At 32.3% G+C, this 57,035-nt stretch carries 53 protein-coding genes; 24 read left to right on the top strand and 29 right to left on the bottom strand.

Annotated elements, in window-relative coordinates; all coding sequences use genetic code 11:
• The first annotated feature begins 1,320 nt into the window (after positions 1 to 1,320).
• The gene (locus GBO31_RS16130) at positions 1,321 to 1,719 is read left to right on the top strand and encodes an alkyl hydroperoxide reductase (protein ID WP_246615895.1); all 399 of its coding nucleotides are present in this window, start codon (positions 1,321 to 1,323) and stop codon (positions 1,717 to 1,719) included.
• The gene (locus GBO31_RS16125) at positions 1,710 to 2,084 is read left to right on the top strand and encodes a DoxX family protein (RefSeq protein WP_219009389.1); all 375 of its coding nucleotides are present in this window, start codon (positions 1,710 to 1,712) and stop codon (positions 2,082 to 2,084) included. Before GBO31_RS16130 ends, GBO31_RS16125 begins: the two co-directional genes overlap by 10 nt.
• Positions 2,085 to 2,581: 497 nt before the next feature.
• Here the strand turns inward: GBO31_RS16125 and GBO31_RS16120 are convergent, their stop codons facing one another.
• Together GBO31_RS16120 and GBO31_RS16115 are read right to left on the bottom strand one after the other, a co-directional pair.
• Entirely contained in the window at positions 2,582 to 4,198 is a 1,617-nt protein-coding gene (locus GBO31_RS16120) for a hypothetical protein (RefSeq protein ID WP_219009388.1), read from the bottom strand.
• A 152-nt stretch (positions 4,199 to 4,350) separates the two neighbouring features.
• Positions 4,351 to 5,139, bottom strand: coding sequence for a hypothetical protein (locus GBO31_RS16115; protein ID WP_219009387.1), 789 nt, complete (start codon positions 5,137 to 5,139; stop codon positions 4,351 to 4,353).
• 437 nt (positions 5,140 to 5,576) lie between these two features.
• On the opposite strand from GBO31_RS16115, the gene GBO31_RS16110 reads away from it, so the two are divergent.
• The 10 genes from GBO31_RS16110 to GBO31_RS16065 all read left to right on the top strand — a co-directional run bounded on the left by GBO31_RS16110 (position 5,577) and on the right by GBO31_RS16065 (position 12,760).
• Positions 5,577 to 5,735 (top strand): hypothetical protein, encoded by a 159-nt coding sequence (locus tag GBO31_RS16110; RefSeq protein WP_219009386.1) that lies wholly within the window; start codon positions 5,577 to 5,579, stop codon positions 5,733 to 5,735.
• Between the two features lie 45 nt (positions 5,736 to 5,780).
• Positions 5,781 to 7,730, top strand: a complete 1,950-nt coding sequence (locus GBO31_RS16105) for a tetratricopeptide repeat-containing sensor histidine kinase (RefSeq protein WP_219009385.1) — start codon at positions 5,781 to 5,783, stop codon at positions 7,728 to 7,730.
• An 11-nt stretch (positions 7,731 to 7,741) separates the two neighbouring features.
• Entirely contained in the window at positions 7,742 to 8,413 is a 672-nt protein-coding gene (locus GBO31_RS16100; protein ID WP_219009384.1) for a DNA-binding response regulator, read from the top strand.
• A gap of 85 nt (positions 8,414 to 8,498) precedes the next feature.
• Complete coding sequence (locus GBO31_RS16095) at positions 8,499 to 8,684, top strand: DUF1508 domain-containing protein (RefSeq protein WP_219009383.1); 186 nt, start codon at positions 8,499 to 8,501, stop codon at positions 8,682 to 8,684.
• A gap of 176 nt (positions 8,685 to 8,860) precedes the next feature.
• Positions 8,861 to 9,067 (top strand): hypothetical protein, encoded by a 207-nt coding sequence (locus GBO31_RS16090; RefSeq protein WP_219009382.1) that lies wholly within the window; start codon positions 8,861 to 8,863, stop codon positions 9,065 to 9,067.
• 2 nt (positions 9,068 to 9,069) lie between these two features.
• Positions 9,070 to 9,840, top strand: coding sequence for a hypothetical protein (locus GBO31_RS16085; RefSeq protein ID WP_219009381.1), 771 nt, complete (start codon positions 9,070 to 9,072; stop codon positions 9,838 to 9,840).
• 8 nt (positions 9,841 to 9,848) lie between these two features.
• A complete protein-coding gene (locus GBO31_RS16080) occupies positions 9,849 to 10,583 on the top strand; it encodes a hypothetical protein (RefSeq protein ID WP_219009380.1) in 735 nt (244 codons plus the stop codon).
• Between the two features lie 9 nt (positions 10,584 to 10,592).
• Complete coding sequence (locus tag GBO31_RS16075; RefSeq protein ID WP_246615894.1) at positions 10,593 to 11,666, top strand: type I restriction endonuclease; 1,074 nt, start codon at positions 10,593 to 10,595, stop codon at positions 11,664 to 11,666.
• Positions 11,667 to 11,677: 11 nt separating this feature from the next.
• On the top strand, positions 11,678 to 12,070 hold the full coding sequence (locus GBO31_RS16070) for a hypothetical protein (RefSeq protein WP_219009379.1): 393 nt from the start codon (positions 11,678 to 11,680) through the stop codon (positions 12,068 to 12,070).
• Between the two features lie 42 nt (positions 12,071 to 12,112).
• Positions 12,113 to 12,760, top strand: coding sequence for a thermonuclease family protein (locus GBO31_RS16065; protein WP_219009378.1), 648 nt, complete (start codon positions 12,113 to 12,115; stop codon positions 12,758 to 12,760).
• 94 nt (positions 12,761 to 12,854) lie between these two features.
• Here the strand turns inward: GBO31_RS16065 and GBO31_RS16060 are convergent, their stop codons facing one another.
• The 6 genes from GBO31_RS16060 to GBO31_RS16035 form a co-directional block, all read right to left on the bottom strand.
• Positions 12,855 to 14,522 carry a hypothetical protein gene (locus GBO31_RS16060; RefSeq protein ID WP_219009377.1) on the bottom strand — a complete coding sequence of 556 codons (1,668 nt, stop codon included), beginning with the start codon at positions 14,520 to 14,522 and terminating at the stop codon, positions 12,855 to 12,857.
• Positions 14,523 to 14,910: 388 nt separating this feature from the next.
• Positions 14,911 to 17,772: a hypothetical protein gene (locus tag GBO31_RS16055; RefSeq protein WP_219009376.1), complete on the bottom strand. Its 2,862-nt coding sequence runs from the start codon at positions 17,770 to 17,772 to the stop codon at positions 14,911 to 14,913.
• Between the two features lie 25 nt (positions 17,773 to 17,797).
• The gene (locus GBO31_RS16050) at positions 17,798 to 18,547 is read right to left on the bottom strand and encodes a hypothetical protein (protein ID WP_219009375.1); all 750 of its coding nucleotides are present in this window, start codon (positions 18,545 to 18,547) and stop codon (positions 17,798 to 17,800) included.
• Positions 18,548 to 18,985: 438 nt separating this feature from the next.
• A complete protein-coding gene (locus tag GBO31_RS16045) occupies positions 18,986 to 19,501 on the bottom strand; it encodes a hypothetical protein (RefSeq protein WP_219009374.1) in 516 nt (171 codons plus the stop codon).
• Positions 19,502 to 20,443: 942 nt separating this feature from the next.
• Complete coding sequence (locus tag GBO31_RS16040; protein WP_219009373.1) at positions 20,444 to 21,220, bottom strand: LytR/AlgR family response regulator transcription factor; 777 nt, start codon at positions 21,218 to 21,220, stop codon at positions 20,444 to 20,446.
• Positions 21,207 to 22,241 carry a sensor histidine kinase gene (locus GBO31_RS16035; RefSeq protein ID WP_219009372.1) on the bottom strand — a complete coding sequence of 345 codons (1,035 nt, stop codon included), beginning with the start codon at positions 22,239 to 22,241 and terminating at the stop codon, positions 21,207 to 21,209. The genes GBO31_RS16040 and GBO31_RS16035 overlap by 14 nt, the downstream gene beginning before the upstream one ends.
• Positions 22,242 to 22,473: 232 nt before the next feature.
• Between GBO31_RS16035 and GBO31_RS16030 the strand changes: the two genes are divergently transcribed.
• Positions 22,474 to 23,664: a hypothetical protein gene (locus GBO31_RS16030; protein ID WP_219009371.1), complete on the top strand. Its 1,191-nt coding sequence runs from the start codon at positions 22,474 to 22,476 to the stop codon at positions 23,662 to 23,664.
• 10 nt (positions 23,665 to 23,674) lie between these two features.
• Here GBO31_RS16030 and GBO31_RS16025 read toward each other — a convergent pair whose 3' ends face one another.
• The 12 genes from GBO31_RS16025 to GBO31_RS15970 all read right to left on the bottom strand — a co-directional run bounded on the left by GBO31_RS16025 (position 23,675) and on the right by GBO31_RS15970 (position 38,018).
• The gene (locus GBO31_RS16025; RefSeq protein ID WP_219009370.1) at positions 23,675 to 24,418 is read right to left on the bottom strand and encodes a hypothetical protein; all 744 of its coding nucleotides are present in this window, start codon (positions 24,416 to 24,418) and stop codon (positions 23,675 to 23,677) included.
• A 438-nt stretch (positions 24,419 to 24,856) separates the two neighbouring features.
• Positions 24,857 to 25,531, bottom strand: a complete 675-nt coding sequence (locus GBO31_RS16020; RefSeq protein ID WP_219009369.1) for a hypothetical protein — start codon at positions 25,529 to 25,531, stop codon at positions 24,857 to 24,859.
• A 570-nt stretch (positions 25,532 to 26,101) separates the two neighbouring features.
• Positions 26,102 to 27,274 carry a hypothetical protein gene (locus GBO31_RS16015; protein WP_219009368.1) on the bottom strand — a complete coding sequence of 391 codons (1,173 nt, stop codon included), beginning with the start codon at positions 27,272 to 27,274 and terminating at the stop codon, positions 26,102 to 26,104.
• A gap of 31 nt (positions 27,275 to 27,305) precedes the next feature.
• Positions 27,306 to 28,091, bottom strand: coding sequence for an NADase-type glycan-binding domain-containing protein (locus GBO31_RS16010; RefSeq protein WP_219009367.1), 786 nt, complete (start codon positions 28,089 to 28,091; stop codon positions 27,306 to 27,308).
• 3 nt (positions 28,092 to 28,094) lie between these two features.
• The gene (locus GBO31_RS16005; RefSeq protein ID WP_219009366.1) at positions 28,095 to 28,928 is read right to left on the bottom strand and encodes a tetratricopeptide repeat protein; all 834 of its coding nucleotides are present in this window, start codon (positions 28,926 to 28,928) and stop codon (positions 28,095 to 28,097) included.
• Positions 28,929 to 29,048: 120 nt separating this feature from the next.
• On the bottom strand, positions 29,049 to 29,717 hold the full coding sequence (locus tag GBO31_RS16000; protein WP_219009365.1) for a hypothetical protein: 669 nt from the start codon (positions 29,715 to 29,717) through the stop codon (positions 29,049 to 29,051).
• Positions 29,714 to 30,556: a hypothetical protein gene (locus tag GBO31_RS15995; RefSeq protein WP_219009364.1), complete on the bottom strand. Its 843-nt coding sequence runs from the start codon at positions 30,554 to 30,556 to the stop codon at positions 29,714 to 29,716. The genes GBO31_RS16000 and GBO31_RS15995 overlap by 4 nt, the downstream gene beginning before the upstream one ends.
• A 144-nt stretch (positions 30,557 to 30,700) precedes the next feature.
• On the bottom strand, positions 30,701 to 31,336 hold the full coding sequence (locus GBO31_RS15990) for a hypothetical protein (RefSeq protein WP_219009363.1): 636 nt from the start codon (positions 31,334 to 31,336) through the stop codon (positions 30,701 to 30,703).
• Between the two features lie 191 nt (positions 31,337 to 31,527).
• Complete coding sequence (locus GBO31_RS15985; RefSeq protein WP_219009362.1) at positions 31,528 to 32,964, bottom strand: hypothetical protein; 1,437 nt, start codon at positions 32,962 to 32,964, stop codon at positions 31,528 to 31,530.
• Between the two features lie 5 nt (positions 32,965 to 32,969).
• Positions 32,970 to 33,641: a type VI secretion system tube protein TssD gene (tssD, locus tag GBO31_RS15980; RefSeq protein ID WP_219009361.1), complete on the bottom strand. Its 672-nt coding sequence runs from the start codon at positions 33,639 to 33,641 to the stop codon at positions 32,970 to 32,972.
• A gap of 540 nt (positions 33,642 to 34,181) precedes the next feature.
• Positions 34,182 to 34,616, bottom strand: coding sequence for a hypothetical protein (locus GBO31_RS15975; protein WP_219009360.1), 435 nt, complete (start codon positions 34,614 to 34,616; stop codon positions 34,182 to 34,184).
• A gap of 789 nt (positions 34,617 to 35,405) precedes the next feature.
• Entirely contained in the window at positions 35,406 to 38,018 is a 2,613-nt protein-coding gene (locus tag GBO31_RS15970) for a S8 family peptidase (RefSeq protein WP_219009359.1), read from the bottom strand.
• A gap of 308 nt (positions 38,019 to 38,326) precedes the next feature.
• Between GBO31_RS15970 and GBO31_RS15965 the strand changes: the two genes are divergently transcribed.
• The gene (locus GBO31_RS15965) at positions 38,327 to 38,755 is read left to right on the top strand and encodes a hypothetical protein (RefSeq protein ID WP_219009358.1); all 429 of its coding nucleotides are present in this window, start codon (positions 38,327 to 38,329) and stop codon (positions 38,753 to 38,755) included.
• A 130-nt stretch (positions 38,756 to 38,885) separates the two neighbouring features.
• On the top strand, positions 38,886 to 39,515 hold the full coding sequence (locus GBO31_RS15960; RefSeq protein WP_219009357.1) for a hypothetical protein: 630 nt from the start codon (positions 38,886 to 38,888) through the stop codon (positions 39,513 to 39,515).
• Here GBO31_RS15960 and GBO31_RS15955 read toward each other — a convergent pair.
• Both GBO31_RS15955 and GBO31_RS15950 read right to left on the bottom strand, forming a co-directional pair.
• Entirely contained in the window at positions 39,512 to 39,913 is a 402-nt protein-coding gene (locus GBO31_RS15955) for a hypothetical protein (RefSeq protein ID WP_219009356.1), read from the bottom strand. The genes GBO31_RS15960 and GBO31_RS15955 overlap by 4 nt on opposite strands.
• Positions 39,914 to 40,038: 125 nt before the next feature.
• Positions 40,039 to 40,452: a DUF3052 domain-containing protein gene (locus tag GBO31_RS15950; RefSeq protein ID WP_219009355.1), complete on the bottom strand. Its 414-nt coding sequence runs from the start codon at positions 40,450 to 40,452 to the stop codon at positions 40,039 to 40,041.
• 199 nt (positions 40,453 to 40,651) lie between these two features.
• Here GBO31_RS15950 and gcvT point away from each other — a divergent pair, with 199 nt between their 5' ends.
• The 3 genes from gcvT (at position 40,652) to GBO31_RS15935 (ending at position 43,117) form a co-directional block, all read left to right on the top strand.
• Positions 40,652 to 41,734 carry a glycine cleavage system aminomethyltransferase GcvT gene (gene gcvT / locus GBO31_RS15945; protein ID WP_219009354.1) on the top strand — a complete coding sequence of 361 codons (1,083 nt, stop codon included), beginning with the start codon at positions 40,652 to 40,654 and terminating at the stop codon, positions 41,732 to 41,734.
• A 91-nt stretch (positions 41,735 to 41,825) separates the two neighbouring features.
• Positions 41,826 to 42,641, top strand: coding sequence for a sugar nucleotide-binding protein (locus tag GBO31_RS15940; RefSeq protein ID WP_219009353.1), 816 nt, complete (start codon positions 41,826 to 41,828; stop codon positions 42,639 to 42,641).
• 65 nt (positions 42,642 to 42,706) lie between these two features.
• A complete protein-coding gene (locus tag GBO31_RS15935) occupies positions 42,707 to 43,117 on the top strand; it encodes a thiol-disulfide oxidoreductase DCC family protein (RefSeq protein WP_219009352.1) in 411 nt (136 codons plus the stop codon).
• A gap of 503 nt (positions 43,118 to 43,620) precedes the next feature.
• Here the strand turns inward: GBO31_RS15935 and GBO31_RS15930 are convergent.
• From GBO31_RS15930 to GBO31_RS15905, 6 genes are all read right to left on the bottom strand, one after another.
• Positions 43,621 to 43,800 (bottom strand): hypothetical protein, encoded by a 180-nt coding sequence (locus tag GBO31_RS15930; RefSeq protein WP_219009351.1) that lies wholly within the window; start codon positions 43,798 to 43,800, stop codon positions 43,621 to 43,623.
• Between the two features lie 284 nt (positions 43,801 to 44,084).
• Positions 44,085 to 44,489, bottom strand: coding sequence for a hypothetical protein (locus GBO31_RS15925; protein WP_219009350.1), 405 nt, complete (start codon positions 44,487 to 44,489; stop codon positions 44,085 to 44,087).
• 78 nt (positions 44,490 to 44,567) lie between these two features.
• A complete protein-coding gene (locus tag GBO31_RS15920; protein WP_219009349.1) occupies positions 44,568 to 46,013 on the bottom strand; it encodes a pyridoxal phosphate-dependent decarboxylase family protein in 1,446 nt (481 codons plus the stop codon).
• Positions 46,014 to 46,111: 98 nt separating this feature from the next.
• Positions 46,112 to 47,434 carry a dicarboxylate/amino acid:cation symporter gene (locus GBO31_RS15915; RefSeq protein ID WP_219009348.1) on the bottom strand — a complete coding sequence of 441 codons (1,323 nt, stop codon included), beginning with the start codon at positions 47,432 to 47,434 and terminating at the stop codon, positions 46,112 to 46,114.
• A 108-nt stretch (positions 47,435 to 47,542) separates the two neighbouring features.
• Positions 47,543 to 48,607, bottom strand: coding sequence for a chorismate synthase (gene aroC / locus GBO31_RS15910; RefSeq protein ID WP_219009347.1), 1,065 nt, complete (start codon positions 48,605 to 48,607; stop codon positions 47,543 to 47,545).
• A gap of 772 nt (positions 48,608 to 49,379) precedes the next feature.
• Positions 49,380 to 50,186: an SH3 domain-containing protein gene (locus GBO31_RS15905; RefSeq protein ID WP_219009346.1), complete on the bottom strand. Its 807-nt coding sequence runs from the start codon at positions 50,184 to 50,186 to the stop codon at positions 49,380 to 49,382.
• A 188-nt stretch (positions 50,187 to 50,374) separates the two neighbouring features.
• On the opposite strand from GBO31_RS15905, the gene GBO31_RS15900 reads away from it, so the two are divergent.
• The 3 genes from GBO31_RS15900 to GBO31_RS15890 all read left to right on the top strand — a co-directional run bounded on the left by GBO31_RS15900 (position 50,375) and on the right by GBO31_RS15890 (position 54,531).
• Positions 50,375 to 52,675: a type IA DNA topoisomerase gene (locus tag GBO31_RS15900; protein ID WP_219009345.1), complete on the top strand. Its 2,301-nt coding sequence runs from the start codon at positions 50,375 to 50,377 to the stop codon at positions 52,673 to 52,675.
• Positions 52,676 to 52,852: 177 nt separating this feature from the next.
• On the top strand, positions 52,853 to 53,377 hold the full coding sequence (locus GBO31_RS15895) for a DUF4269 domain-containing protein (protein ID WP_219009344.1): 525 nt from the start codon (positions 52,853 to 52,855) through the stop codon (positions 53,375 to 53,377).
• 2 nt (positions 53,378 to 53,379) lie between these two features.
• On the top strand, positions 53,380 to 54,531 hold the full coding sequence (locus GBO31_RS15890) for an FAD-dependent monooxygenase (protein ID WP_219009343.1): 1,152 nt from the start codon (positions 53,380 to 53,382) through the stop codon (positions 54,529 to 54,531).
• Here GBO31_RS15890 and GBO31_RS15885 read toward each other — a convergent pair.
• Positions 54,528 to 55,196, bottom strand: a complete 669-nt coding sequence (locus tag GBO31_RS15885) for a class I SAM-dependent methyltransferase (protein WP_219009342.1) — start codon at positions 55,194 to 55,196, stop codon at positions 54,528 to 54,530. The genes GBO31_RS15890 and GBO31_RS15885 overlap by 4 nt on opposite strands.
• 119 nt (positions 55,197 to 55,315) lie before the next feature.
• Between GBO31_RS15885 and GBO31_RS15880 the strand changes: the two genes are divergently transcribed.
• The 3 genes from GBO31_RS15880 (at position 55,316) to GBO31_RS15870 (ending at position 57,033) form a co-directional block, all read left to right on the top strand.
• Positions 55,316 to 55,876 carry a Crp/Fnr family transcriptional regulator gene (locus GBO31_RS15880; RefSeq protein ID WP_219009341.1) on the top strand — a complete coding sequence of 187 codons (561 nt, stop codon included), beginning with the start codon at positions 55,316 to 55,318 and terminating at the stop codon, positions 55,874 to 55,876.
• A 72-nt stretch (positions 55,877 to 55,948) separates the two neighbouring features.
• Complete coding sequence (locus GBO31_RS15875) at positions 55,949 to 56,590, top strand: hypothetical protein (protein WP_219009340.1); 642 nt, start codon at positions 55,949 to 55,951, stop codon at positions 56,588 to 56,590.
• The gene (locus GBO31_RS15870) at positions 56,587 to 57,033 is read left to right on the top strand and encodes an AAA family ATPase (protein ID WP_219009339.1); all 447 of its coding nucleotides are present in this window, start codon (positions 56,587 to 56,589) and stop codon (positions 57,031 to 57,033) included. The genes GBO31_RS15875 and GBO31_RS15870 overlap by 4 nt, the downstream gene beginning before the upstream one ends.
• The last annotated feature ends 2 nt before the right edge of the window (positions 57,034 to 57,035 follow it).

Genomic DNA, 57,035 nt, shown 5'->3' with positions numbered 1-57,035 from the left:
ACAATAGATATAGTTATTAATTTATATAATAATGAAAGACCACATATGAGTATTGGAAACCTAACTCCAGATCAAGTACATCAAAACAACATAAAAACTGAAAAATTATGGAAAAATTATTACCTAAAAAGTCCTGTCATTGTAAACCAATAATAGGATTAAAAATATGTGTAAAGTTATTTTAGGATTAATATAAAATATGTAAACTTTTTTTAGGACGACACACCCCACCTATATAGGTACCCCCTCCCCACCCATATAGGTGGGTTTTGGTAATTTCTGAATGGTTTCTCTTAAAAAATCGTTAATGTTATATTGTTTAAAACATACAGCATGAATTGACGGGTTTAGAGAATGAACTTACCGGGCTGCGAGACAAATATTAATCCAATAGGGCTTCGAGACGTGTCCGCCTAAGAGGAATATCAGCCTTCGGATGTGATCGAACCCTGAGGTTCTCGAAGGGTGAACTATAAGGCAATGAAAAAAAGAATGAAGGCTATATCAAAGCTAATAACTCAGACCTTCAAATGAATACACTTCTAGATGTTTGCTTAGCTTACCGGGCTTCGAGCGCACTTCGACAAGCTCAGTGTGACACATCAGCCCTCGGATTGATTTGAACCCTGAGGTTACTCGAAGGGTTAACTATTAGGCAATGAAAAAAAGAATGTACCCACAATAAAAAGTTATTCAAAGAAAACATATTTTACTAGGCTTCGAGAATGAACCTACCGAGCTTCGAGTGCACTTCGACAAGCTCAACGTAACACCTCAGTCCTAGGATATTATCGAACCCTGAGGTTACTCGAAGGGTGGATTTGCTATGTTACAAATTTATATATAGCGAATCTGGCTTCGAGTGCACTTCGACAAGCTCAGTGTGACACTTCAGCCCTCGGATTGATTCGAACCCTGAGGTTCTCGAAGGGTGGATTAATAGTGCTTGAATGATTATTATCGCTACGTTAATACATCTCCCTAAATCCCTCTTCAAAAGAGGGACTTTTGACTTTTTCCCTTTGTACAAGAAGACAATACTAACTACTCAATACTAACTACTCAATACTAACTACTCAATACTAACTACTCAATACTAACTACTCAATACTAACTACTCAATACTAACTACTCAATACTAACTACTCACTMCTCACTCCTCACTACTCACTACTCACTACTCACTACTCACTACTCACTACTCACTTCTCACTACTCACTTCTCACTACTCCATACTTTATAGAAAAATTATCATTTGATTAATGTGTTACGAAATGCATTTTATATACCTTGTTTTTATAATTTCATAAAGATTACATATGAGTAACGAACAGATGTCTAGAGTGTTGATAATTGCAGCGATTTACAACCTATTATGGGGTGCTTGGGTGGTATTGTTTCCCAATCATTTTTTTGAATTGGTCGGTATGGAACTCCCAACACATCCTATGATTTGGCAAGGTATGGGCATGGTGATAGGCGTATATGGTTTAGGCTATTGGTGGGCAGCACAAGATCCCACTACACATTGGCCTATAGTAATGGTTGGATTTTTGGGTAAAATCTTTGGACCACTAGGTTTTCTGTTTAATTATATTACTGGAGAAGTGCCTTTGGAATTTTTCTACACATTGATTACGAATGACTTTATTTGGTGGATTCCTTTCTTTTTGATCCTCAGAAAAACGCACCAACAGAAAAAAATTAAATGGATATAAAACGCATTTTATTATATCTACTCTCCGGTTTCTTTTTCATTGCGGGTATCAATCATTTTGTGTATCCTGATTTCTATCTACCATTGATCCCTGAGTATTTAGGATATCCTGAAATTATCAATTACAGTAGCGGTATGGCAGAAGTTTTGCTTAGTATTGGGTTATTATTTGCCTATACTCGTAAAGTTTCTGCTTATCTAATCATTGTTTTATTGATTATTTTTATACCTTCTCATGCGTATTTTATTACAATTGGCAGTTGTGTACCCGATGGTTTATGCGTTCCTAGTTGGGTTGCATGGGTACGACTCATTATTATTCATCCTTTGTTTATGGTTTGGGCTTGGTATGTCAGGGGATTATAGCGTTAAGAGGATCCAAAAAATGGTTGACTAAGCATTGAAATAACTAAATAAAAGATAGATCCCAAAACCAAATAAAAATATAGATACAAACATTCCTAAGCTTTTATCAAACTTAGAATATGGGATTCCTTTTTGCCATGCTTTTTTTGAATGCTCCCAATCCATTTTATACGCTAGAAAAATATATACGGGAGCCACAAAAAAGAAAATAATTAATAATATCATCTGTCAAAAATAACTATTCACATATAAATGCTTCATAAAAGATCGGAAATATATGGTAGTAACCGATTGTCTTATAAATCTTTCTTTTATAGCGCCTTCTAAATCTTGTAGTAGCTCTAGGGTTTCTAGCACTAGCTCCCAAAAACATCAAAATTGCTACTAATAAAACTACCAGACTCATTTCTCATCTTTTCTATTTCTCTTAGTATCAAAATAGTACGAAATTTTACCTATATATGATTTACTAAATAAGCTAATAAAAAAAATACTTGCTATTTCTTTTTGGTAAAAATTCCAAAAGGTATTCCTACTCTTATTCTACCTGTAAAACTATCAAATGAATTTTGATTATGAAAAGCATTTTCCCATCCCAAATCAATCCCAAAAAACAAGGAAGTTTTATCTTCATTAATTCTTCTAAAAACTGGACCTAATAAAACTGTACTATTATTAATAAAAAAGGCTTCATCTCTTCCGTCAATAGCATAATTATACCTGGCAGCAATATTAAAGCCTAATGTTTTTTTTCTACCCCAGAAATAAGCAAAATAACCATACATAGAACCATATACAATAGTTTTATCTATATTCTCATAAGACCCTAAAACGTCTCCCTGTTCAGTGTTTTCATCTCTAACTATTATTGTGTTATCAGCATTTAAAAAAAGTTCTGGGTCTCCTTCAACCAATCCTGTTCCTAAATAAGAACCGTAGTTAACAGTATTTCCAAATTGCCAATAAAACAATCTTTTGGGACTATGACTTATATAGTTTGCATCCATGCTAAATGAATATTCAAACTCATTAATTGTTTTCTCCAGTTCGGAAAAATTGTTTAAAATAGCAGCGTCGATATTCTCGTCAGCAAATGAATATTGAGCATTTGCTATGTTTAACCCAATACGAATCCAAGGAAAATAGTATCCTTCTAACAAATCATTCTTCTTATCAAACTCATATAATAAATTATTCTTTATATAGTTTTCTAATCCTTTATTTTCAGGGTCAGCTAAATTAGCTCTTATAAATTTTTTAATATCGGTATAAAACTTTAATTCCTTTTGGATTAGGTCATAAGCTTCTTTTTCTTTTCTAGTCATTAACAAACCTTTTACTTCATTATAAAGGTCTCTTATCAATTCATACTCCTTAGATCTGGGCAAATCTCCATTATCAATTAAATATTCGTTGAGCGAATATATCTTGTCCCTTATTTCCTCAATAGATTTGTATTTAAACCCTTTAGCTTTTCGCAACGCTTGGAGTGTCCTTCGATTACTTACATGATTAAACTCTGTATCTCCTTCTCTAAATCTTTTTAACCTACTTCCAACAATAGGAACTTGTTGAGTACCTCCTCCGGGAATCCATTGCCCAGAACCAAAGGGAAGTTTTATAACAAAAGAAGTATTAAAACTTACTTTATCTTTCCAAGAGTCCTCAGAGTAAAATTCGAATACGGAACCTGATCCTTCAATACTAGCGCCTGTGGTTAAAAAAAATAGAGCATTTTCATCATCATCCAATTCAAAATTGGCACTTGCAGATATATTTGTCTTGTCTGTATTCTGTGAATACCCAAAAGCACTTGTTCCTGAAGCCAAATCACTATTACCAAAAACTACTTGATTAAAAATATTCTTAATATTCTCATTCAATAATTTAAACTGAACAACTTTTAAAACATCACTATCTTTCTCTTCTATAATCTTATAACTATCAAGCTCTTTGTCTAGTACTTGTGTATATTTTTTATACTCAATTGTTTCTCTTGGTGTTTCAATTCCGTTTACTGTTGTATCTTTAGTTTCTTCTTGATTTTTTACCTCCTGACTATATGAAAAGATAATTGATAACGTAAAAAATAAAAATGATAATGATGTTCTCATTTAGTAATATTTGAGTGATTATAGATCTTTTATAAACTAATTTTTAATGTTAGTGAAATGAATTTACACAATGCTTAATTTAAAATAAATACCCAATATTAGGGATATTTATTGTTAAAAAAATAAATTTACTAAATACTATAAACTAGAGTTCACTCCTTTAGTATATACTTGCGAACGATCGTTTGAGTAATTGGTTTTAGCTCTACATTCCTTATAGGATGTTTCCCTGACATTGTAAAAAGCTCTACTTTATTATTTCTCTTATAATACCAATATAAAGGCTTTCCTCCTTCTTCAAAAAAGTCCCTAATGCTATCATTGTATTTTACTTTCTTAAAGTTATCTATCCAGTTCTGATTATAGTTGATACTAATACCATTTGAATCACATTCAACCTTCTCATAATGATCTACAGACCAAGTCATGCACTCTCCAGTGTCTTGTATCCAATTTATACCAAAATATAATGCGATTATTGAAGGAATAGTAATAGAGATACTTATAATTATTCTTCTGCTCCAATTACTACCAGTATCACCTTCTCCAATATCTTCAGGAGGATCATTATCGATATCACTTCCTGTAGAATCTTCAGGTTCGCGCTCTACTTCTTGTATATCCTTTACAAAAGGAACTTTTTCTAAATAACTTTTGTCTGTTGGTTGATTCTTGATAAACTGTTCTATGGAGTCATAGTCAAGAAAAACCAAAAATTTATTTATAATCGAATTCGTTGGCTCCTGTTTTTTTCCATCATTAAAAAAATAATCGAAATAGATTAATAGTGTTTTATAATATGTTTCTTCAGGTTCCTTTCCTTCTTTTCTAGTTATAACTTCAGAAATCTTTTTTGCTAGTGTAGTTTTTGAACTGATCCAAGGGTACTTTTCAATAGCTCTTACAAATGTAAGAGCAACTATTTTTTTGAATTCCTCCATAAATTGTTAGTGTCTTACCCTAAAGTAAGGAATTTTCATGGAAATCTAATTGTGGAAAATCACATTACACTTACCATTATTACGGGTTTCCATCAAAATTCTACAGGACTTCTTTCTAATTTCCATGCAAAATCTTGCCATTTATAAAATATTTGCAGTGTAACGTAACAGGAATTAGTTGATGTTCTATAAAGCTAAAAAAACACGAATACTTGTAGAGCAATAACTAATTCAAAATCGGAAATAATAAGACAGGATCTGTGAGTTGATCCGGGAAGAACAATCTACTTTTTCTGTCTTTGACTTTCCACACATTCTTCCCAAAAAAATTAAAGAGGCGCCTCTTTTCATTTAACGCAATTGCTGAACGGCAACAAACCCTTGGGTTCTACACCCGAACAGCTCTTGCTATTACAAATTTTTAAAAAAGTAATATCATGAAAAGAGTAATTTTAATATTGACAGTTATCATATCAAATGCAACATTGTTTTCTTGTACAACCTCAGACATAGCAGAAGAAATCGCTATCGAAGAATTAGCTACCGAAGGGGAAGATGGTTCTACCGTTGAATCAGAGGAAGAAGATGATAACTAAGGGAATATTTACTTAATAAATATCATATTTTATTAATTTAGAGGAATGAAAACTATAAGACTTACATTCCTCTTTTTTATTTCTATCACTTTTCTTTTTTGTTCTAGAAATCAAACTGAAAACAGTAATTCTATATATTCTCCTATTATTGATAGGATTAATAAAAAATACGATCAAGCAAAAAATAAACAATCCTCTACGATCAAAAGATTTAAATCAATTGACGAGGCAATATCAATTTCAAAACAAAATCAAATAGATTCTCTTCTATTAAAATCTATAAGCTATAAGTCCACGCTATATGGAGTCAAAAAGGATTACACTAATGCCATAAAAACAACAGAAGATCTTATAGCAATATCAAATAGACTAAAGGATACCTCCTATTTAGCTAAAGCCTATGGGAAATTTGGACGTTATTATTACAAGCAAGACAAAATTACAGAAGCGTATAAGCATTATTATAAAAGCTTAAACCTTTATAAAGCTATCAAAGATAGTATTAAAGTGGCAAAGCAATTAAGATCAATTGCAGATATTGAAAAATCTTTTGGAGATTTTATATCAAGTGAAGCGACATGTTTTAGGGCCCTAAAATATTTGGATACTATTCAAAATCCCACACAAGTAGCCGAATTATATCAAATAATTGCAATAACTGCTAGAGAACAAGAAGATTATAAAAATGCATTAAAATACAATGAAAGAGCAATACAATTGACTAAATCTAAAGCACATAGAAACGTTTATAAAAACACAAAAGGTGTCATTTATCAAAAAATGAAAAAGTACTATGATGCAATTAATGTATACGAAGGACTTATTACTGATTCTTTAGTTATAACAAAACCTAAGGAGAAAGCTCGCATTCTTAGTAATCTTGCTTTTACAAAATCAAAATTAAATTATAACTGGGCTAAAAAAGAGTTGTTGGAAGCTCTGAAAATAAGAAAAAAAGAAAAGGATATTAAAGGATTAATAGCCAGTAACATTCATCTTTCTAAATACCATATTGGTAAGAATAAAGATTCTGCGCTTGAGTATGCCAATAAAGCTTATGAAATATCAAAAGAATTAAAAAGTATTAGTAGTATTGTGGAATCTCTGGATTTAATAATCGAAATAGAAAGCAAATCTTTAAATCAACTATTAGAATACAAAAAAATCAGTGATAGTATTAATTCCTCAAATAATTTATCTAAGAATCAATTTGCTAGAATAAGATATGAAACTGAAGAAAAAGAAAAAGAAAATTTAATACTAAAGACTGAAAATACTCAAAATGCTCTTTCTCTACAAAAAAAAGAAAACGAAAGCATTCTTTATGCAGGAAGTGGAGTATTAATTCTTATAAGCTCTTTCTTTATCTTCTTCTATCTTCAAACCAAACACCGAAAAGAAAAAATACTAGAACGTCACAGCACGGAAAAGAGACTCTCTAAAAAACTGCACGATGAAGTTGGAAACGATGTATTTTATTTAATGTCTCAATTACAACAAGAAACTCATCGCTCTGCAAATTCTGCTAATAATGAGATTATTCATGGATTAGATGCTGTATATCATAAAGTGCGCGACTTTTCCAGAGATCATAAAATTGAAACTGGTTCCGAATATGGTGACGAGCTGTTGTCACTTTTGAATTCTTATGGTAATCAGAATATCAAAGTGTTTACCAATACCCAGAAAGATGATTTCTGGGAAACAGTCGCTGACTATAAAAAAGTAGAACTCTATTGGGTACTGAAAGAGCTGTTGACCAATATGAAAAAGCATAGTCAAGCGACTATCGTATCCGTTGTTATCACCAAGGAGAAAAAGAATATTATAGTAAAGTATACTGATAATGGTATTGGTATGGATCTTAATGCCACTCAAAAGCATAAGAATGGGCTTCACAATGTGGAAAACCGCATTAAGGATATGAAAGGAACCATTACATTTGAAACCAAACCCCAAGAAGGTTTTAAAGCTAGTATTGAATTCGCCCCATAATACCAAAAACTATGTTTAAGAGAATTATTATTGCAGAGGATATTGACAGTGAAAATTTGGGTATAGTTTCGTCCATTAATGTACTTACTCAAACAGAAGCCGAAACCAACCAATCTTGTGATAAAACCTTATCAAGAATCAAAGAAGCGATTATCAAAGAAAAACCTTATGACTTATTGATTAGTGATCTCTCCTTTAATCTAGATACTCGAATATCTCATAACATTACAACTGGAAAAGAATTGATCCATCAGGTAAAAAATGTTCAGCCAGATATTAAGGTTATTGTCTTTAGCGGTGAAGATAAACCTGCTATTATCAAATCTCTTTTCGACAATTATAACATTGATGGATATGTTTGCAAAGGCCTTTATGGATTATCCGAATTAAAAAAAGCCATTTCACAAGTACATTTTGGCAATACCTACACTTGTCCTGTATCTAAGCATGCATTACATCAAAGTAATGTTACACAATTAGATTCTTACGAGGTTCAATTGCTAAAGCTGTTGGCAAACGGTTATAAGCAGGACGAAATCAGTCTTCATTTTATAGAAAAAGGTATCGAACCCAATAGTAAACGATCTATTGAAGACAAAATCCGAAAACTACGCCAGGAGTTTGATGCCAAAACCACCATTCAATTAATCCACCTAGTAGATGGAATGGGATTGATATCTTAAATTTTCTTTCTCTTGTGGAATTCCACAAAGAACTCTTCTCTATTAAAATTAGGTTTGTTATGTATTAATATATAAACCTAATATCATGGCAAATCCAAAATTTGAGATCAAAAAAAGAACAAACGGCGAATTTCAATTCAACCTTCGTGCTGGCAATGGAGAAATCATTGCTACTAGTGAAGGATATGCTTCTAAACAAGGATGTAAAAATGGAATCGAGTCTGTTAAAAATAATGCGCCAGATGCAGAAATAGAAGATCTAACTTTATAATATTGGAATCAAACATAAAGCTTGTTTTGGGGTAATGAGCTTTTAAACTGACCTGTTGGGTTCATAGAACCTAATGGGTCTTTTTTTTAAAACATATCCATCACTGTGGAAAACCACAAGGAATTGGTTTTGAGTACTCGTAAGTTTGAGGAGTATTAATCTTAAAATTTCAAATAATGCCTAGATATTATGTAAATAAAAATGCTCAGACAAATGGTGACCACGAAGTCCATAAATATGGATGTCCTTGGCTACCTAATCTAGAAAATAGAATCTATTTAGGAGAACATACCAGTTGCAAATCTGCGGTAAGAAAAGCCAAAGAATATTATAGAAAGGTTAATGGGTGTTATCACTGTTCATATGAATGTCATACTAGTTGAATATGAGTTTTTTAAAAAGCGCTATAAATCAAGTAGGTAGAGATGTTGGTAAAGTAGTAAGCAATTCTCTTTTTAAAGATAGTCATGCTGCTCCTTACCGGAGGGTAACAGGTATTAGAAAAACAGTCCACAATTCTTTAAGTTCTAAAACTGAATTTGAAAAGGCAATTGATTTCCAAACTGGTCATAGACCAAGTACTTTAATAGCTAAGATTTCAGGAGTATATACTATAATAAAGAACAAAGTCAATGAATTCCTCTCTGATGGATATTTAGATACTTATGAATCGGAAATACTCTTTGAAATGATGCAGAGGTTTAATAGTAAAGTAGATGACATTTGCGATCTTCTAGAAATTGATGAAACCTCTTTTGAAAAGGAAATTAATCAACTTACTAAGATTGTAGAAAAAACAAATACATTATTTCAAAAAGCTTTACAATTATCCTCAAAAGGGTGTCAATTTAGAAAAATGGAACATTTAGAGGAGGCAGATAAAATTAAATTAATAGGTTTCTTTGAATATGTTGGTTTCAATATCATCTGGATGGGTAACTATGCAAGAGGTAAACAAAAATCGATGACTAATACAGTTCTTGCCAACATAGCAGATATACTAACCTGCACTTGGCCTTTAACTAGGTCCTATCTATTATTGGAAGGTATACTTACCTTTTCTAAAGAAAGTAATCGAAGAAAAAAAATAAAAAATGCCCATTTGAAACTTGCAGAAATCGAAGGAAAAAGAGGTGAACTTTATTCTAATATCTAGTAAAACTTATGAAAAAAATAATACTAATCATAATTGTTGCTTTTACAACACTTTATTGTTCTTCACCTAAAAAAAATGAAGTTGTCAAAATATTAAACGAGAAACCTGTAACAATGAATAAGGAAATATCGGAAACTACGATTCTAAACTACAAAACATTAAACAAAAAAATACTACCAAACACAGCTTCTTCAAAAAAAGTTATTATAAATCTAGTCATATCAGACAATGACGTTACGGAAAGCAAAGTACGGGATTTGTTAACTACAATTTATCGTAACAAATCAAACGAGATAGGAGTTCCGATAACTATAGGAATTTATGCTTACCTGTCCAAAGACAAAGCAAATTCTGGAATGGCTCAATGGATTGGAATGTTAAGTAAAAGTTATACTCAATCTATTCCCAAAATAAGTATAAATGAATCACAATTAAAATATGCAAATTCAAAACCAGAAACTAAGTTTGGGCTCAACGAAAACGTGCGTAAGGAAATATGGAACTTAATAATAAAATATGAAGATAAAGCTCAAAAGCTTGCTGATATAAAGTATCCATTAGATGATTCGAAAACTGTAAGGTCTAATAGTCAAAAAAATCTTCAATTAAATAGAAAACTAGTAAAACAATATAAAAACGAGCTTTCTAAACAATTAAAAATAAAGGAGCAAATTATTGATTCTATATCATCCGAAGGTCTTGAGTACGGATGGACATTTCCAAAGTATTATTATAATGATTAAAATAAAAACATGATAGAACTACAAAATCAATTCAAAGCCCTAGCCGATAAGATTGAGCAGCTTAAGGACAAAATAGAAACCGAAGAATCTACCAAACACGCGTTTGTATTACCTTTTATCAATCTCTTAGGATATGATAGCTTTGATCCAACCGAAGTCGTACCGGAATTTACAGCAGATTTAGGTCTTAAAAAAGGCAAAAAGGTAGATTATGCCATATTTCAGAATGAAAACCCTGTACTAATCATAGAATGTAAAAATTGGAAAGAAGATCTTGATGTCCACAACTCACAGTTATCGAGGTATTTTCATGTTACGCATACACGCTTTGCATTACTAACCAACGGTATTGAATATCGATTCTATACAGATCTGGAGAGGGCCAATAAAATGGATATAAAACCTTTTCTAGAATTCGATATCACAAGTCTGAAGGAGAATACAATACCCGAGATAGCTAAGTTCCATAAATCGAATTTTGATGTAGATAAAATAGTAGATAACGCAAGTTCCCTAAAATACACTAAGGAAATCAAAAAGCTTATCAATTCTGAATTACAAGAATCTTCTTATGACTTTGTGAGGCTATTTGCCAATCAGGTATATTCTGGAAGGCTTACCGAACGAGTAATGGATGAATTCTCTGAATTAGTGCATAAAGCATTTAATCAAACCATTAGCGAAAAGGTGAATGATCGCTTAAACTCGGCATTAAATAAAGAGGCCGAGAAACAACACGAAGAAATATTAGAAAATGAAGAAGAAGTAAGCAAGATTGTTACTACAGAAGAAGAATTAGAAGGTTTTAGAATAGTTGTGGCAATTCTGCGTCGAAAAATAGCGGTAGAAAGAATTGTACATCGAGATACGCAATCCTACTTCGGAATTCTATTAGATGATAATAATAGAAAACCTATTTGCAGATTGCATCTAGACGGAACTAAAAAATATATAAGTCTATTTGATGAAAACAAAAATGTTCATAAGGAACAAATTGAATCAATTGATAGTATCTATGGTTTTGAAGAGAAATTACTTCAAACTATAGATTATTATGAAAGTATAATTACTTCGAGAGAATAAAATAAAATCCTATGAAAAGACTCATACTAATAACCTTAATAATTACTGCCTCTTATCAGTGTAATTCCCAAAGCATAGAAACCAAATTGTATCTGAAAGAAGAATTGGTAAAGCAACGTGAGGAACTATTAAAACAGGTAAGAGAAATTCAAAAAAGAATAGATGCTATTGATCAGGAGCTTGGAAATACTACAAATTCTACTTCAAATACGCAATACTTAACAAAATCTGTTAATTACAATTCAAAAAGCTCGTATTATAATTCTATTAATAATAGTACCACTAAAAAGAAACGATATAGTGTCAAACCTAATAGAAAGTATATCCGAGGTTCTAGAGGAGGATGCTATTATATCAATTCTAATGGCAATAAAACCTATGTAGATCGTAGTCTATGCAATTGATGTATAAATTTATTACTTTAATACATTGAAAAAGAAAAGCCTATGGGAAATTATTTACGCATTATTATATCATTTATTACGCTAACCGCATTTACTGTTGTTAACAAATTACCAAAACAGTTTGAAGCAAAAGTTATAGGTATCAAAGATGGAGATACTATCGAAGTTTTATACAATAATGAACCTATAGTCATAAGGTTGGAACATATTGACTGCCCAGAGAAAAAACAAGACTATTGGCAAAAAGCAAAACAATTTACTTCTGATTTTTGTTTTGGTAAAAAAGTAACAGTAATATCCAAAGGTCGTTATGATAGATATCGTAGACTCATAGCAGAAATCAAATACAAAGATAAAGTACTTAACAAAGAATTGGTAGCTAATGGATATGCAATTCACTTCAAAAAATATTCTACTGATGTTAACTATCATGCTTTAGAAATCATAGCTAAGCAGAAGAATATTGGTATTTGGTCAAAGCGTTCCAAAGATGATAACTTAGATCAGGAAAAGAAAAAAACTAAATGCGAAGTAGAAGTTTATATCTGTAATAGTACAAACAGCCAAACATATCACTATGATAAAGACTGTAGAGGTCTAAGTCGTTGTAAAGATTCTATACGTAAAATATGCAAACGCAAAGCGGAAAAACAATATGGCAGAGTATTGTGTAATTATGAAAAGGACTAAAAATTACTATTAACTTTTAACCCTTGAAATCAACACCCCTAACCATTATTGCCCATGATTAGAGGTGTTTCAAATAATCTGTAACCTATGTAGATTATTGGTACATATCAATATTTCCCCAATTGGTGATTGTATCAATCTGAAGAGATAATCGTTCCATTTTTTCTAGATCTTCTAAAGCTTGCTGTAATCCCAGTTCGGAGACTATAATAGTATTCCCTAATTGTTTTCTCAGCGTAGGCGAATGAATAAATATTACATGCATTGTATGATTCTCTTCAAGTTCATTATCTATTTCAGGTCTATCAATCACATAACTAAAAGCAACTTTGGGTGTATGCCCTTCAGGTAACTCTTGGTTCAAATCAGCTTCCTCTAATTGATCGACTTTGTTTTTCAATTTTAAAAGAACTTCTTCCCCATTGTTCAATAAAGGAGTTCCATTTTCAAGTATTATAGTTCCTAAATTACCTTCAATTTGGCCTAAATTCAAACCTCCATTATTATAAATTTGACCAGAAAATGAAATAGGTTTATCCAGAACAAATTCATTAATGGTTTGTTTTAAATTAGGAATAGATTTTAAAAAGCCAAATTCTAAATGAAATTTATTATTTATGGAATTTGATTGATGAATTTCTGGTATTCCTTTTAACTCGAAAAATCCATTTACATTTTTTTCAATGTATTTATGTAGTCCAATACCTGTTGGATAATATGTATCTATCGTTCCTTTTAATCTTCTCATTTGGGATCCAAAATACATGTCATCCATATCTGGGTTTACAGAACATCCTTTCTTTTTTCTTTCTTCTTCCGCTTGTCTTTTAGCCTCTTCTAGTTGTTCTTCATCTATGTTAGACTCATCATTACTGTTGTTGCTGTTGTTGGAATTATTATTATTCTGTGTTCCATTATCGTTTTGGTTATCTTCTTTTTTGCAAAAAACCTCTCCAAAATCCTCTCCAATCATACTGCCTATAGCATATCCTCCACTAAATCCTGAACCGGCACCTGCAATTGCCCCTCCAACTGTTCCAGCAGGTCCTGCAGCACTACCTAATAAACCACCGCTTACTCCTCCAAGCACCGTGCCGGCAGCAGCACTGCCTACTCCTAACATCAATTTATATTTATTAATACAGTCAGATTTAGAACTGGCTCTCCCTAATTCATTCCAATCATTACTTAGATTGGATAATGAATCTCCTTCGTTAAATAAGTTTTCGTAAGTGAAATCCATCCAAGTGTTGCTCATTGAATTAAAATAGAAACTTGAACTATGACCAGCAGCAAAGCCTTGACCTAATTGAAAATTATTAAATCTTGCCATGATATTCTGTGCTTCCGTGTTTAAGCTATTGTATTTTTTTAATCGTGAAATAGCAGTAAGCGAAATAGATTCTAATCCATTTAAGCTATCAATAGCAGAAGATACTGCTGATAGTTCTTTGACGAAATTTATGGTATGCTCTTTACTTTTCATTACTAATTGAATATTCAAAGAATTATTCAAGTTTCGGTATAATTTACTCGCTTCATAATCTGCCAAATCATCTAAGTTCACAATTGTACGCTTACCTAATGATTTATTATGTAAATCACTTAATCTCAAAATAGCATCTCTGGTTTTATAAAATGAAAAGCTAGCCGGTTTCATTGTAATTTCACCATGTTCATTTTGAGTTGAATAATTTTTCAATAAATCTAACATTGAGTTAAAAGCTCTTTTTTTTCGAATAATTGTTAAATCATTTGACATAATCTTTTTTTTAAAATTTAATATTGACTTGTAATAAGATCTTTTTTTATGATGAGTACTATCATATCTTATAATGATAAAAGTACTCTTGAAAGAAGCATAAAAACATACCCACTACTGGGTAAAACAAACACCCCTAACCATTATTCTTAATGATTAGGGGTGTTGCAGGCTGTACTTCCACTCCCGATAGCTATCGGGATAGTGCGAAACCTCACCCTTCGAGTACCTCAGGGTTCGAACTAATCCGAGGACTGAGGATCTCGAAACCCCATAAGTTCATCCTTCGAGTAGCACTTCGACTTTAGATAGCTATCGGGACAGCATACATCTCAAAGTCGGAAAAAGAACAAGTTCAATAATATTTAAACAAGTTATTACTAGCTCTCTAAAACTTCAAGGACATTGAATACCCTACTTGTATCTCACTAAATCCATTATATTCCCAGGTAGAAGTATTGGTATATCGATATCTAAAAAAGAAACGATCGTCTTTTCTTCCCGAAGGTGAAAAATGAGCATTGATTTCCACCTGATGCAACCATTGTTTATCATCTGATAAATTGGAGGTAAAGGCCTCTTCCGAACTAATGTTAGAAAAACCATCTGTCACTGTATTAAATCGTATGGGACGTAATGCCAAATTCGCTCCATACCGTTCTTCTGGTCGTAATCGGAGAATGAATTCTGGATAAAATCTCCAAGTATTCAAATTAAAAGTTTGCACAATATTAGAGATAGTTTCGTTATTAGCATTCTGACCATTGACAGGTCTTCCTCTGGTATCTAACACTCTAGTTCTGGCATATCGACCACTGGCATTTACTTCCAGTCGCATTTTGGAAGTTGGAAGGTCGAATGAGAAGATATTGAGATCTGCACCAACACTTATATTTTCATGTCTTAGCAAATCTAACTGGGTTACATAAGATAAAGAATCTGTGCTTGTACCATTAAATACTGGAAGATAAGACAAGGTTAAATTTTTGTCATCATTATTAGCATTTAATCGAGACCAACGAAATTGAGGATTGATATAATTAAGATATCCATAATTGAAACCTCTATTGATATAGCGCTCTCCGAACAACGAAGTTCTTCGTTTGGTATATAAAGGTATTAATTTATTAACTTCAAACTGAATGACTCCATTTGGATCAGTTTCTTTTAAACCATTAAAATCTGAATATGCGCTTAAACTAAATAACTTAGAACTTTTATCTTTTTTCAATTCTTTAGAACCTTGAGTATCAGAATCTATTGGTAATTTCACTACCTGATCTCTGGGGCTAAAATCTAATCTATCGTTTTGTAGAGTTTGGATGTAATTGGGGAATAAATACTCTAATTTCATCTCAAACTGTTTGTGTTTTCCATTATATACGTACAACTTGTACTGCTTGAAATCATCAAAATCTTTGGAAGAACTAAATCCGTAGGGAAATTGATTTACAAACTTTAACTCTTTCCCGGTATTAATTTCTGTATCAGGACTTGATTCTAAAACTTCCTCAATAATCGTATTAAAATATTTAAGTTGATCATTATCTCTCGTAGGCACTGTAATATTACCTAGAACAACAATATGTTCTACAAATCCATCATTGATGTCTAATTGAATATCTTTTGCGCTAAATTCCCATAAAGGTGCTTTCTTTAATTCTGATAAAATATTATTTCTTAGTTTTTTATACTTTTCACTAATTTCTTTTTCTCCTTTTTTTAGTGTTGATAGAATATCACTAATTTCTTCTTTGTTAATTTCATTAATATCCAAATCATTTAAATAAAATTGATTATACATTTCTTTAATCTCTAATAACAAAGTATTCATAGTTCTTTGAACATTTTCTCTTTCTTTTTCTAGGTAATTTCTTCCATCACTATCTCTTTCTAATCTTAATGTAATTAAATCTGATTCTAAGTTTTTAAACTTTTTAAGATTTCTAAAATAATCATTCTGTATTTCCATTAGATCAGGGTATGTTTTAATAACACTATCATCAAGAGCATTCTCAATCTTAATATTCTTACCCTTTAAATCGTCTTTTGCTTGAATAAAATTATTAAAAGAGATTTCATATCCGTCCACATTATTTTTAATATTTGTAATCCGTCTACTTAACATTTTAATTTCATCTTCAATAGATTTATTCTCATCAGTTATATATTCTATAATTTTTTCTTTTCTATTCAGTAAATCCATTAAATCTTTAAGTTTTTGGATTAGACTTCTAGTTTTACTTAATTCTCCTTTAAATTTCTCATAAGGCTTAATAGATGATTCTATTTGATCATAAATCTCCTGATTTTTATAAAGCAACAATCTCTCTTTTATAAGTTCCATTCGTTTATTTCTGTTGTAATCCCTAAAACTATTTATGATATCGCCATATCTACATAGAAATAAATTTGGTTCTTGTATGTATCTTGCTCTATATTCTCTTGATTCAGAAGAGAAATGGGATCGGATTTTATTGATATAATCACTTATTAGATTTTTGTGATTTTCACTTCTCTTTCCACTTCCATTACATTGTGAATCAATATTTACTGTATTATTTAAATCAACTTCTTCATTTGAATTAGCGTTAAGGGCTTTTGAATCATTCAACTTTTCAATATCTAGAGTTTCTTTTGCTTCTTTGTAATTTTTACGGATCAAATATAATTCCTTAATGAGGCGATGGTGATTTCTTGTCCTATTATTGAAATAGGTCTCGTAACTATTATTAGGAAAATATTGTATTCTTTTAACATCTGTATTATAATGTAATCTACCTGCAATAGGTTCATTGTCATACTTAAAAATCAATACTAACTGCGAATTAAAATAGGTATAAAGATTATCTATTTGACTATTTAGTTTTGTTTTATTCTGATAATATGAAGGTGTACCTTCCTTAGATTCGATAGTACTTTTTAATACGTTTTCGAATTCTTTTTCAATTTCTAATCCTTTCTTTTTAAGCTCTAAAACATCAATACTATCTTTTAACTTTTTAAAGATCGAATTTATTTCTACTTTAAAACTATACTTGGTAAAAGGATTTAATGTAAACTCTGGAATTTCTTCTATACTTTCATTGATATTCTTCTTTATTTTAAAAGTCACTTTTGAAATGGTTTCGGCTTCTGCCGAAATAAACAAATTAGTTCCTTCTATGTTCGTTCCTATAATTTTTTTCTGAGCATTTCCAGTTACCGTAATGATAGTAAATAGTACGGCAAGAATGAGTTGATTTTTCATTTTGAATATATTTTAATGAAGAGTCCTATTGTTGTTGTGTCAATTGGAGTACTAACTTTTTAGTTTCATTATTAATGGTTAGATTTAACGTATCTGATAATTGTGAGTTCGTTAGCATAAATGCCTCAGATCCTATATTATCTACTGATCCCATTGTTTCACCATTGATAGAAGTTCCAGTAAATTCCCCTGTAGCTAAATATGTTCCTGTTAAAGATTTGAATTCGGGAGTATTTTCTAATGGGAGTAATAATATCTGATTATTGGTATTGATATTCCCATATATATTAAATACTGGTTTTATTATAGTATCCTGAGTTGAAATAGTAACAATCTGTCCTGTGCCTTCATAGCGTCCTGCAAGATCATTTTGATTGTTGGGCAATTCGATTACGCTTATATAGGTATTATCGGTATCCAGTAGAACTCCGCTTCCATCAAATAATTCGGTGTAATCTCCAGTATTAAAAGGTATTTCGTCATTCGTAATAAACTCTATATTCTCAAAAGATCTCGTGGCATCTTTAAAGTTTATAATTTCATAGCGAATAGAACCATTTATATAATTGGTCGAATTTACCTTAAGTAAGGTGGTTATACCTCCAGAAGAAGATGTTGTGGCAAACTGTTGTTTAAAATCAAATGTTCCAATGTTTGGTAAAAAAACAGCAAATTCTTTTTCTTGATTTTGTTCAAAATCTAATGTTCCTAAATTATCATCACAGCTTAGACTAGTGAACATTAAAGCGATTAATAAAAATAATTTAATTCTCATAGTTGATTTGTTTTAGTCAATAAAAAACCCATACCAAAACATCTCTTGGATATGGGGGCTTTATATTTTTTTTTGAATTATAGAAGCAGAAAAAATACTTTATCTGGGGAGAAATCAGTTTTCTCCTATCTCTATATATCATAGTTACATTCTGTATTATGTGGATAAAAATACGCTCGAAAGAAGTGCAAAAACATACCCACTACTGGGTAAAAAAACACCCCTAACCATTAGTATTAATGATTAGGGGTTTAGTGGGCTGAGGTACTCGAAGCCCGAATTACTCACTCTTCGAGTAGCACTTCGACAAGCTCAGTGTGACACCTCAGGGTCCGAACCTATCCGAGGGTTGAGGCTCTCGAAACCCGACAACACTTCGACACGTGTCCGCCTATGGAGGAAGCTCACCCTTCGAGTACCTCAGGGTTCGAAGTCTCCTTACGCCGCATCCGGATTCTGATCCGTTTCATCTGGGATATCATCTTCTGTGCTGCTACTTCCAGAATTTACAAATCGTTCTCGTAGTCTACTGTACAGTGACTCTGCTCCTGCTACCCCACTATTAGCGGCGACTCCAAACATCTTATATGCTAATAAAGAGGTACTATAGGCTTCGGATCCGGCAAGGATACGGGTATCATTTATCTTTTCTGAGAGTTCTGCCAACTCTAATGCCAATACCTTCAACTCGTTATACAAACCATAATCCTTTTCTAACTCTTCCACATTAATAAAAGCAGGAAGGATATCTCCGTTTTGCCGCATACTATCCAAGGTATCTTCTACAAAAATCTTGTTACTACGATTGATCTTTGGGAGCGTGATCCGTTCCTCCTTAGTTAATCCCGTTAAAAATGGCAACAGTGTATTGATTTCTTCAATTCTGTTTTTTACTTCTGTGATCACTGCTGGATCTACGGTTACCGATAATCGGTTGTTTAATACATTACTCATACTTCATTTGTTTTAGTAATCTGGATGTTTATTATTGAATTAAATATCAATTGGCAGTCTGTAGAAGACTAATGCTTCACAAGCTTACCCTTAGAGAACATTTCGACACATGTACGCCTTATGAAGGAAACTTACACTTCGGCTTCGCTCAGTGTTCGATTCCGAGGGCTGTACTTCGACAGGCTCAGCATCCATCTCGAAGTCCGACAAACTAGGTGTTTCACCAGGGTCCGAGAGCCTCACCCTTCGACAATGTCTAACAAGCTCACTGTACAAACAATATCTAAAACTCTACATAAACACATCCAGATTGAGTTTAACATTCATTTGAGTAGCTATAGGGTCAATTACAATACCGATAATTTTGTATTTGAGTCTTTGTATTGATAATCTTCTGTTAAAATTAAATCTTAACCAATTAATTTTTAACACTTTCTGAAAATTATTACCGATTTTTCAATACCAAAAACATATACTGACAGCCTGACGTTGGAGTAAAGCCTTATAAAACAAGACTTTGAAAACGCTTTCTTTGTAGACTCATACATTTTGAATTCCTGTATTAACGCTTACTCACTAGATAGATACTGACAGCTGTGATTTGGTTTGTGAGGAATATACTGGCGTTGTGGCAGCTAACACTTCGGCTTCGCTCAGTGTTCGAATCAACTCGAGGGCTGAGGGTCTCGAAGCCCAGTAAGCTTAGTAAAGGCATCAAAATATTGTGAATTCACCCTTCGAGAACATTTCGACAAGCTCAATGTGACACCTCAGGGTTCGAATCTATCCGAGGGCTGTACTTCGACAGGCTCAGCATCCATCTCGAAGCCCGGTAAGCTTAATATTTATCTCAAAACTCTGTAAATTCACCCTTCGGGAACATTTCGACAGGCTCAATGTGAACTTCAGGGTTCGAACACTGGCGAGAGCTGAAAATCAAGCCTACCAATTCCCATCCAGCACTTGTTTAAGCCAACGGGATCGTTCTGGGCTTAATTGAATTTCAGTATCAAAAGGTGGATGAAGGATGACACTCACTTGTCCGGGTTTTGCAGGAACCAATTTATCAATCGCCTGGATATTTACTAATAATTGCCTATTCAACCGTACAAATATTCTTGGGTCTAATACCGATTGTAATTGCTGTAAGGAATCATCTAAAGGAAACAACTGATTATCCCACAACTTAGCAAATACCAATTCGTCTCTATAAAAATATGCGATATCCTTTGTTGTCACAGGAATCATACTAGTTCCTGATCGCAATAAGAAACGTTCTTTGTATTGAGGTGCATTCGGTTGTTTTAACAATTGTGTAATATCGACATGTCGTAAAACTCGTTCTTCTTGATAGGTATGCTGCTGTTGGTACTGTTGTATCGCCTGTTGCAAATCTTCTAAACTCAGAGGTTTTAATAAATAATCAATTCCTGTGGTTTTAAATGCTTTAACCGCATAGGCATCATACGCAGTAATAAAGATAATAGGAACAGCAATAGACACAGCGTCTAGGATTTCAAAAGAAAGTCCATCAGATAGCTGAATATCCATGAAAATCAAATCTGGATGCTCATGATTCTTAAGCCATTCTACACTATCTTGTACCGTGGCAAGCATAGTAGTTACTACAATATCTGTATCCAACTGAGAAATCAGTTTCACCAAGTGATCTCTCGCTGTCGATTCATCTTCAATGATTACCGTTTTAATTGGATCCATTCGTACTAAAAATTAGGGGTACAGAAACACTAAACTCGTCATCCGTTCGAGAAATCAACACTTCTTTATCTGTTAAAAAATCATATCGTTTGGTAATATTATCTAAACCTGTACCTGTAGTATGTACCTGCTGTTTTGGGTTGTGATTGTTCTTTACCGTAAAATAAGTATCATCCGCCTGAAAATAAATATGCAATGGTGCTTGATCATCAATACGATTGTGCTTTACTGCATTTTCTATTAACTGCTGTAATACTAGTGGTGGAATACTCTTTTCTGAAAATAAACTGGTATCCACCGTATCATGGACTTGTAAGGCACTCTTATATCGTTGTTCAATTAATGACACGTATTGTTTTACCATTTTATATTCTTGTGCTATCGGAATCATAGCTTGCTCGTTATGTTGCAGAATGTAACGATATACATCAGCAATGTTTTTTAAGAATTTTTGAGCCAATTGACTATCTTCATTGATCAAATAATACAACGTATTAAAATTATTAAACATAAAGTGTGGATCCAATTGATTCTTTAGGATCGACAAATTAGCTTTGATGATTTCTTTTTTAAACTTCTCATTTTGGATTTGTGAAATGTAATACTGATTTTTCCAGTTATACGCCAATTGAATCAAGCCTAGTATAACCGAAATCGCAATTCCTATCAATACAGAAAAAACCATATGTTGTAATAAAGGTGGCTCACTATGCAAAACCCAATGATCTAGCCATTTGTATAAATAAAACAAAATGGTATAGGTAATGGTACCAGTTACAACACCTCCTATTAGTAGAATTACATTAGAATCCGAACGTTTACTTACATAATTTTGTGCGCGACTTATGGTTTCAAAACAAAGAAATATGATAAACATCCATAACACCTCAAAAAAGAAATTAAATCCTGGTGGTTCTTTAAATTTAGAAGCGATATAAATGATTCCCATCATTACTGCAGCAATGATAAATACGATCATGCATCTCCAAAGCAGTGATAATTTTGGTGGTTGTTTTTCCATATATACATATGCTAAATCAAGTTAAAAATAGCTATTTACATTAGAATACCGCAAGACTATTCTTGCTTTAAGCGGTGATTACTGCAAAATTAAAAACCCTTCAGTATACGTATATGGTGTTTCATAGATCAAATATCAGAGTTCACACAATAGATATCCACTTTCAAAGAATTCTCAAAAAAAATAGAAAGGAAACCTCCTAATTTTGAATCATCAATCTAAAAACGTGAACATGAGAATTATTGTATTACTTGCCCTTTGCACATTTTCTTTAGCGTATCCTCAAAAAACTGTTGAACTATCTGATTATAGTTTTGAAGTAGAACAACTCACCGATAACACATTTGTTTCTTTTACCAAAAAGCATTTAGAGAATAGTCAGTTTGTAATGATTGGGGAACAGCATGGAATTAAAGAAGTGGGTGAATTCACCAATGCTCTTTATAACATTGCACAACCTTTTGGATACAAAACTCTATGTATCGAGACGGATGCGGTTGCCGCCAAAACCATTCAGAAAGTAGCAGGTTCCAAAGATCCTATAACTGCTGCGATAGCTATACACAAAGAGTTTCCATTTGCTATTCCATTTTATAATAATAAAGATGATTATACCTTATTTACGAATGTGATACAGCGTAAAGGAAGCATCTGGGGAATTGATCAAACATTTATGGTACAGTTTCGTATGAACTTTGATCATCTGATACGTACTACTAGTAACGATAAACTCAAAGCGAAACTTGCTGTTTTACAAAAAGATGCTGACGCAGCTTACTCGCAAGCTATTGGGAATAAAAATTTCAATGACACCTATATTTTTAAATATGATGAAACCACACATCAAGAATTATTACAAATCGCTACAGATCCTAAAGAACAAGAAATCCTGAAGCAATTATGGAAAACCAAAGAAATCTATGCCTATAACAATCTTACTAAAGAATACTACAAAAACAATAATGTACGTGGGCAGTTAATGAAACGAAATTTTATAAACTATTATAACCAAGCTTTACGAAAAGAAACTTTGCCCAAAGTTATTTTTAAACTAGGTGCTAATCATGCAGCAAAAGGATTAACAAGAACTAATATTTATGATGTCTCTAATCTGATACATGAACTAGCCATTGTAAATGACAAGAAATCTTTACACTATCTCGTTATGGGAATCTCTGGTACAGTTGCTACCGGAAATCCATTTGCTCCCAATCCGGTAGTACCTTTTGATAATATCAAACATTTTCCTGAAGAGTTACAAAAAATAGTTCCCACTATAAACCAAAAATACTATGTGCTAAACCTACAACCGCTACGAGTATATGGTTATGGAGATCGATTTTCCGATGCCTTTAAAAAAGTCCTGTTTGCCTATGACTTTGTGGTGTTGGTGAAAGATGCTGAAGCTTTTAAGAGTTTTTAGTTTTGAAAAGTTATTTGATCGAGGTTATTTTATAATAATCCGTATTATCACTCATAACCTGAGCGTCAAATTTCATTCGCTTATCATGGGAAACAATCGATATTTTCTGAGCAGATTTATCAGCGATAAACTTTCCTTCAATCAATTGGGCAGAAAAATTGGTATGTTCAGCCTGTAAAGTATCAAAGGTTAGATTCCCTAAACTAGCACTCGTTACATACTTGCATGTACTATCCTTCGGATTGGTTTCTACAATTTTAATCCATCCATGCGCTAAAAAAGGTGTTTGATCTTCATCAAGAGTCTGATGGATAAATCCATAGTACTTATCCCCTATTTCTGGTAAGGAAACAAAATCATCCATCGCACTGTTAGCTTGTGGACCGGTAAAAAAAGCTAAGTAAAAAATAAAAGCACTTGCTGCCAAAATCCCAATAGCTGCTGTAGAAAAAACGAGTTTACTAAACCATGAATAGGTTTTTCCAGCATCTAGAATTGGGTATTCTTTGATATAGGCCAATGCCGCCTTTTTCATTTGTGATGTCCAGTGTTTTCTTGGGATTTCTTTTTTATCGGTAGTGGTATAAAACTCAATAACTGGTTTTTTCTGGATATTCTGGATCAGTCCGGTATTGATTACTTTTTTATAAAGATTTACCTCCATCAACACTTCAGATTTGTTGTAAGGAGATACGAACTGGCTTTTTAACGTATGGTAATGCTCAAGGTGTTCATTTAGGGCGAAAATAGGCATAATGTGTGTTGTTAGTTGCTGATATTCAAAGTAACGGTTTTCCTACATAAAAAACACCCCTGAAAACCACTGTTCTTGTTGGAAGATTCCCTTAATTTTTTTAAGGATTAAATTGCTATTCGCTTCTAACTATATATAATGAACTAATAATAAAACAAATACGTATAGGTTTGATGTTAATGCCAAGGTTTTTTAAGCTAAACTCTTTTTCAAAAGAATAATCCTGGCAAAGCTCCGAGATTCAGGTGCGTAGCGCCGCGGAGTTTGCAGGATGGTTTTTAGCCTAAGCTAAAAAATTCCTATGAAAAAGTGTCTTTTTCTTTGGTTCGTTTCTTTTGGACAAGCAAAAGAAATGAACAAGGGAATGGATTACATCTATTATACTCAACTAAAATATAGAAAGCTTACTTGTATGAAAGATATAGTACACAAAGTTTTCTATTGATACCGAAGATTAGTTATCCAATTGATAATCATAGTATCTGATAACAACTTTCCGATAATGCGATATTTGGAATATTTCAAAGGATTTTCTGTATTTAAAGCTTCAGACATGACTCCAATTTCGGGTTGGTAATAACTAGAATGTATAAATCTAACTTCCTGATCTTTTACCAAAATATATCCCGTATGATCATCCAATCCTACTAGATAAAGTCCATTACCTTTTGGTAAGAGATATTCCTCTACATCTTTGACTGATGCATTTGTAAAACGCTTGATAGCATTGCCTGCTAGCTTTTTGATAAATATTTCTGATGCAGATTGCGCCCATTTATATCTAGGAATATTGAATCCCATATCCTCTAAAGTAGTCGTAATAAAATAACCGCAAGCTATTTTTCCTTTTTTAGGCGTTTTGGTATGACCATTAAAATCCCACTGCGTTCCATACCAAAATGGAAATATCTTGTCTGTCAAAGTATTATAAATATATACTCTACTTTCTGTTATAATAGTATTTTTTTCTTCTGCGGAAACTGCATTGGTATAGGCTATTTGTTTTGATTTCCTTGTCCTTTCTATATCCTGAAGCAATTCGTCATATGTTTGCTGTTGAGCAAAACATTGAATACTGCATAAAATGATGATGATGAAAATTCCCTTATTCATTAGACAAAAACTTTGGTTAGGTGGTGGTATATACAAAGATTATTCCTTTTTAGATAAAAATAAGTGCTTTGATGAAAGTGTAAGTAAAAAAATATTCTCTTAAAAGTTATATAAATATTGCCTCTTTTAATTGATTTAGGTATCCCTTTTCTTTTTTTCATTGCCAAAAAAAGAAACAAAAAAGTCTAGGCTTACAAAACGAACTTAAGAAAATACTACGGCATCACCAGCCACGGATGAAAAAAACTCGCTATGCTCAAACAGTTTTTCATCCCAAGTCCAAACTGCTGCCTTGATTTTTAAAATTCTTTTTGATAGGCCGGTACAAAACTTGTATTATACTATACTAAAATCACGAAGAGTTATTTAAAAATAAGAACTGTTTTGAAACGAAACAGAAAAATTTGTGATCAGGGACTTTTTATAAAAGTTAAAGTAAAACTATGTTACTTTAGAAGTTATATCGCTATGACTTCTTTTTCTTTTTTTTCAATACCAAAACTTCAACACCTCATAGCTATTGGGATAGTGTTACAAAATGTGGTAGTCCTATATAAAAAATTAAAAAGATCAATCCTCTAACACCAAACGTAAATATTTCAGATCGCATTCTTCGAAAACGGTAAATTCATTCATAGCATTGCCATAGTTTTGTATCACAATTTCATTTTCACTATAGCTGCCTTGCACCTCTCTTTTAGGATTATCAGCAAATAATTCTTTAAAAGTGATATAACCATCCTTAATTACAAAGGTTCCTGCATGCTCTCTTTTGTTCGTTTTTAGATAATATTGATCTCCTTCTAATTTGATTTCCAAACCACAAGAGGATTTGGTTTCTAAGGAATAGGTTTTATTATGCAAATGATAACTACCATAATACCTTAGTAATTTTTCTGATTTTCGTATTGTCTTTTTCTCCTCACAATCATCTTCTCCCTTCTCAAAAGATTCGATATTCGTAGTTTCTATACGTACTTTGATATCATAAAATCCATTGTATTGATGGGTATCCATTACGAGAATCTTATCCACTTGAATAAACTCACCAGTACACTTTACATCCCACTCACCCCCAAAGGATTGCATTTCGAAGGCATCTAAAATTCGTACCAACGCATTCTCTTCTTGGATAAATAGTGACAGCGTTTTAGAATTCATAGGATTTGGTCTGGAAGACCCTATATAATAAACTATTATCCCAAAAGCTCGTTTTCCCTCTGCAACTGTGTAATTGGCTGTATCAATAGCAATCTCTTGGATCTCAATAGCATCAGAATACCAGTTATTCTTTTCGTAAAACTGCTGTTTGATCTCTGCGGTTTCCGAATCTACTACCAATACGTAACTGTTCAATACATACACTTCCCAATCATATTCTTGGCTTGCCACCGTAGGAATTACCACAATAGTACTACTAGTATCATAGGGCATTACTTTCTGCACTATAAACTGCTCATATACTTGTCTGGATGATACTCCTAATTGGTCTAAAATCTTGGCTATAAATGGAGTTGGCTCAAATATATCCTCATATTCTTCTGGGATTACATTGGTTTCTTTGGTTTCCTCAACACTCTCGACTGCATCTTCTACCTTTTCGGGAACTTCTTCTACCGCGTTCTCTACTTTAGCACCATCTTCTAGAATGGTAATTCCTTCTTGTTGCGTATCCTTCTTTACTGAATTAGAGTTACAGGAAATTAGAAGAATAAGCGTAAGTACAATCAATAGATTTTTCAAAAGGATCGTTTATTTAGGATTATGTACAAAGTTATCTTTTTTCCAGCTCTCTTACCTTATACTTCTCGTTTATACTAGGGTGTGCTATCTCTCCTAAGCATCTTTGAATTTCTGAAATACAAATATCATCGTATTTAGTTCCTTTATAAAAAGTCAGTGGTTTTAAGGTGATTTTATCATCTTTCGTATACAAAGTTTGAATACTAAACTGCTGAATCAAAGGCGTATCCAATAACTCTACGTAACCTACAGTTTTATCATTTACAAGTACCTTTAACTCCTTTACTCTCCCATTCTTATAAAACAAGCTTTTACTTTTAGTATATCCATTGACCAAACTTAACTGCAAAGGAAACATTATAGTATCGGTGCTTTTTAAAACGTTATCAGGATGTAACTTAACGGTATTATAGTCTCCTAATATATTCGGTCCTTTATTAATAGTAATATCAATAAGTACTTCTTGATTCTCTTTAAAAACATAGGCGGACAAATACGAAAAATCCTTTAGATTCTTAATAGGGTAATTTTTGTTTTTATAATTACTAGAAAAATTAAAGTTTAATAGTTGCGCATAGGTAATATCAACTCCTTGCGCGCTACCAAACATTTTTTCGGACCACACACTGAGTTCATCTTTTAATTCAGATTGATAGTATTCGAATATAGAAGAGAACTCATTAGAAAAATAACCCATTTGACGTAGTGAGGTAGAATCAATCGTCGCTTTAATTATACTATTCTTCTCTTTTTGTGCAACGGATTTGGTGTTAGAAATAATCACAAATAATACAGTAATAATAAATCTATAGTTCATAATTTATATCCTTTCTAGAACAGTTTGAGGTATTTTAGATTTTTTACCATTTGCTTTCATTTGTTCTATGTAAGTAAGATAAGCTTTTTTGGCTTTTTCTTTTTCTCCTATCCCCCAATATGCATCTCCTAAATTAATATAAGCTACGGTTCTATTTGGAGCCTCTTTGATGATCTTTTCTAAAAGAAAAATAGCCTCTTCATATGCTTTTGCTTGTTCTAAATAATAAGCGATATCATTGTAGCGTACTAATGCTTTTTTTATTTCTAAATTATACAATGCAATACCTAATACCGTAGTATCTGCAAACAGCTTTAGTCTATCAAAATCACGCTGATAATATAAATCTCTAATTTCACTAACATACGAATCTATATTTTGTGTATAATTTTCGTCTTGAAAGTTCCTGAAATTTATGATTTGTGTTGTATCACTTTCGAAATCAATTGATGAGTTATATGAATAGGAAGTATTCCCCTGAAAAACCTTTCCAAAAAGTGTTTCCTGCTGTCTACCACTGTACAAATGATACGCCTTCTCAATAAAAACATTTTGATCCTTGAAAACAATTCTGTGCTGAAATGACTTATATTTATAATGAATGAGGTCAAACTCATATTGGATACTTATTTCATTATTTACTTTAGCACAATTACAAACGATTTCAAAATCAGTAACCATTTCATTAGCTGAAACGTCTTCGATCAATTTAGCAGCAGGAATCTTAAATTGTTGATCATTGTTTTTTATAAGAATAGATCGATCCTTCAAATCTAGATCAATGATATAGATATTGTCATGACAGCTTTTAGTAACCTTATATTGTTTAGAATCCACAACAACATTTTCAGAAGAACTATGTTGTTTATAATTGGGAATATTTTCTGTCTTACTTTGTTTACAAGAAAACAGAAAGCAAATAATTAGAAAAAAGATATTGTTTACCAACTTTGCCATTTACTCGCTAAAATCCTTTAAACTAAAAGTAAGCATGTAATTATCTTCTTTTTCAATTGTGTATACACCTTTTACAGTTTTAAAACCTTCCAAGCCTTTATTGAGATTAGGATTATCATGATTATAAATCACTAGAGAAAAGGGTAATTCATTATTTTCATTAAAACAGGTTTTATCAAAAGTGAAATTTTTATAAAATTCTCCTTTTCTGGTATAGATACTATCTGCTATTTTAAATTTTGTCTTTACCGCTTGCAAAATATTTTTTACAGGAACATTTTCTACTTTATTCAAAGTATATTCCTCCTGATTTAGATGGTAAAAGTTCTTTTTGCTTAGAAATCCGCTTCCTTCCCAAATTTCAAAAAAATTAATGAAAACTTCTTCATTAGTATTTATTACAAAAGGAAAAGTAATCTTTCCCCCATCTTCATGTAAAAAGTTTAGTAAAGTATCTTTTTTGTTAGAATATATAACCAATCTTTCTTCTCCTTCTTCAATAATTACATGATTGGCATAAATTTTCACATCTTCATTTTGCCAGATTACTTTATCGTTGTTTTCAATAATATTGCGTTTACTCTTATTGCTTTTATAACTATAAAATATAGCTATGATGACAATAAGATAAAAGCATTTAAGTATTGACGAAGAGCTTTGAAATATCATTTTAAAATTTCCACATCTGATCGTTTAACATATCCACCAGAAACAATCTTACCATCATAATACACTTTAACCCAATCATCATTAACATCTTCCATATATGCAATATCTTCTTTCACCAAAAAGGCCTTTCTTTTTGATGTTTCGGACATTTCATTATGAAAAAAGGTTTTATCAGTTGTAACTTTTATCTTCTTAGATTGTTCTTTAATCTTAAAATCTTTTAGATAATCTATTTTGTCTAATTTGGATCGTTGCTTGAGCTTTACAAAAATTTCTTTCGGGAGAGCATCTATTTTAATAAAACTAGACTCATTGTAAAGTTCATCATCATACATATAACTTGAGGTTAACTTTGTTGTATAGAAAAAGCTATCAAAGCTAAAACTTTCGTCCAAAAGTATATCATTTTTAAGTAATCTAACCATGACACTACCATCATTAAGTAGTGATTGAGAATCATATAAATCTTTCTTTTTTAATATTTCATCTACACTGCTATTTAAAAAACCTAAGAAGCTTAATTCTAAAACCGAATTATCATTACCTTCTTCATCACATATTCCTTCAATACAGAGTATATCCAAAACTTTTTTATCAAACTGTATTCTATATGGAATACTTTGATTGAGGTCTTTTTTTCCTTTCCATATTCCCTGTAACCTATCAAGAGATGTTTTAAAATTCAATCCTTGAGAAGTTTCATTTGCTACAATTGAGTCTTCTGTTTTTGAAACAGGATCGACTATCTCACTTCTATTAGGAACAGATGAACTTTGATTACATCCAATCAAGAAGAATATCATATACAAGAGAAGGAAATAACTTTTTATCTTTTTCATTTTCACAGATTGCTTTATCGGTGTTTTCATGTTTACAATTAAAGCATATATAAAAAGAGGTACAGCACAACAGCAAAAAAGTTAATACTTCAAAATTAGTTACAATCATTTTCATAAGTAAACTTTAGTGAACTCACCATTCCCTTAAAGATCTATCTTTAAAAACTCCTTCATTTCGGAGAAACCAAAAAACAATTCTGGCTTTCCTAACATATTAGTTATTCTAGTATCAAAAGGAAAATCATAATCTAATTTAATACCATATTTTCCATTTTTATTTATTAACAAAAAAGAGTAATCCTTCAAGGAGTCATTAGATAGTTTATAATCTGATTCGGAACTCAAAGATTTGAGTTCATTTCTTTCTTCAATATCAATTTGACTATCCGAAAGATAATTTCCCAATACACGGTCTATTTCATTATTTGATTCTTTTAAAATAAAATCGAGTCCTTTATCATCAATTATGTCAGATAATATGAACTCCTCTTTCTTACCAATATCATAATTTAAGTTGATATAAAATTGATCAAACCCCGATTGTATAGTAGATAAAGAAAATTGAATACTTACTAATTCTAATGAATTGTAATATACTTCATAATCACATTCCTTAGAGGTAGATAAAGCATCGTTACCATTGCAGTTTAGCTTTGCTAAATCAAATTCATATTTAATAACCTCTTGTAAAGATTTTTGTTTTATTTCGTTTAGACCATCTGAATTAACAAATAAAAAAAAATCATCATCAATTAACTTTTTAATAATTATCTCATCCAATTCTCTATAATTTTTTGCTATTGGTAATCTATATTTTAGTGAAGATCCCGTATTTTCACAATTCCTACTAAATTCAATTGGTTCAATTTTGATCTCAGAAATTGTTCTCTTTTGACTTTTACAAGAACTTGTACAGAAACTGATTAACAAACAGAGCCAAAATAGCTTTATTGTATTTATTGAAAACTTTATCATTTATTTTTTTTCTTCTTTTTTTTCTTCTTTTTCTTTTCAGGCTCTACGAAAGTTATAGTTTTAAGAGATATTTTTTGTTCCGAAATTATTGATTCCAAGGGAATAAGATTAATCCCTATAGGTTCTATCTTTATAGGTTTAGGAGAATTTTGCAATCTATCTAGTAATACTGAGGCATTTGGATCTTTTAGATTTACTTTTCTTTTTTTATGTCCTTTCTTTTTCGAAGTATCATTTTTTATAAGGTCCTTGGATAAATATTCTAAATTGGCAACTACCTTATCCTTTTCTTCTTGAGTTCCATTATTATATAGTTCCTGGTAATGTTTATACACCTTAAAACCAGATTCTTCTCTAGCTCTTAAAGTATTGTCATATCTGGCGTTCAATCCATTATTCCCTCCATTAATTCTTCTAGATACATCATACACTTTGTCACTATCACTGTAAGTGTAAATTTTTCCATTACCTCGCATCCAATACCAAAGAGCTGATTGAACTGCGAAAATTAAATCACTGGAATCCGCTAACAAATCTGATTTACTTTTCAATTTACTTCTATCTGTAACTTCTGTAAAATCAATATCTCCATGTGTATCATCAGGAAAAGGATTATTCTTTCTAAACTTAGAAAAACTCTCTAAATTATCATGAAATGTTATTTGTTTTAGACCTTTACCTCTGTAAATGTAACCATCTCTGGACATTTCATCTCCATTACCATATCTCCCAGCATATGCTCTGGATAAAAGTTCTACACCAAAAGTTTTATGTTTTTTTAAAACAATATTAAAATCAACAACTTCAACTTCTTTGCCTTCCTTATTTTTCTCTTTTTTCTTAACCGTTTTTAGATTTTCTTCATTATCTTTTTTACCATTAGTATAACCATAGAGTTTTCTTTCGTTCACAGTAACTTTCTCATCTTTAAGTATTTTCTTAAGCTGAGTGTTAGTTTTAGTAATTATTTTTCCATCCTTATCTGTAATTTTAAATATATCAGTAAGATGGTTTTCTAAAGAATTTAGTACCGTATCACTTATAACAGTACTTGTACTAAAATGAGTTGAGTGAATATGAAGAGCCGAATGGTGATATTTAGAACCTTCTTCTAAGTACTTCTCTCTAAACAACATTTCAGCTCCAATTTGAGAAATAAAATGTGCTTTTCGTAAACATGTATCCAGCTTGTAATCCTTTCTATATTTGTTTATATATTTCAAAACTTTAGTAACAAAAGCATCATTCGCCTTAGGAACAACATGTTTAATTTGGGCTGCTGTAATCTCCTCTTTACAATATGGGCATTCAAAAGGTTCCTCTTCATTTATAGTGATCGGAACTTCCTTAAAATTCAGAGATTCTCCATTATATAATATTTTCGGTATATAAGTAGTAGATTTTTTTTCGTTATTAGAATTATTTTCTTCCATATATTTTATTCTTTAAGAATTACCTCTCCGTTCTCGTTCACCACTCCACTTAAAACAACATTATTGCTACTATCACCATCACCATCTTCTAAGGTAATTTTAAGTTCTTCTCCTTCTTCTATATTTTTTACTTTAGCATATAAAAAGACCTTTTTTAAATTATTAGTTTCTTTAATCTCCGTTGATTCATCTTCATCTAACCACTTCATCTCGATTATTTTAGGTGGATCTTCTTCCTTTTCTTCCTCCCGCTCCGTCACAGGTGCGGCTTCAGCAAAAGGATTGCTGGGATTCCAGTTTTTTTCGAAAATCTGTCCTCGTACTCTTTGAATTCCTGGAGATAACAGTACTTCCATTTTTAACGGATCATTGCCTTCTGCGCTAAATTTTTCATCTAGCTGTACGCAATGACAATTGCCAAACTCAAAATCAAATAGTTTGCTAAACCCATCTCGTTTATAAAACCGAACATATCCATTATACGTGGTATGGGTAGAAAACATCCAATCATAAAATAATTCATCATTTTTGGTAGATTCTAATAATAGATGGATTTTACCATTTTGAATCGTCGTTTGTGGACGACCATTCGCATCTACCAACTGCTGATACAAAAATGCACTGTTCAGTACATTTCGTTCTTCGTCATTAATAAAAAGTTTCGCCTGAAAGGCCATAGCGTGACAATTTGGAATTTGGAAGCTGAAAATATCAAAAATATGTGGAAGGAGCTATATACAAACAAATTATTTCGATATAGGTATAAATTCCCGGATAAACTGTATGCAAAAATGATGTTTTGAAGGATATGCACGATAGAACGTTATGTAAAAGAGAGGCTTATTTTCTTTTTATTGCCTACACTTCGACTCTCGATAGTTATCAGAACGGTTTGATAATGCTAACTGAAGGCTGAGGTGTCACATTGAGCTTGTCGAAATGTTCTCGAAGTCTGACAAGTCCCGTATATATCTCAAAGTCTGATAAACTCACCCTTCGAGTATCCTCAGGGTTCGAATCAATCCGAAGGCTGAGGTGTCACATTGTCCCGATAGCTATCGGGAGTCGAAATGCTCTCGAAGCCCAATGTATAGACTTAAAGATTTATATAAACAAATATCCTCCTTTTCCAAAACTACAGCTCCTCCATCGCTATCGCGACGTCGTTTCAAAAAGGAAGTAAAACCTACAGATACTATAAATTTTGGATGATGTTCTTAACTCGCTTTTGATCGGATCACACTGGTAAGTACTTTAGCCCAATGGATCGCATCTCCTAAGGTATCAAATCCTCGGATCTTGTTACGCATAAATAACTTTTCTAATAGTACATTCATTAATCCTTTGGAAGTATAACTTACAATACCATACGCTCGTAGTTTGTAATCACTTTTGTAGAATTTTATCCAATCACTTGGTTTCACAGCATATTTATGCACTCTATTGGTAATATAAACCACTTCTCCGCCATCATGATCGTATAAATTGGTTAAATCTTCAACTAGAATTTTAGCATGATCATCCCAAGTAAAAACAACATCTTCATTTATTTCTCCGACTACATAACCGTCAAATAAATAAAAATTACCAAACGAATAATTTAACTCCTGAATGGCTTCTCGAAAAAATACAGTGTCTCTAAGGTATTGCATAGTGTAAAAATAGTACATCTATGATCTGAGTGAAGAAAAAACCTTATGAAAGGTACGTATATTTCGACTAATACCCAAAAAGTGTAGACGAATGGTATTGTATGAAGTATGAGTGGATCAAAATTCGAGAGCTGAGGTATCACACTTTCCCAATAACTATCGGGAGTCGAAATGCTCTCGAAGCCTCACAAGTTCACTATATATCACAAAGCCTGACAAACACACCCTTCGAGTATCCTCAGGGTTCGAATAATAGCAAGGACTGAGGTATCACACTGTCCCGATAATTATCAGAACGGTTTGATAATTCTAACCGAAGGCTGAGGTGTCACATTGAGCTTGTCGAAATGCTCTTGAAGCCGGATAAGTTCGCAATATATCAAAGCTAATACTATTTAAAACACTAAAATATTAATTTGATTATTGATCTTTCTTTTTTGCATTGCCAAAAAAAGAAACAAAAAACGCTAGTCTGAAGAAAATATTACTAAAAATTTTGTACGCTACGCTACATAAAATGAAACTATATACGTTTACTTAAGCTATACTGTTGATCAATAATATAACTTCAATACTTAAACTAATGACATTTTGCGAATTTTATGTTACGCTTCACTTTCTTCATTTTTTACGTATTATTTTCTTAGGACGACATTTTAAAATGATACATATCCTATCTAACATAAAAACTAATACTTTAATCTACCATGAATGAGAAATTCCTAACCAAAAAAAACCGCTCCTTTTACAAAGCGGTTTTTGACAAGTCTTGGGGTATGATCTCTGGGATTAATTCTTCAGTAATTTCATTGTTTTGGTTTGACCATCTCCTGTGATAATTTTCACAAAATACAGTCCTTTGTAACCTTCTAATTCTACATTAAAATGGTCTGTTTCTTTTTGATGATCTGCATAAATCACATCTCCGGCCATATTTCTGATTACGATACCTACATTGGTATAGGTATCATTAAGTTGTATCGCTACTTCTCCTTGTGTTGGATTAGGATACGCACTGAAATCAATAGTTTTGATTTCCTCTGCTGGTTTGGTCGTTATTTTATCATTTTCCTTACCACCAAAGTTACCTATTGTAAATTGCTCGCCACCCATTGGTTGGAATTCCTCATCTGTTTGTAAGATATTGTAATTAAGATAAGTACCCTCTTTTAATTCTACTTCTGGCTTAACCAGTAATTGCATACTGAAAGTTTGATAGGGTTCTGCTCTCACATTATAGATAATGGCTTTAGGTTCATATACTCTGTATACATTCCTATCTACCCGTTTGATTCCTTCCATTTTCGCTTCTGCCAATAATTCGTTTAATTTTTCATCTGGAATTAGGTAAAATGCGCCAATCTTTTCAAACGGAATATCTGTTCTATTTTCTGTTACAGCTAATTGTAGATTGATCGCTCTGGCTCTTTTATCAATGTTTCGTATAAATACTGCTGGTGCTACATTGTTGAAAGCATTGATATCATATACACTTACATTTTTCCAAGCAATATTATTATTGTTTCTGGTATTGTTCCATACCGAAGTTCCTTCTGCACCAATAGGATCTGTCGCAGATTCTATTCTTGCTAATAGACAAAAGTGATGCACATCATTCACAAAATCTGCCGGATTTGGTGGATACCAAGGAATTTTAACGATTATTTCATCATCTGGAGAAGTAGGAATGGCCACATCTCCAATAAAATCTCCATGTAAAACACTACTTCCTCCTACCATCTGATAGTAATTATCCCAATGTAGCGGCCATGATAATCCTGTTGATGCTTTACTAAAATATAACTTTAATACTCCATCATCGATGTTGGAACAATTCTTTCTATTAATTCGGATATATACCCAATTAGGACTTAATAGCTTGTATTCTGGGTTTTCATGTGTTAATATGCCATCATCATCGTTACGCACCCAGATATCTGGACTTAAATACATCGTTCCAGAAGAAGGTTCCGTACCGTCATCAGCCACTGTATCTCTTATATATATATCTGAAGTATCTACAGCTAGTACCGCTTGATGTGCATTTAATCGCCCGTATCCTAATTCTTGAGAATGTCCTGGCTCTGCAGGATTCCAGTTATAGTTATAGCCTCCTACTTTTTCTGCCGTACATTTCAGAATATCTTCAATCTCCTCATTACTTAAGGTAGGATCTACCGATAACATTAATGCTGCCACACCTGATACTGCTGGTGCAGCAAAAGAAGTTCCATCACTGTTAGCATATGCATTTCCATTTTGTGTACTACGAATCCCTACTCCAGGTGCTGCAAGATCTAAATTAGGTCCAAATTGAGAAAAACCAGCTTTCACATCTGTACTAGTTGTTGCTGCTACTGAAAAAGCATTTACATTAGATGCTGGATATGATATGACTCCGGCTCCTGAATTACCTGCAGCACACACAATAAATACTCCTGCATTATACGCATTTTGTAAGGCGGTGTTAATTGCTGGTGAACTACCCACTGTTAAACTCAACTGGATAATATCTGCCCCATTATCCATAGCATATATAATTGCATCATCGATAATAGAACCATTTGGAGCAAAATCTCCAACACCTTCTAACATTAATCTTGCTCCTACACCATTATTACCACCTGCAATACCAGAAATCCCCGTATTATTATTGGTTTTTGCACCAACAACTCCTGCTACATGTGTTCCATGCCAGAAAGGACCTCTAGAATCGTTATCACTATTATGGAAGTCCCAGCCTTTCCAATCATCTATAAAACCATTACCATCATCATCAATTCCATTTCCGGTTGTTGGATCATTTGGATTAGCCCATGCATCTTCTCCTGGATTGAGATATACATTCTGATATCCATCCGTTCCTAATCCCAAATCTTCATGCATCCAATCGGTACCACTATCCAGAATCGCTACAATCACATTACTATTCCCAGTAGTAATGTCCCAAGCATCTTCAGCATCAATATCTGCATCGCTCATCTGCTCTAACCCCCATTGTACCCCAAATTGAGGATCATTAGGTGTTAAGATATAAGTTCCCATAGTATTGGTAAATATTTGTTGTGCATCTACCTCTTTGGTCATCTTATCATATGAATCCAAAATCTTACTTCTGGTCGTAATTTTGAAGTCATAAAAGCCTAGTCTATTACTTCTCATAAACTTCATACCATACGTTTTTTCTAATCGCTGAATTTCTTTTTGAGAAGGTGCTTTACGAAATTGAATTGTGATTTCATCACTAAGGGTAAATTTTTGCCCCGTTTGTTCATCTACTACCTTCCAACCATCTTTTTCTTCTAAAAAGCGTTGTTGATTGATCGTTCTTGTTTTTTGTGCCCAAGCCATCGTTGTAAACAATAGCAGCATACACCATACAATAGTTGTTTGTGATTTCATTTGTAATATATTTTTAAAGTTGATGGAGTAAACTTACAAGACTACCTATGTAGGAACAATAGGTTTTTTACCCTTTACAAACGGGGATTTGTCCCTAATTAAGTATGGTTAAGCAATACTTCACTTTTTTAACCGCAAGACAGACATCTAAAAAACTAAAAATCAACACGTTATAAATAGCATACAAAATAACTCCCTGAAAACAGGGTGTTTTTTTCACTGAAAAGAGTGTTTGGTAGGGATCATAAGGGAGATATATTTGTGATGTAATTAAAACTAATCGATTAATTAACACTTATATAAAAATCATGAAAAAAACCATTTTAAATTTCGCATTAATTATTGCTGTTCTGTTTGCTACTTCTTGCAAAAACGAAACTAAATCGGATACCTCTGATACCGCTGACAAAACAGAAGAAGTAAAGACAGAAGAAAAAACCGAAGAAAAAAGCAGTGATGACAAAGCAGCATCATCTGATGGTGTACCAAGCTTTAGTGACCAAAAAGTTCAGGAGTATGTAGATTCTTATGAAGCTTACATCGAAGAATACAAAAAAGTTGTAGAAAGTAAAGATATGACAGCTTTCGCTTCTTTAGGTCAAAAAGGTCAAGAGCTTGGAACCAAAGCTCAGGAAGTTATGGGTAATCTTTCTGGAGATGATGTTAAAAAGCTAAATGATTATATGATGGCTAAGTCAGCTGAATTACAGGAGCTTTCTAAAAAGCTAATGCAATAATCGTTTAGGACCTATTAAGTTTAGTTATCATAATTGATGGGGGTTATTGAAGCAAATCCTGTTCTTATTAGAGCAGGATTTGTTAGTCTTATAAAGAAATAAAAAGTCATATAGCTAATATTAAAACGATATGTTACTACTCAATAAATTCAGAAAAGTTTTTAAGGAACAAATAGCTTCTATCGGGCTTTCATTGACCGTAGAAAAAGAAGATGAACTCATTGCAGAAAATCATGAAAAACATCTGTATCTCAAAACCTATTTATTAAATTTTGGTGGATCTGGGCAATTGGCCATTGGTGAACTGCAAATCATAAAAGGGAATATTCAAAAAGCGCTAGAAGATCAACCTTTTGAACAAAAAGACTCGCTACCGGTACAGAGAACCATTGGAAACTTTACATTACACACAGAGCAAGAAGTCGCTAAACAATCTATTAATTTGGTAGCGCTGCAAAGCCTAGAAACCTATATTTTTAAATGTGATGAGTATCTCATTATCAAACAAAAAGGAAATCATGATCTTATAAGAAAAAATCCAATTTTCATAGATTTTTTAAGAGGTAAAATGACTATTGATGACTTATTTACTAAAATTGCGTCTTTAAATATTCCCAACGGATTATATGTTCAAAAACCTATTGGATTTGGAGATCCAGAAAAGGTTAAAAAGTGGAAAAAAATAGGTACAATAGTTACGATACTAACTGCGATCACACTAATTTTAGTACGTATCTTAAAATACATACAAATACATTAGATTTTCTGATATTTTTGGGCACATCCTTCTATACAAGAAAAATATAGAAACAATCTACCTTCTTTAATCTCAAAACTAATACCAATAAAATTATTACAATCCGCCGTAATTTTTCCTTCATCCAAGGAATAACTTTCTGTGCTATTTCCTTCAGTATCTACTGATAGGGAACATAGACTTCCATTAGAAACCTGAAGGACCCCTTCTGCAAGAAATTCCAACTCCTGATTGCTAGATACTGTCTGAAAAGTACCACTACCATCTCCAGGATCAACCAATTGCTCAATCAACCGCCATTTTCCCAACAAATCTGGATTTTCTATACCATTATCATCATCATTGCTACAAGCACTTAACATCAAAAAAGGAATTACTAAGAGAACGACATACTTTTTCATTGCTATATTTTTACGTTTGTTATGTAGATACTAAAACGAACAAATGGTTGCTTTTAAAATTGAAAAACGATGAATTAGACATTGCTTATTAGTCGGCTTAAATATTTTTTTTATTAAAAAACATCTTACTTCCGATCGGCTATTCTGTATACAAACTTCAAACCACTCCAATCTTCATCCACTGCGGCGACTTTTATATCTACTAGTCCATTTTGTAGTACAAACGTTCTGATGTAATCTCTTTTTAGATACGTTGGTATTTTAGAAGCTCCTTTAGGCCAACTTACCCATAGCATTCCTGTTTTTTTTAATCCTATTTTGTATTCAGGAATTACTTTTTCTAGTTCTTCTTTAGTTTTACAAAAAATGTGGATAAAATCTGCTTCTTCCTTTACAATATCATGAAGCTCTTTCAAATCATCTGGAGTATCAGAAAACAAATCCCAATAATGATCGGGCGCATTATACAACAGTATTGTATTTCCCGTTTTAATCCCTAATTTTTTAGCTAACGGAGTTCCAGAATATCCAGCAGACATTGTATATGGTTTAATATGTGACAGTTCATAAAGTTATTAAAAAACAAATAGGATCATCACCAGTATTATCATATTCTCAATAAATAGGATTTAGATTAGGAAAAAGTTAACAATTTATCATCTAAAAGCATTGTTTACAAGCACAAAGTTTTTTACTTTCGGCGTCAATTTGATTTCTAATTTTACTAATTCATTCATTATGAAAAATACTGCACTAACTGAAACTCACCAAGCGTTAGGAGCTAAAATGGTACCATTTGCTGGTTATAATATGCCAGTATCTTATGAAGGAGTGAATATCGAACATGAAACGGTTCGAAATGGTGTAGGTGTTTTTGATGTTTCTCATATGGGAGAGTTTCTAATTACAGGTCCAAATGCCTTAGAGCTTATCCAAAAGGTAACATCAAATGACGCGTCTAAATTGGTAGATGGAAAAGCACAATATAGTTGCTTGCCAAATGACAAAGGTGGTATTGTAGACGATTTAATCGTTTATAGACTTGGAGAAGAAAAGTATTTATTAGTGGTAAACGCTTCTAATATTCAAAAGGACTGGGATTGGATTCAAAGTCATAACACCATGAATGCTGAAATGCGTGATTTGTCTGAAAATTATTCTTTATTGGCTATTCAAGGACCAAAAGCTGCAAAAGCAATGCAGTCATTAACTTCTGTTGATTTAGAAGCATTAAAGTTCTATACTTTTGAGGTTGCTGATTTTGCTGGAGTTGAGCATGTGATCATCTCAGCTACTGGATATACTGGAAGTGGTGGTTTCGAAATCTATTGTAAAAATTCTGAAGTACAGCAAGTTTGGGATAAAGTATTTGAAGCTGGAGCTGATTTTGATATTAAACCAATTGGTCTTGCTGCTCGCGATACCTTACGATTAGAAATGGGATATTGCTTATATGGAAATGATATTAATGATAAAACCTCTCCTATTGAAGCGGGTTTAAGCTGGATTACTAAGTTTTCGAAAGATTTTATCAATGCTGACGAATTAGCAAAAGAAAAAGAACGTGGAGCAGAACGAAAATTGGTAGGATTTGAACTAGATGAAAGAGGAATTCCTAGACATGACTATGATATCGTAGATGGGAATGGAAATACCATTGGAATTGTTACGTCGGGAACAATGTCTCCTTCCTTAGGAAAAGGAATTGGTTTAGGATATGTTCCTAAAGTTTTTGCTTCGCCAGGAAGTAAAATTAATATTCAAGTACGTAAAAAAGCTATTCCAGCAACGGTAGTTAAATTACCTTTTTACAAGGGATAGTTTTTTATAACAATAATAAAGCGTAAGTTAAGTTTCAGGATTACAGAGAATAGTGATCTCTGGAACTTAACTTTTTTAGCATCTAATACTATTGAAAAAGGTTTTAATCATAGGAGCTAGTGGATTCATAGGTAATGCCCTTTATAAGGAGTTGAATTCCTATTTTGATACCTACGGTACATACCGTACGGACAATACTTTTTATGAAAAGAATCAAAAATTTTTTCAATATGATATGGAGCTTGAGGATATCTCTATTTTGTTGGATAATCTAAAACCAACGATTATTGTTTCTGCTATCCGAGGAAATTTTAATTCTCAAATCGATGCACATTACAGAATCATTAGTTGGCTACAAAGAAATAAAGCTAGGCTCATTTTTATGTCAAGCGCGAATGTATTTGATACTTTTAGTAATTACCCATCGTATGAACATGATAAAACACTAAGTGAAAGTGTATTTGGCAAGTTTAAGATCAAAATAGAGAATGCATTAATGCGATTACCAACGGAAAAATACGTAATTGCTAGGGTTCCTATGATTTTTGGAGCAAACACACCTCGTGTGCAGGAAATTAAAACATTATATGATCTTAAAGCATCTATTGAAGTCTTTCCGAATGTAATTATCAATGCAACTTCAATTTCCAAATTGACACAGCAATTGCACTATATCATTAATAGAGATAAGAAAGGAATATTTCATTTAGGAAGTACTGATCTTATCTATCATTTGGATTTGATTACAGAAATATGTGATATGCTCGAGCTGGAAGACCCAATATTTAAGCAAGTCTTTGATTCTAATAATGATCGTTATCTTGCTGTATTGCCAAAGGATAATAAACTTCCTAAAAATCTACAGATTACTACCAAACAAGTAATTGATTCTGTGATTATAAAGTAATCATGTGTTCTTAACAAAATGATAATTCTAATGTAGATTTCAGCATTGGTATGTATCTTTGCTATATGAATATAGAAGGGAAAAAGATCATACTATTTGACGGAGTATGTAATTTATGTAATGGAGCTGTCAATTTTATTATCAAAAGAGATAAAAATGATGTATTTCGGTACGCTTCGCTACAAAGTGAAATTGGTAAACAATTAGCCGCTGAAAGAGGTGTAGATACTTCTCAATTGGATACTATTCTGTTGATCGAACCCGATGAGGGTTATTATCATAAATCAACAGCTGCTCTACAAATTGCAAAGCAGCTGTCTGGTGGTTATCCGTTACTTTCTGTTTTTTTAATCTTACCTAAATTCTTAAGAGATTGGGTGTATGATTTTATTGCTAAAAACAGATATAAATGGTTTGGTAAAAGAGATAATTGTGTAATCCCAACTCCCGAGCTTAAAGCTCTTTTTATTGATTAAATTGGTTATAGGTATTCCAATTTATAATATAGTTTGATTGTTAGCTTTTTCAATTTTACTTGTCTCTTCTTCCAGTTTATTTATATTGTCCATATGTACAAATCCTAAGCAACATATTGCAAAACATATAAGGACCACCGGTAATAACAATTGCTTCATACTATCTATTTTATTTTGGGTTAAAATAATTTGGGAGCAAAAAAAAGACCATCCTTTATTTACGGTTTAAAAGTAATTATGATTACTGTCGTAGACAGTAGGTATTCTAGAATTCGTAGGCATTCAATTAGAATTCGTTTACATCTAGTGAATTGTTACTTTGAAAATTTTCGAAAATCTTTGAAAATTCCCATAATTACCAATAAAAAACTGCCCTACTATTGGCTAGTAAGGCAGCATTTTGGTGGTTATCCGTTACTTTTATTATTTTCCTTTTATTCCTCCAATTCTGAAATATTGGTTCCCTTTTGTTTATTAGTTTGTAACGAATCTTGAGAAACCGTTCATTTCTGATTCGGTTGCTCAATGGTTGTTATCTCTGTTTTATTTTGATCATCAAATTGATGTTTCTCTCTTAGTTGATTATATTTCTTATCTAATTTGTTTACGTTGTCTATATGTACAATACTTAAACATACGACTGCAAATGAGATTAGAGCTAAGGGTAGAAAAAGCCTTTTCATAATGAGTTAATTTAAGGTTTATTTTATGTGTGGTTCAAAAGTATATTTATATCTGAGACAAAGTAAGGGGACTTTAGCTAGAATTCATATAGGGGTTTTCCCCCTTTTTTATTATGGGCAAGCTCTAAATAGACCTAAAATACTAAAAATCAAAGCAATAAACGTTTCCTCAATAATCCATAAACAGGTAGAAACACCTATGATATTTTAAAAAAAATGAGCCTGATTAGGCTCATTTTTTTGATATGATTTATATCAAGTCAATATATAACTGTTCTTTAGTACTATCGCTCAAAACGAAATGTAAAACCATCCACCAGCGTTTCCTGCACAGTAAAAGAAGTATTTTCAAAATTAATTCTACCTAAGTTAACGTCATTTACGATAAGATCATCAGCATCTGCAGGAGCAGAAATACTATAGCTATACATACCAGAAGGTAATATGGTATTAAATGATGAATCTGTAATCGTATTGGTAATGGTTACCATTCCCGTATCACTATTAAAGTCCCATTCAATAAGACCTTTCTCGATATCTTGATCAACCCCAGCAAATCCACCAGAAACATTTACCAAACTCCATTTTCCCTGTATTTGTTCAGTATTTACCGTATTGTTATTGTTATCATCATCATTACTACAACCTATTAACATGATAGAAAATAGTATAACACATAGATATCTCATAAGTCTTAATTTTAGTGATTATACTATTAAGACGTAATTTTTCTATATTGGTTGCGTCTTGAAGAAAAGTAGGCGCTATCAAAAAGTTTGAGCAATATTTTCTATCTCATCCAACAATGCTTCAAAATCATTTTCAGTGCTTAAGGGATTCATAATGGAGATTCTAAGATATCGTTGATCGCCTATCATTGTCTGTACAATATAAAACTTTCCTGATTTTAATAGCGCTTCCCTGATTTTAGAATTGTATGCGTTTACATCTTTGTTTGGTAAGTTTACATATCTAAAATTCACAATATTGGCTTCTGGCATTAAGAGTAACTCAAAACCTGCTCTATTCTTAAGTATTTGGGCAAATACCCTTCCGAGATCATACAATCGATCTATATTTTTCTCGAAAATATCTTCTCCATACATTCTAAGAATAGCATATACTTTTAAAGACATCATTAACTTTGTACATTCAAAGGTTCTTTTACCTGAATTGTACCATTCTCTAGATTGTTGAGAATCCCATAAATACTGAGCTCTTTGCTCAAAAGTCTTATACGAGTCTTCACTTTGTTTAAATAACAAAGCGGTATTTAATGATGGAGTCAATAGCATTTTGTGAAAGTCAATTACTACAGAATCTGCTTTTTCAATACCTGTTGCTAAATGCTTGTATTTTTCAGAAAAAACTACTCCACCACCATGCGCTCCGTCTACGTGAAACCATAGGTTATGTTCTTCCGCAAAATTTGCTAATGCATTGAGATCATCATATGAACCCGTTGATGTGGATGATGCACATCCTACCAAAGCTATCACTACTAAACCATTTTGCTTAGCTTGATCTAGATGTTCTTGTAATACACTAACATCAATCTGAAATGATTCATTTGTAGGAACTTTTATAATCCCTTCTTTTCCAAAACCAAGTATTCTGGCTGCTCTATCGATACAATAATGTGCTTCTTCTGAAACTAAAACTGCCAATTTTTCCTGATGTCCTTCTTCCCAAACCAAATTTGGTGCTTTTGCTCTTCTTGCAGCCAGTAATGCAGTTAAATTGGCTAAGGTACCTCCAGAAGTTAGAAACCCAGAAGCATTAGTATCATATCCTATTTTTTTAGCAACAAACTCCGTAACAATCCTTTCGAGCGCATTGGAAGCCATTCCCATTTCATAGACTCCTGTTCCATTGCTTAATACATCTGTCATTAATCCATAGAGACTACTGATAACAGATGGGACAGCAACTTGATGTCCCATATAACCTGGATGATGCACATGGATCGATCTATCAAGAATCTTTTTGTAGAAATCCATCATATTAGTTTCAGATGACATGTCGTCCTTCCAATAGGATAGTTCTTCTTCTGGATCTTTAAATCTAATTACAGGCGAATCTGAATCAGTTTGTACATGCTCTAAATGATCCGCAAGCATGTCTACCAATTGGTGACCTATTTCTCTAAAATCTGTTGGGTTGTATACCTTTTTTAAAGATTCGTCTAAAAAAACCTTTTCCTTGCTATTCATACAAATTGCTCAATTTTTGATAAAGGTAAAACTACCAATACTTTTATTGAGAAAAAGTATCGAATTTTAGAAAAAGTATAACAAATAAGTGGAATTAATTAGGCTTGATAGTGATCATCCCAATCTTTAACCTTAGGATCTCCTAATTTACCAACCGATTTAGCTACAATCATAGAAACTGTAGCATCTCCGGTAACATTGATCGTAGTTCTCAACATATCCAATGGACGATCTACTGCGAAAATTAGTGCTAACCCAATAGGGAGTTTATCTGATGGGAAACCGATGGCTTCTAATACGATCACCAACATCACCATTCCTGCGCCAGGAACTGCCGCAGATCCGATAGAAGCTAATAGTGCTGTTAACACTATAGTAATTTGATTACTAAATGTTAATCCTTCTGGCCACAGCACTTGCATAATAAATACGGAAGCTACCGCCTGATACAAGCTGGTACCATCCATATTAATGGTAGCTCCAACTGGTAATACAAAACTTGATACTTCTTTATCTACTCCTATATGTTCTTCTACCCTTTCCATAGTAACAGGTAAAGTAGCTGCACTGGAACTAGTAGAAAATGCTAATAATTGTGCCGGACTAATTTGCTTTAAGAACCAAAATGGAGATTTTTTGGTAATCAAAGAAACCAAAACACAGTAAAATACAATCATCAATGCCAATCCAAATATTACCACGCCTGCATAWCGCAATAATGCCAATAAAATATCAGGATCATCAGAAGTTACTACCACATTCGCTAATAAGGCAAATACTGCATAAGGAGCTGTAAGCATTATCAAATCTACCATCTTTAAAACAACTTCATTTAAGCTGTCAAAGAACTTTTTTAAGGGTTCTGATTCTTCTTCTTTAATAAGAAGCATACAAATTCCTAAAAATATAGCGAAGAATATCACCTGAAGCATCATCTTATTATCGCTCATTGCTTTTACAGCATTCTGCGGCACCATATCAACTATAAACTGTAAAGGACCACTTTCTTTTTGTCTACCTGCTTCTGCAATACGTTCGGATATTTTTGCGCTTCCTGCATATTCTGCTGTTAGTTTTTCAATAGTTTCTGGAGTAATCCCATTTCCCGGTTTCATGACATTTACCATAAGTAATCCAATGGTAATGGCGATTACCGTAGTGATTATATATATGATGATGGTTCGTCCACCAATGGTTTTAAATTTTGAGATATCTTTTAAATCAGAAATTCCTTTTATTAAAGAAGCGAGAATTAGTGGAACTGCTATTAATTTCAGAAGGTTTACAAAGATAGTTCCTAACGGAGCAATCCAATCTCCTGTAAATCCTTTTCCCCAGGAAAACTGGGTCATTAAAAATCCAAATAACACTCCGGCGATCATTCCGATCATAATCTGCCAATGCAATGCAAGTTTCTTCATGTGAATTATCTATATTTTTTGAATAGAAAAAGTCGAAGATATAAATTAAAAACAAAAAAACGGCAACCTTATTAAGATTACCGTAACATTAACTATATTTTTGAGTGCTTACTTTTTAATAGTTCTATTCATAAGCCAATAATCTACAATTACTAAGGCTGCCATTGCTTCTACAATAGGAACAGCTCTTGGCACTACGCAAGGATCATGTCTACCTTTTCCTTGCATATTCACAATATTTCCATCTTTATCAATGGTTTCCTGATCTTGCATGATAGTAGCTACTGGTTTGAAAGCAACATTAAAATAAATGTCCATTCCATTAGAAATTCCTCCTTGAATTCCACCAGAAAGATTGGTTTTTGTAGTGCCATCCGTATTAAAAAGATCATTGTGCATACTCCCTTTCAATTCGGCACCAGCAAAACCACTTCCATATTCAAAACCTTTTACTGCATTTATAGAAAGCATTGCTTTTCCTAATTCAGCGTGTAGTTTGTCAAAAGCAGGTTCTCCTAATCCCACAGGAACTCCAGATATTACACAGCTTACCAAACCACCAACAGTATCTCCTTCTTTTCTGATTTGTTTGATATATTGTTCCATTTCAGTCGCTTTATCAGCATCAGGACAACGCACGATATTACTTTCTATTAACGAAAAATCGAGTTCTGTATGTGGCTTCTCTAATTTAATAGCTCCAACTCCGCTCACATAAGCATTAAAAGAAATTCCAGAAAGTACTTGCTTTGCAATAGCACCTGCTACTACTCTACTTGCGGTTTCTCTGGCTGATGATCGTCCTCCTCCTCGATAATCTCTAATACCATATTTCTGATCATAGGTATAATCTGCATGAGAAGGTCGATAAGAATCTTTAATATGTGAGTAATCCTTTGACTTTTGATTTGCATTTTTAATCACAAAACCAATAGGAGTTCCAGTTGTTACTCCTTCGAAAATACCAGAATAAAACTCTACCGTATCTGGTTCTTTTCGTTGGGTAACGATTGCTGATTGTCCTGGTCTACGACGATCTAATTCTGCTTGTATTGCCTCAAGATCTAATGCTACTCCTGAAGGACATCCATCAATGACTCCTCCAATTGCTGGACCATGAGATTCTCCAAAAGTGGTTACTTTAAATAAGTTTCCAAACGTATTTCCTGCCATTCAAAACAATTTTCAACAAATGTACTTGTTAATCTTTAAAAAGGCGATAGTAATTTGACAGAAAACCAAGATATATTTATTAAAAATTATTACTCTTTCAGATTTAAAACCATTTTTTTACACAATGACTATTTACAATCATTTTAGAAGTATAAAATCAATCCTTTTCTAAAAGGTAAAATTGACTTTTATCATAGAAGTTTATAGGTATTAGATTCGTTAATTCCTCCAAATTATTGTATGTACAGTAGTAAGTAATATGAAAATAAAGTAATGAAAAAAAGTAGAGCTTTCCATTCTTTTTTTATATCTCGTTTTTTGTTCATTTTAGACATAAATCTATATGAGAAATAAGAAATAAATGAAATGCAAATTCCAATGATACCAATATGTGGATGAAAATATTTATATGTATCTGTAGAATGGCTAAAATGATTATCATAAATGGATTGCACTCCATATAATCCTTTAGAACTAGCAAACGATATAATGACCAGATAACAAATAAAAACAACTGAAAGAATATTCATAAATATCAAAACCTTAAAAACACGTTTGACTGCTTTTAGTCTTATGATTACACGGGTTAAGAATAATAGTATTATAAATACAAAAGGACTTATGAAAATATCAATATAAATTCTGGCAAAATTCCATCCTAAGGTATTTACTTGATCTGTGATTATGATAGTTGAAACTAAGCTTATAAAGAAGAAAAGGTTTGATATAAAATATATAATTTTGGCTTGTATTGTTATATTTCTTTCTTTCTTCATAAACCACTCACTGAATCAATTACACCCAAATACCACTTAAAACCTTCTAAGAAGAAAAAAAAGCCATAATCATTAATGTTTACTTTCTTTTTTATTTGTTTTTCTAAATTTATAGTTGCTCTAAGTTCCTTATATTCTTCTGTTTTTTTGAATTCCTCTGAATCAATATCAATTTCGTGTTGGTGTCTTAATATGATCTTAGCTGAATATGAACATTGGGAAAACGTAATTTTTTCAGTATTAACATAAGCATTCATAGGACTAAAAGTTTCGATTTCTCCATCATAATATTGTATGGGTATCTTATTTGCTTTTGAAAAATCATCTATGTATTTCCTGAAATATTCCTTTTGCTTAATTAATGAATCAAAAGAATGATGTAATGAGATATCAGTGTATATTCCATGACCTTCATCAATGTATCTTAATTTGTATTGTGGGTGAATATATTTTTGGATTTGTTTACTATTAGTTTTTAAGAGATTAAGAAACTCTTTCAATTGTGCTGTAAAATTTAGGTTATGCATAGATTCATCTGTTTTTATTGAAGTTTGCGAACCAAAAACCCATCCTGTTTCATCGTTATAATTAATTTTATACCAATAATCATAACACCCCTTAATTGTTTGAGGAGATCCTTTTTTCAAAATAATACATTTATCGCCTGTATTCAACTTCATAATAACCTCTCCATTAATGGGAGTTTCACGAATCCAAATATCTTTACCTTCAATAAACAAATAGTCTTGACCGTATAGATCACCGAAACAAATTATAATAAGAAATAGTATACCTCTTTTCATTTTTAGCATATGAATTCCGTTGAAAAGCTAAAAAGCAACAAAGCATAAAATTAAATGTTACGGATTGTTTTATTCTCCCTATTTTCAGTGAAAAAACGAGCTAAGCGGTTTCTCTTAATTAGAACCTTTATCAATCATTACTTTATAAAATTTTAAGTAATTTTCGACCCAGTATTAAAAATAAATTCATGAAGGTTTGTATAGCCGAAAAACCAAGTGTTGCCAGAGAAATTGCTTCTGTATTAGGAGCCACTACAAAGCGCGATGGGTATTATGAAGGCAATGGGTATGCTGTAACCTATACTTTTGGACATTTATGTACACTATATGAACCGAATGATTACAAACCACATTGGAAAAGTTGGGATCTGAATAACTTACCAATGCTTCCGGAAAAATTCAAAACCAAAGTAGTCGATAATCAAGGTATTCAAAAACAGTTTGGTATTGTAAAATCATTATTTGATAAAGCTAGTGTCGTTATCAACTGTGGTGATGCTGGACAAGAGGGAGAACTGATACAACGTTGGGTTATTGATCAGGCGGGATACACTGGAGAAGTACAACGTTTATGGATTTCATCCTTAACTACAGAAGCCATCAAAGAAGGTTTTACTAACTTAAAACCTTCTACCCAATATGATAATCTCTATTACGCAGGATTTTCGAGAGCGATTGGAGATTGGCTTTTGGGTATGAATGCTACTCGATTATATACTGTAAAACATGGAGGATATAAACAAGTATTGTCAATTGGTAGAGTACAAACTCCCAGTCTTGCGATGGTAGTGAATAGGTATAAAGAAATTCAAAATTTCAAACCACAACCGTATTGGGAATTACAAACTTTATATAGAGATACTTTATTTAGTTATGAAGAAGGTCGTTTTCTAAAAAAAGAAGATGGAGAAGTATTAGCAGAAAAAGTAAAACAGAGTGATTTTGAAATCATTTCAATTACCAAAAAAAACGGTAAAGAATATGCTCCAAAATTATTTGACCTTACTGGATTACAGGTGTATTGCAATACAAAGTTTGGCTTTTCTGCAGATGAGACGTTAAAAATTGTGCAACGCTTATATGAACTTAAGGTAGTTACCTATCCAAGAGTAGATACCACTTTTTTACCAAATGATATCTACCCAAAAGTACCTGGGATTTTGCAAAAACTAACAGATTATAGTTCTTTAACCGCTTCATTATTAAATAAAAAAATTAGAAAATCTACCAAAGTATTTAATGATAAAAAGGTAACCGATCACCATGCCATTATCCCTACTGGAGAGCAAACAAGCTTACAAGCAAACCAGAAAAAAGTATATGATATTATTACCCGACGTTTTATTGCTGTGTTTTATGACGATTGTAAAGTAGCGAATACAACAGTGATCGGCAAAGCTGATACGGTATCTTTTAAAACTACTGGAAAAGTTATTTTAGAAAAAGGTTGGAGAATTGTTTTTGAAACTCCAGAAAGTGCCAATAAAAAAGAGTCTGGAATACTTCCAGCGTTTGTAAAAGGTGAAAAAGGTCCACACGAACCTTCTTTCCTTGAAAAAGAAACCAAACCACCAAGGCAATTTACAGAAGCTACCTTATTAAGAGCAATGGAAACCGCAGGAAAGCAGGTCGATGATGAAGAAATGAGAGAACTCATGAAAGAAAATGGTATCGGAAGACCTTCTACACGTGCTAATATTATTGAAACCTTATTCAAGAGAAAGTATATAGAACGTAATAAAAAACAAATCTTACCAACTACGACCGGTATTCAATTGATCGATACTATTCAAAATAAACTACTGATATCTGCAGAGTTAACCGGAAGATGGGAAAAACAGCTTAAGGAAATAGAGAAAGGAGCATTTCATGCAGGTGCTTTTATCAAAAATATGAAACAAATGGTAGACCATCTGGTGTATGAAGTGCGAACTGAAAGAACCAGCGCTAATATTTCATATACCACTTCAGAGAAAACGAAAAAACCTGCTAAGAAAACAAGCAAAACGAGTATTGTAAACGAAAAGTGTCCAAAGTGTTCTAATGGAAGGCTATTAAAAGGAAAAACAGCTTATGGATGTAGCTCTTACAAAGAAGGATGTGACTTTCAACTACCTTTTATTTTTTCAAACAAGAAAATATCTGAAAAACAATACATCAGATTACTTCAAAAAGGATGTACTGTGAATCTAAAAGGTTTTAAGCAAGATGATAAAAATGTAGAAGGTTTATTGCGTTTTGATGAAAATCATAAACTCATTTTAGAACCTAAAAAAGCAGCGACACAACCTAAAACAATACCAGATAAGATCTCATGTCCTAAATGTGAAAAAGGGTATATACTCAAAGGAAAAACAGCTTATGGATGTAGTGAGTTTAAAAATGGGTGTGATTTTCAATGTTCTTTCGAAACTATTAGGAATAAAGCTGGAGACCAAAAGCTTTCTAAAGAGCTCGTATATAAAATCTTACAAAGTCATGCTTCATAAAGATTATGGAATAAAAATATAAAGAAATTCTCTTGAATTCTACATCTCAAACTCTTGCAAATACCTTTATAAAGAATTAATTTAGAGGTGTCTTATAGATTACTCTAAGTACTTTAAGAATAGGTGAAATTCTAATAGCAATCAGTTTTTCAAAGGAACTAAAAGATATCGGTAATTATGGTAGATTTTACTAATATCGAATACTTAAAATTGGGCAATAAGTACCAACAAGATGCCTATGAAGTTCTTACTGAACTTAGAATTTTTGATGAGCTAAACCGATATCAACCAATTCTCGCTGGAACCATTCCCATAGATATTTATACTACTGATAGCGATCTGGATATCATTTGTACCTGTGCAGATCATGATGAATWTGTTTCTATCCTATCCAAGCTATTCATGAATCAAAAGAATTTTCAAGTATCAACATCTAATGATAATGGTAACACATACACTATTGCTAAGTTTCAAAACGCTGCTTTTTCCATAGAAATTTTTGGACAAAACCTACCAACAGAACAACAGCTAGCATATAAGCATATGATCATGGAATACAAAATCCTAAACAAAAAGGGATCAGCATTTAAAGAGAAAATTAGACAGTTAAAAGAAACTGGGATGAAAACGGAACCAGCATTTGCAAAATTATTGGACTTATCCGGAAATCCTTATGAAGAACTATTAAAGTTTAAAATATAAATATGCTATACACAATTATAGGAGCAGGAATTGGAGGATTAACAACTGCACTGGCTTTTGAAAAAAATGGTATTGATTATCAGATATTTGAACAAACACCAGATCTACTAGAGGTTGGTGCTGGAATTTGGTTAGCTCCCAATGCACTACAAGTTTTGGATCATATCGGTGTTCTAGAAGAAGTGCAACAAAAAGGAAATACTATTAATAGAATTACCTTAGGAAAAGCTGATCTATCTCCTTTATCTGATAATTATCAGGATACCATTGAAAAAATTTTTGGATTTACTACCATCGCAATTCATAGGGCAAAACTTCAAAAATTGTTATTTGATAAAATTCCAACAAGTAAAATACATCTTGGTAAAGGGTTCAATAAATATGAAGAGCTAGAAAACGGCAAAATCAAAGTAGTATTCGATGATGGACATACGGTAGAAACGGATTATCTAATTGGTGCCGATGGTATACACTCTAAAGTGAGAAAACAACTTTTCCCTACTAGTAATACTCGATATTCTGGACAAACATGTTGGCGCGGTATTGCTGAATTAGCACTGGATGAAGAGTTTCACCATCGCGGAATGGAACTTTGGGGAAATCAAATACGTTTTGGGATCTCTAGAATATCAGAAAACAAAGTATACTGGTTTGCTGTAGCTATAGATAAACCAAATGAGAAAGATCAGAATCAAGAAACTCATAATAAGCTGCTGACTATGTTTCAGGATTTTCATCCAATGGTCACCAACTTGATCTCCGCTACTCCGAAAGAAAAAATAATGAGAAATGATATTAGCGATTTAAAACCATTAGAAGTTTGGCATAAAAATAATATCCTTTTAATTGGAGATGCAGGTCATGCAACTACTCCAAATATGGGACAAGGAGGAGCTCAAGCTATTGAAGACGCCTATTATCTGAGTGAATTATTGAAACAAGAATCTACAAAAAATATCTTTGAAATATTTCAACAAAAAAGAGAAAAAAAGGTGCATCAAATTGTAAAGCAATCATGGAACACTGGTAAAATGGCTCACTGGAAATATGGAAAAGGTATTAGAAATTTTCTTTTGAAAAATGCACCAAAAAAGATGATCGAAAAGCAAATGCTTACTATGTATCAAATAGATAAAACGGTATCTATCCACTAATACATTTGATATAAATTAGTCTGTAAAACCCCCTGATAAGAATCCAAAGGAATTGTTAGCAAGCACTCTTTCTTTTTTGTAGGTAAAATAAATGGCGGAGCTAAGAGATCTACTCCACTCTTCTTTTTTAAACGAATTCCCTGACCTGAAATAATATCAATATTAGGTTCAAAATTTCCTTCTGGAATATGTTCGGTTACGATAAGATATTGATACGCTAATAGTTTTGAAAGAGTGCTTTGAATTTCTTCATTCGATACATGTTGAAACACTTGACGAATGATTGCACAATCAGCTTTTGGCAGCTCATCTCTGGCAATATCCAAACAATAAAACTCCAAATGATTTTGCTGAAATTTTTCCTTATTTCTTATTATCAAATCCTTTACAATATCTACCGCTATATATTGTTTTGTATATGTTACTAGTTCTTTCCCTATATTAAAATCACCACAACCCAAATCACAAACAGTAATCGGGTTTTCAAAAGATGATAAAAACTTTACTAGTTTATTTATATAAGGTCTTACAATACTTGGATCATGAGACCCTTCACCAGAATAAAAGTCTGAACCATCAGTACCCCACAAATTATTTTCATAGATCTGTGCCATAGCATCTTTTGTAGGCCAAGGTTTTTTTATTTTCCTAGAAGAATTTTCCATCTCATTTAAAAAGTAACTAAACTTATAACTTCAAACCTACAATAAAATGATGTAATGATTTATAAACCGGAAAACAATTTAATCTGTAATTTTAACAATCATTTTAACCCAATTGTATTTTGGATCCATCATTTTTGAAATTCGTAACTAAACTCGGCAATTTTACAGAAGAAGAATCTTCTTTATTAGAAAAAGAAGTTCAGTATAAAGCATATAAAAAAGGAGGTATATTATTGAGTGAAGGACAAACTTGTTCTTCATTAGGGTATATTATTTCAGGAAGTTTTTATCATTACAAAATAGATACAGATCTAAACGAAATAGTTATGGATTTAGGTATTGAAAATGATTGGATTATTAATCATAAAAGTTTTACATCCAGAAAGCCTTCAGAATATCATATAAAAGCATATGAAGATAGTACTGTAATAGAATTGACCATAGATTCCATTCACAAACTAATCGGGATATCTCAAACATTTTTTAAAATGGGACATGTATTAGAAGAAGCGACAGCACGTATGTCTATCTTTGATAATTATCATACTCCAGATGAGAAATATGGTTACTTACTTAAAAACAAGTCTCAACTACTTCAGAAATTTCCTCAAAAAATGATCGCCYCTTATTTAAATATAACACCAGAAACCTTAAGCAGAGTTAGGAGAAGGTTACAATAATTTCTTGATTACGATCAAGTGATACTTCGAAATAGACCTTGGATATTTGATGTTTTAATTAAAATTTAATTTATGGAACATCAAATGTATAGAAGTACAGGTATTGCAATGATTTTAGGAGCATTATTAATTATTGCAACTATGGTATTGCACCCATCAGGAGGCACAATCGAACATATTATTAAAATTTCTAAAACAATTCGTAGTGCTCATGCCTTGGCAATTTTTAGTTTGCCAATACTATTATTCGGATTTTATGGATTGACTATAGCTTTACTGGATAAGTGGAAGTTATCTATTCTTGGGTTTATCGTGATAACTTTCGGATTGATTGCAGCTATGTTCGCGGCTTTATTTAATGGGTTAGCACTACCCTACTTCCTAAATAAATACGCTGATACCTTAGAGCAAAATATAGAAACATTAAACATGATTAAAAACTATGGATTCGCCATTAATATTCCTTTAGATTATGTGTTTATAGTAGCTTGTTGTTTTTCAATTTTATTATATTCCATCGTAATCATTCTAGAAAAAAAATATCCAAGATGGATTAGCTACTTAGGAATTTTTATTACAATTCTGTCAATAGTTGGTGGGCTCACTGATTTTGTATTTACAAACTTAGTAGGTTTCAGGATATTTACATTTAGTATTGCCGGTTGGGTATTATCGAGTGGAATTTTATTGGTTAAGCATACTGCAAAAAAATGAAAGTATTAGTATTCGGAGGATCAGGTACGGGAAAAACCACTTTGGCAAAGAAAATAGCTGAACATATTAATTTTGTTCATTTAGATTCTGATGACTTTTATTGGAAGAAAACCAATCCTCCCTTTCAGGAAAAAGTTCCATTCGAAGATAGAAACAAAAACCTAAGAGAAGCGTTTGATTATCATCGAAATGTGATTATAAGTGGTTCTCTAGTTAGTTGGGGAAACCAGTGGAAATCTTCGTTTGATTTAGTTATTTTCATCTATCTAAATAATGAAGAACGAATGAATCGATTGGTAAAAAGAGAAGAAGAACGATACGGAGCTCTTTTAATAAATGACGAAAAAACTAAAAAACATTCAAAAGCCTTTCTTACTTGGGCCAATCAATATGAGAATCCAAATTTTAATGGAAGAACCCTAAAAGTTCATTTAGACATTTAGAC

Source organism: Aquimarina litoralis, from assembly GCF_019295435.1.
Lineage (GTDB): Bacteria > Bacteroidota > Bacteroidia > Flavobacteriales > Flavobacteriaceae > Aquimarina > Aquimarina litoralis_A.
The sequence above is the reverse complement of the archived record's forward strand: the minus strand, read 5'-3'. Positions and strand labels throughout refer to the sequence as shown.

Bases quoted from the DNA above. Each gene is read 5' to 3' on its own strand.
- GBO31_RS15965 (WP_219009358.1), top strand. From the start codon at position 38,327: ATGAAAAAAACCATTTTAAATTTCGCATTAATTATTGCTGTTCTGTTT.
- aroC (WP_219009347.1), bottom strand. From the start codon at position 48,607: ATGGCAGGAAATACGTTTGGAAACTTATTTAAAGTAACCACTTTTGGA.
- GBO31_RS15955 (WP_219009356.1), bottom strand. From the start codon at position 39,913: ATGAAAAAGTATGTCGTTCTCTTAGTAATTCCTTTTTTGATGTTAAGT.
- GBO31_RS15935 (WP_219009352.1), top strand. From the start codon at position 42,707: ATGAATATAGAAGGGAAAAAGATCATACTATTTGACGGAGTATGTAAT.
- GBO31_RS15905 (WP_219009346.1), bottom strand. From the start codon at position 50,186: ATGAAAAGAGGTATACTATTTCTTATTATAATTTGTTTCGGTGATCTA.
- GBO31_RS16105 (WP_219009385.1), top strand. From the start codon at position 5,781: ATGAAAACTATAAGACTTACATTCCTCTTTTTTATTTCTATCACTTTT.
- GBO31_RS16110 (WP_219009386.1), top strand. From the start codon at position 5,577: ATGAAAAGAGTAATTTTAATATTGACAGTTATCATATCAAATGCAACA.
- GBO31_RS16100 (WP_219009384.1), top strand. From the start codon at position 7,742: ATGTTTAAGAGAATTATTATTGCAGAGGATATTGACAGTGAAAATTTG.
- GBO31_RS15875 (WP_219009340.1), top strand. From the start codon at position 55,949: ATGGAACATCAAATGTATAGAAGTACAGGTATTGCAATGATTTTAGGA.
- GBO31_RS15885 (WP_219009342.1), bottom strand. From the start codon at position 55,196: ATGGAAAATTCTTCTAGGAAAATAAAAAAACCTTGGCCTACAAAAGAT.
- GBO31_RS16010 (WP_219009367.1), bottom strand. From the start codon at position 28,091: ATGAACTATAGATTTATTATTACTGTATTATTTGTGATTATTTCTAAC.
- GBO31_RS16020 (WP_219009369.1), bottom strand. From the start codon at position 25,531: ATGAATAAGGGAATTTTCATCATCATCATTTTATGCAGTATTCAATGT.
- GBO31_RS16120 (WP_219009388.1), bottom strand. From the start codon at position 4,198: ATGAGAACATCATTATCATTTTTATTTTTTACGTTATCAATTATCTTT.
- tssD (WP_219009361.1), bottom strand. From the start codon at position 33,641: ATGGCCTTTCAGGCGAAACTTTTTATTAATGACGAAGAACGAAATGTA.
- GBO31_RS16060 (WP_219009377.1), bottom strand. From the start codon at position 14,522: ATGTCAAATGATTTAACAATTATTCGAAAAAAAAGAGCTTTTAACTCA.
- GBO31_RS15920 (WP_219009349.1), bottom strand. From the start codon at position 46,013: ATGAATAGCAAGGAAAAGGTTTTTTTAGACGAATCTTTAAAAAAGGTA.
- GBO31_RS15995 (WP_219009364.1), bottom strand. From the start codon at position 30,556: ATGAAAAAGATAAAAAGTTATTTCCTTCTCTTGTATATGATATTCTTC.
- GBO31_RS16055 (WP_219009376.1), bottom strand. From the start codon at position 17,772: ATGAAAAATCAACTCATTCTTGCCGTACTATTTACTATCATTACGGTA.
- GBO31_RS15970 (WP_219009359.1), bottom strand. From the start codon at position 38,018: ATGAAATCACAAACAACTATTGTATGGTGTATGCTGCTATTGTTTACA.
- GBO31_RS16075 (WP_246615894.1), top strand. From the start codon at position 10,593: ATGATAGAACTACAAAATCAATTCAAAGCCCTAGCCGATAAGATTGAG.
- GBO31_RS16085 (WP_219009381.1), top strand. From the start codon at position 9,070: ATGAGTTTTTTAAAAAGCGCTATAAATCAAGTAGGTAGAGATGTTGGT.
- GBO31_RS15900 (WP_219009345.1), top strand. From the start codon at position 50,375: ATGAAGGTTTGTATAGCCGAAAAACCAAGTGTTGCCAGAGAAATTGCT.
- GBO31_RS15930 (WP_219009351.1), bottom strand. From the start codon at position 43,800: ATGAAAAGGCTTTTTCTACCCTTAGCTCTAATCTCATTTGCAGTCGTA.
- GBO31_RS15975 (WP_219009360.1), bottom strand. From the start codon at position 34,616: ATGCAATACCTTAGAGACACTGTATTTTTTCGAGAAGCCATTCAGGAG.
- GBO31_RS16080 (WP_219009380.1), top strand. From the start codon at position 9,849: ATGAAAAAAATAATACTAATCATAATTGTTGCTTTTACAACACTTTAT.
- GBO31_RS16040 (WP_219009373.1), bottom strand. From the start codon at position 21,220: ATGGATCCAATTAAAACGGTAATCATTGAAGATGAATCGACAGCGAGA.
- GBO31_RS16050 (WP_219009375.1), bottom strand. From the start codon at position 18,547: ATGAGAATTAAATTATTTTTATTAATCGCTTTAATGTTCACTAGTCTA.
- GBO31_RS15870 (WP_219009339.1), top strand. From the start codon at position 56,587: ATGAAAGTATTAGTATTCGGAGGATCAGGTACGGGAAAAACCACTTTG.
- GBO31_RS15925 (WP_219009350.1), bottom strand. From the start codon at position 44,489: ATGAGATATCTATGTGTTATACTATTTTCTATCATGTTAATAGGTTGT.
- GBO31_RS15985 (WP_219009362.1), bottom strand. From the start codon at position 32,964: ATGGAAGAAAATAATTCTAATAACGAAAAAAAATCTACTACTTATATA.
- GBO31_RS16025 (WP_219009370.1), bottom strand. From the start codon at position 24,418: ATGCCTATTTTCGCCCTAAATGAACACCTTGAGCATTACCATACGTTA.
- GBO31_RS16070 (WP_219009379.1), top strand. From the start codon at position 11,678: ATGAAAAGACTCATACTAATAACCTTAATAATTACTGCCTCTTATCAG.
- GBO31_RS16065 (WP_219009378.1), top strand. From the start codon at position 12,113: ATGGGAAATTATTTACGCATTATTATATCATTTATTACGCTAACCGCA.
- GBO31_RS16125 (WP_219009389.1), top strand. From the start codon at position 1,710: ATGGATATAAAACGCATTTTATTATATCTACTCTCCGGTTTCTTTTTC.
- GBO31_RS16035 (WP_219009372.1), bottom strand. From the start codon at position 22,241: ATGGAAAAACAACCACCAAAATTATCACTGCTTTGGAGATGCATGATC.
- GBO31_RS16000 (WP_219009365.1), bottom strand. From the start codon at position 29,717: ATGATATTTCAAAGCTCTTCGTCAATACTTAAATGCTTTTATCTTATT.
- GBO31_RS16045 (WP_219009374.1), bottom strand. From the start codon at position 19,501: ATGAGTAATGTATTAAACAACCGATTATCGGTAACCGTAGATCCAGCA.
- GBO31_RS15890 (WP_219009343.1), top strand. From the start codon at position 53,380: ATGCTATACACAATTATAGGAGCAGGAATTGGAGGATTAACAACTGCA.
- GBO31_RS16115 (WP_219009387.1), bottom strand. From the start codon at position 5,139: ATGGAGGAATTCAAAAAAATAGTTGCTCTTACATTTGTAAGAGCTATT.
- GBO31_RS15960 (WP_219009357.1), top strand. From the start codon at position 38,886: ATGTTACTACTCAATAAATTCAGAAAAGTTTTTAAGGAACAAATAGCT.
- GBO31_RS16130 (WP_246615895.1), top strand. From the start codon at position 1,321: ATGAGTAACGAACAGATGTCTAGAGTGTTGATAATTGCAGCGATTTAC.
- GBO31_RS16095 (WP_219009383.1), top strand. From the start codon at position 8,499: ATGGCAAATCCAAAATTTGAGATCAAAAAAAGAACAAACGGCGAATTT.
- GBO31_RS16090 (WP_219009382.1), top strand. From the start codon at position 8,861: ATGCCTAGATATTATGTAAATAAAAATGCTCAGACAAATGGTGACCAC.
- GBO31_RS16030 (WP_219009371.1), top strand. From the start codon at position 22,474: ATGAGAATTATTGTATTACTTGCCCTTTGCACATTTTCTTTAGCGTAT.
- GBO31_RS15950 (WP_219009355.1), bottom strand. From the start codon at position 40,452: ATGTCTGCTGGATATTCTGGAACTCCGTTAGCTAAAAAATTAGGGATT.
- gcvT (WP_219009354.1), top strand. From the start codon at position 40,652: ATGAAAAATACTGCACTAACTGAAACTCACCAAGCGTTAGGAGCTAAA.